General features: G+C 45.5%; 61 protein-coding genes, 1 pseudogene, 1 riboswitch and 3 other annotated features. Of the genes and pseudogenes, 34 read left to right on the forward strand and 28 right to left on the reverse strand.

Going from position 1 to position 56240, the window contains the following annotated elements; all coding sequences use genetic code 11:
* On the forward strand, nucleotides 1-249 hold a 249-nt coding region (locus tag C7R94_RS29955), incomplete at its 5' end, for a hypothetical protein (protein WP_158264647.1).
* 68 nt (nucleotides 250-317) lie between these two features.
* Here the strand turns inward: C7R94_RS29955 and C7R94_RS02815 are convergent.
* Nucleotides 318-1199, reverse strand: a complete 882-nt coding sequence (locus C7R94_RS02815) for a YitT family protein (protein WP_106778388.1) — start codon at nucleotides 1197-1199, stop codon at nucleotides 318-320.
* 242 nt (nucleotides 1200-1441) lie between these two features.
* Between C7R94_RS02815 and C7R94_RS02820 the strand changes: the two genes are divergently transcribed.
* The 3 genes from C7R94_RS02820 to C7R94_RS02830 all read left to right on the forward strand — a co-directional run bounded on the left by C7R94_RS02820 (nucleotide 1442) and on the right by C7R94_RS02830 (nucleotide 3000).
* Entirely contained in the window at nucleotides 1442-1927 is a 486-nt protein-coding gene (locus C7R94_RS02820) for an SRPBCC family protein (RefSeq protein WP_106778389.1), read from the forward strand.
* Nucleotides 1928-2009: 82 nt separating this feature from the next.
* Nucleotides 2010-2336: a YnfA family protein gene (locus tag C7R94_RS02825; RefSeq protein WP_106778390.1), complete on the forward strand. Its 327-nt coding sequence runs from the start codon at nucleotides 2010-2012 to the stop codon at nucleotides 2334-2336.
* Nucleotides 2337-2355: 19 nt separating this feature from the next.
* The gene (locus C7R94_RS02830) at nucleotides 2356-3000 is read left to right on the forward strand and encodes a DUF2625 domain-containing protein (protein ID WP_106778391.1); all 645 of its coding nucleotides are present in this window, start codon (nucleotides 2356-2358) and stop codon (nucleotides 2998-3000) included.
* Between the two features lie 37 nt (nucleotides 3001-3037).
* Here C7R94_RS02830 and eutH read toward each other — a convergent pair whose 3' ends face one another.
* The 3 genes from eutH to C7R94_RS02845 form a co-directional block, all read right to left on the reverse strand.
* Nucleotides 3038-4309 carry an ethanolamine utilization protein EutH gene (gene eutH, locus C7R94_RS02835; RefSeq protein ID WP_047073598.1) on the reverse strand — a complete coding sequence of 424 codons (1272 nt, stop codon included), beginning with the start codon at nucleotides 4307-4309 and terminating at the stop codon, nucleotides 3038-3040.
* Between the two features lie 375 nt (nucleotides 4310-4684).
* The gene (locus C7R94_RS02840; RefSeq protein ID WP_048031362.1) at nucleotides 4685-4885 is read right to left on the reverse strand and encodes a cold-shock protein; all 201 of its coding nucleotides are present in this window, start codon (nucleotides 4883-4885) and stop codon (nucleotides 4685-4687) included.
* 247 nt (nucleotides 4886-5132) lie between these two features.
* Nucleotides 5133-5732, reverse strand: a complete 600-nt coding sequence (locus tag C7R94_RS02845) for a nitroreductase family protein (protein ID WP_106778392.1) — start codon at nucleotides 5730-5732, stop codon at nucleotides 5133-5135.
* Between the two features lie 204 nt (nucleotides 5733-5936).
* Between C7R94_RS02845 and C7R94_RS02850 the strand changes: the two genes are divergently transcribed.
* Nucleotides 5937-6299, forward strand: coding sequence for a VOC family protein (locus C7R94_RS02850; protein ID WP_106778393.1), 363 nt, complete (start codon nucleotides 5937-5939; stop codon nucleotides 6297-6299).
* A 53-nt stretch (nucleotides 6300-6352) separates the two neighbouring features.
* On the opposite strand, the gene C7R94_RS02855 is transcribed toward C7R94_RS02850, so the two are convergent.
* Nucleotides 6353-7138: a class I SAM-dependent methyltransferase gene (locus C7R94_RS02855; RefSeq protein ID WP_106778394.1), complete on the reverse strand. Its 786-nt coding sequence runs from the start codon at nucleotides 7136-7138 to the stop codon at nucleotides 6353-6355.
* Between the two features lie 149 nt (nucleotides 7139-7287).
* Between C7R94_RS02855 and C7R94_RS02860 the strand changes: the two genes are divergently transcribed.
* Both C7R94_RS02860 and C7R94_RS02865 read left to right on the forward strand, forming a co-directional pair.
* Nucleotides 7288-7950 (forward strand): futalosine hydrolase, encoded by a 663-nt coding sequence (locus C7R94_RS02860; RefSeq protein WP_106778395.1) that lies wholly within the window; start codon nucleotides 7288-7290, stop codon nucleotides 7948-7950.
* Nucleotides 7947-8792 carry a 1,4-dihydroxy-6-naphtoate synthase gene (locus C7R94_RS02865; RefSeq protein WP_106778396.1) on the forward strand — a complete coding sequence of 282 codons (846 nt, stop codon included), beginning with the start codon at nucleotides 7947-7949 and terminating at the stop codon, nucleotides 8790-8792. Before C7R94_RS02860 ends, C7R94_RS02865 begins: the two co-directional genes overlap by 4 nt.
* Nucleotides 8793-8855: 63 nt before the next feature.
* Here the strand turns inward: C7R94_RS02865 and C7R94_RS02870 are convergent, their stop codons facing one another.
* Both C7R94_RS02870 and C7R94_RS02875 read right to left on the reverse strand, forming a co-directional pair.
* On the reverse strand, nucleotides 8856-9392 hold the full coding sequence (locus C7R94_RS02870) for a superoxide dismutase family protein (RefSeq protein WP_106778397.1): 537 nt from the start codon (nucleotides 9390-9392) through the stop codon (nucleotides 8856-8858).
* A 63-nt stretch (nucleotides 9393-9455) separates the two neighbouring features.
* Complete coding sequence (locus C7R94_RS02875; RefSeq protein ID WP_106778398.1) at nucleotides 9456-10289, reverse strand: GNAT family N-acetyltransferase; 834 nt, start codon at nucleotides 10287-10289, stop codon at nucleotides 9456-9458.
* A 231-nt stretch (nucleotides 10290-10520) separates the two neighbouring features.
* Here C7R94_RS02875 and C7R94_RS02880 point away from each other — a divergent pair, with 231 nt between their 5' ends.
* Complete coding sequence (locus tag C7R94_RS02880; RefSeq protein WP_106778399.1) at nucleotides 10521-11246, forward strand: DsbA family oxidoreductase; 726 nt, start codon at nucleotides 10521-10523, stop codon at nucleotides 11244-11246.
* Between the two features lie 140 nt (nucleotides 11247-11386).
* Here the strand turns inward: C7R94_RS02880 and C7R94_RS02885 are convergent, their stop codons facing one another.
* Both C7R94_RS02885 and C7R94_RS02890 read right to left on the reverse strand, forming a co-directional pair.
* Complete coding sequence (locus tag C7R94_RS02885) at nucleotides 11387-11959, reverse strand: hypothetical protein (protein ID WP_106778400.1); 573 nt, start codon at nucleotides 11957-11959, stop codon at nucleotides 11387-11389.
* 79 nt (nucleotides 11960-12038) lie between these two features.
* Nucleotides 12039-12830 (reverse strand): aminoglycoside adenylyltransferase domain-containing protein, encoded by a 792-nt coding sequence (locus tag C7R94_RS02890; RefSeq protein ID WP_106778401.1) that lies wholly within the window; start codon nucleotides 12828-12830, stop codon nucleotides 12039-12041.
* Nucleotides 12831-13146: 316 nt separating this feature from the next.
* On the opposite strand from C7R94_RS02890, the gene C7R94_RS02895 reads away from it, so the two are divergent.
* Complete coding sequence (locus C7R94_RS02895; protein WP_106778402.1) at nucleotides 13147-13890, forward strand: suppressor of fused domain protein; 744 nt, start codon at nucleotides 13147-13149, stop codon at nucleotides 13888-13890.
* 90 nt (nucleotides 13891-13980) lie between these two features.
* Nucleotides 13981-14433 carry a GNAT family N-acetyltransferase gene (locus tag C7R94_RS02900; RefSeq protein WP_106778403.1) on the forward strand — a complete coding sequence of 151 codons (453 nt, stop codon included), beginning with the start codon at nucleotides 13981-13983 and terminating at the stop codon, nucleotides 14431-14433.
* Between the two features lie 80 nt (nucleotides 14434-14513).
* On the opposite strand, the gene C7R94_RS02905 is transcribed toward C7R94_RS02900, so the two are convergent.
* From C7R94_RS02905 to C7R94_RS02935, 7 genes are all read right to left on the reverse strand, one after another.
* On the reverse strand, nucleotides 14514-15593 hold the full coding sequence (locus tag C7R94_RS02905) for a hypothetical protein (protein ID WP_106778404.1): 1080 nt from the start codon (nucleotides 15591-15593) through the stop codon (nucleotides 14514-14516).
* Nucleotides 15580-16110 (reverse strand): RNA polymerase sigma factor, encoded by a 531-nt coding sequence (locus C7R94_RS02910; protein ID WP_106778405.1) that lies wholly within the window; start codon nucleotides 16108-16110, stop codon nucleotides 15580-15582. The genes C7R94_RS02905 and C7R94_RS02910 overlap by 14 nt, the downstream gene beginning before the upstream one ends.
* A gap of 106 nt (nucleotides 16111-16216) precedes the next feature.
* On the reverse strand, nucleotides 16217-17626 hold the full coding sequence (locus C7R94_RS02915) for a sensor histidine kinase (protein WP_106778406.1): 1410 nt from the start codon (nucleotides 17624-17626) through the stop codon (nucleotides 16217-16219).
* A gap of 113 nt (nucleotides 17627-17739) precedes the next feature.
* On the reverse strand, nucleotides 17740-18492 hold the full coding sequence (locus C7R94_RS02920) for a hypothetical protein (RefSeq protein ID WP_233220463.1): 753 nt from the start codon (nucleotides 18490-18492) through the stop codon (nucleotides 17740-17742).
* A gap of 109 nt (nucleotides 18493-18601) precedes the next feature.
* Nucleotides 18602-19249, reverse strand: coding sequence for a response regulator transcription factor (locus C7R94_RS02925; RefSeq protein WP_106778407.1), 648 nt, complete (start codon nucleotides 19247-19249; stop codon nucleotides 18602-18604).
* Between the two features lie 127 nt (nucleotides 19250-19376).
* Nucleotides 19377-19790, reverse strand: coding sequence for a hypothetical protein (locus tag C7R94_RS02930; protein WP_146142760.1), 414 nt, complete (start codon nucleotides 19788-19790; stop codon nucleotides 19377-19379).
* A gap of 324 nt (nucleotides 19791-20114) precedes the next feature.
* Nucleotides 20115-20906, reverse strand: coding sequence for a TatD family hydrolase (locus C7R94_RS02935; RefSeq protein WP_106778409.1), 792 nt, complete (start codon nucleotides 20904-20906; stop codon nucleotides 20115-20117).
* A gap of 531 nt (nucleotides 20907-21437) precedes the next feature.
* Between C7R94_RS02935 and C7R94_RS02940 the strand changes: the two genes are divergently transcribed.
* Nucleotides 21438-21932 carry a DUF2798 domain-containing protein gene (locus tag C7R94_RS02940; protein WP_106778410.1) on the forward strand — a complete coding sequence of 165 codons (495 nt, stop codon included), beginning with the start codon at nucleotides 21438-21440 and terminating at the stop codon, nucleotides 21930-21932.
* Between the two features lie 5 nt (nucleotides 21933-21937).
* On the opposite strand, the gene C7R94_RS02945 is transcribed toward C7R94_RS02940, so the two are convergent.
* The 3 genes from C7R94_RS02945 to C7R94_RS02955 all read right to left on the reverse strand — a co-directional run bounded on the left by C7R94_RS02945 (nucleotide 21938) and on the right by C7R94_RS02955 (nucleotide 25851).
* Nucleotides 21938-24262 (reverse strand): ABC transporter permease, encoded by a 2325-nt coding sequence (locus C7R94_RS02945; protein WP_199197915.1) that lies wholly within the window; start codon nucleotides 24260-24262, stop codon nucleotides 21938-21940.
* 2 nt (nucleotides 24263-24264) lie between these two features.
* Nucleotides 24265-24969: an ABC transporter ATP-binding protein gene (locus C7R94_RS02950; RefSeq protein WP_106778411.1), complete on the reverse strand. Its 705-nt coding sequence runs from the start codon at nucleotides 24967-24969 to the stop codon at nucleotides 24265-24267.
* Between the two features lie 174 nt (nucleotides 24970-25143).
* Nucleotides 25144-25851: a DNA alkylation repair protein gene (locus C7R94_RS02955; protein WP_106778412.1), complete on the reverse strand. Its 708-nt coding sequence runs from the start codon at nucleotides 25849-25851 to the stop codon at nucleotides 25144-25146.
* Between the two features lie 148 nt (nucleotides 25852-25999).
* On the opposite strand from C7R94_RS02955, the gene C7R94_RS02960 reads away from it, so the two are divergent.
* The 4 genes from C7R94_RS02960 to C7R94_RS02975 all read left to right on the forward strand — a co-directional run bounded on the left by C7R94_RS02960 (nucleotide 26000) and on the right by C7R94_RS02975 (nucleotide 28638).
* A complete protein-coding gene (locus tag C7R94_RS02960) occupies nucleotides 26000-26809 on the forward strand; it encodes a TrmB family transcriptional regulator (RefSeq protein ID WP_106778413.1) in 810 nt (269 codons plus the stop codon).
* A gap of 82 nt (nucleotides 26810-26891) precedes the next feature.
* Nucleotides 26892-27626 (forward strand): AzlC family ABC transporter permease, encoded by a 735-nt coding sequence (locus tag C7R94_RS02965; RefSeq protein ID WP_106778414.1) that lies wholly within the window; start codon nucleotides 26892-26894, stop codon nucleotides 27624-27626.
* Complete coding sequence (locus C7R94_RS02970; RefSeq protein WP_047073643.1) at nucleotides 27617-27949, forward strand: AzlD domain-containing protein; 333 nt, start codon at nucleotides 27617-27619, stop codon at nucleotides 27947-27949. Before C7R94_RS02965 ends, C7R94_RS02970 begins: the two co-directional genes overlap by 10 nt.
* A 107-nt stretch (nucleotides 27950-28056) precedes the next feature.
* A complete protein-coding gene (locus tag C7R94_RS02975; RefSeq protein ID WP_106778415.1) occupies nucleotides 28057-28638 on the forward strand; it encodes a type 1 glutamine amidotransferase family protein in 582 nt (193 codons plus the stop codon).
* A 114-nt stretch (nucleotides 28639-28752) separates the two neighbouring features.
* On the opposite strand, the gene C7R94_RS02980 is transcribed toward C7R94_RS02975, so the two are convergent.
* Entirely contained in the window at nucleotides 28753-29322 is a 570-nt protein-coding gene (locus C7R94_RS02980; protein ID WP_106778416.1) for an SF0329 family protein, read from the reverse strand.
* A 1165-nt stretch (nucleotides 29323-30487) separates the two neighbouring features.
* Here C7R94_RS02980 and C7R94_RS02990 point away from each other — a divergent pair.
* Together C7R94_RS02990 and C7R94_RS02995 are read left to right on the forward strand one after the other, a co-directional pair.
* Nucleotides 30488-30898, forward strand: a complete 411-nt coding sequence (locus C7R94_RS02990) for a YjdF family protein (protein ID WP_106778417.1) — start codon at nucleotides 30488-30490, stop codon at nucleotides 30896-30898.
* A gap of 244 nt (nucleotides 30899-31142) precedes the next feature.
* Nucleotides 31143-31412, forward strand: a complete 270-nt coding sequence (locus C7R94_RS02995; protein ID WP_106778455.1) for a hypothetical protein — start codon at nucleotides 31143-31145, stop codon at nucleotides 31410-31412.
* Nucleotides 31413-31774: 362 nt separating this feature from the next.
* On the opposite strand, the gene rlmD is transcribed toward C7R94_RS02995, so the two are convergent.
* Complete coding sequence (gene rlmD, locus C7R94_RS03005) at nucleotides 31775-33160, reverse strand: 23S rRNA (uracil(1939)-C(5))-methyltransferase RlmD (protein WP_106778418.1); 1386 nt, start codon at nucleotides 33158-33160, stop codon at nucleotides 31775-31777.
* 179 nt (nucleotides 33161-33339) lie between these two features.
* Between rlmD and C7R94_RS03010 the strand changes: the two genes are divergently transcribed.
* Complete coding sequence (locus C7R94_RS03010) at nucleotides 33340-33681, forward strand: hypothetical protein (RefSeq protein ID WP_047073653.1); 342 nt, start codon at nucleotides 33340-33342, stop codon at nucleotides 33679-33681.
* A 105-nt stretch (nucleotides 33682-33786) separates the two neighbouring features.
* Here C7R94_RS03010 and C7R94_RS03015 read toward each other — a convergent pair whose 3' ends face one another.
* Entirely contained in the window at nucleotides 33787-35223 is a 1437-nt protein-coding gene (locus C7R94_RS03015; protein WP_199197913.1) for an eCIS core domain-containing protein, read from the reverse strand.
* 135 nt (nucleotides 35224-35358) lie between these two features.
* Nucleotides 35359-35618, forward strand: a binding site (T-box leader).
* Nucleotides 35619-35715: 97 nt separating this feature from the next.
* Between C7R94_RS03015 and ilvA the strand changes: the two genes are divergently transcribed.
* On the forward strand, nucleotides 35716-36963 hold the full coding sequence (gene ilvA / locus C7R94_RS03020; protein ID WP_106778419.1) for a threonine ammonia-lyase IlvA: 1248 nt from the start codon (nucleotides 35716-35718) through the stop codon (nucleotides 36961-36963).
* 181 nt (nucleotides 36964-37144) lie between these two features.
* Nucleotides 37145-37306: a protein YhfH gene (yhfH, locus tag C7R94_RS03025; RefSeq protein ID WP_007721579.1), complete on the forward strand. Its 162-nt coding sequence runs from the start codon at nucleotides 37145-37147 to the stop codon at nucleotides 37304-37306.
* A 116-nt stretch (nucleotides 37307-37422) separates the two neighbouring features.
* On the opposite strand, the gene C7R94_RS03030 is transcribed toward yhfH, so the two are convergent.
* Nucleotides 37423-37788, reverse strand: coding sequence for a hypothetical protein (locus C7R94_RS03030; RefSeq protein WP_233220464.1), 366 nt, complete (start codon nucleotides 37786-37788; stop codon nucleotides 37423-37425).
* Nucleotides 37789-37883: 95 nt separating this feature from the next.
* Here C7R94_RS03030 and C7R94_RS03035 point away from each other — a divergent pair, with 95 nt between their 5' ends.
* From C7R94_RS03035 to C7R94_RS03045, 3 genes are all read left to right on the forward strand, one after another.
* On the forward strand, nucleotides 37884-38450 hold the full coding sequence (locus C7R94_RS03035; protein ID WP_106778421.1) for a hypothetical protein: 567 nt from the start codon (nucleotides 37884-37886) through the stop codon (nucleotides 38448-38450).
* Nucleotides 38451-38544: 94 nt separating this feature from the next.
* Nucleotides 38545-39108, forward strand: coding sequence for a biotin transporter BioY (locus tag C7R94_RS03040; RefSeq protein WP_047073662.1), 564 nt, complete (start codon nucleotides 38545-38547; stop codon nucleotides 39106-39108).
* A gap of 109 nt (nucleotides 39109-39217) precedes the next feature.
* Entirely contained in the window at nucleotides 39218-40558 is a 1341-nt protein-coding gene (locus tag C7R94_RS03045; RefSeq protein ID WP_106778422.1) for a cytochrome P450, read from the forward strand.
* Nucleotides 40559-40748: 190 nt separating this feature from the next.
* On the opposite strand, the gene C7R94_RS03050 is transcribed toward C7R94_RS03045, so the two are convergent.
* The 3 genes and pseudogenes from C7R94_RS03050 to C7R94_RS03060 all read right to left on the reverse strand — a co-directional run bounded on the left by C7R94_RS03050 (nucleotide 40749) and on the right by C7R94_RS03060 (nucleotide 43591).
* A complete protein-coding gene (locus C7R94_RS03050) occupies nucleotides 40749-42134 on the reverse strand; it encodes a sensor histidine kinase (protein ID WP_106778423.1) in 1386 nt (461 codons plus the stop codon).
* Nucleotides 42135-42855: pseudogene (locus C7R94_RS30935) on the reverse strand (response regulator transcription factor).
* Between the two features lie 214 nt (nucleotides 42856-43069).
* Entirely contained in the window at nucleotides 43070-43591 is a 522-nt protein-coding gene (locus C7R94_RS03060) for a C40 family peptidase (RefSeq protein WP_047073670.1), read from the reverse strand.
* 4 nt (nucleotides 43592-43595) lie between these two features.
* A riboswitch (cyclic di-AMP (ydaO/yuaA leader) is annotated at nucleotides 43596-43735 on the reverse strand.
* Nucleotides 43736-44053: 318 nt separating this feature from the next.
* On the opposite strand from C7R94_RS03060, the gene C7R94_RS03065 reads away from it, so the two are divergent.
* From C7R94_RS03065 to prpE, 7 genes are all read left to right on the forward strand, one after another.
* Nucleotides 44054-44458 (forward strand): LiaF transmembrane domain-containing protein, encoded by a 405-nt coding sequence (locus C7R94_RS03065; protein ID WP_047073672.1) that lies wholly within the window; start codon nucleotides 44054-44056, stop codon nucleotides 44456-44458.
* 64 nt (nucleotides 44459-44522) lie between these two features.
* Nucleotides 44523-45218: a PspA/IM30 family protein gene (locus tag C7R94_RS03070; protein WP_106778424.1), complete on the forward strand. Its 696-nt coding sequence runs from the start codon at nucleotides 44523-44525 to the stop codon at nucleotides 45216-45218.
* Nucleotides 45219-45312: 94 nt separating this feature from the next.
* Nucleotides 45313-45891, forward strand: a complete 579-nt coding sequence (locus C7R94_RS03075) for a class I SAM-dependent methyltransferase (protein WP_047073675.1) — start codon at nucleotides 45313-45315, stop codon at nucleotides 45889-45891.
* Between the two features lie 14 nt (nucleotides 45892-45905).
* On the forward strand, nucleotides 45906-46796 hold the full coding sequence (gene liaF, locus C7R94_RS03080; RefSeq protein WP_047073677.1) for a cell wall-active antibiotics response protein LiaF: 891 nt from the start codon (nucleotides 45906-45908) through the stop codon (nucleotides 46794-46796).
* Nucleotides 46797-46809: 13 nt separating this feature from the next.
* Nucleotides 46810-47958, forward strand: a complete 1149-nt coding sequence (locus C7R94_RS03085) for a HAMP domain-containing sensor histidine kinase (RefSeq protein ID WP_047073679.1) — start codon at nucleotides 46810-46812, stop codon at nucleotides 47956-47958.
* A gap of 7 nt (nucleotides 47959-47965) precedes the next feature.
* Nucleotides 47966-48595, forward strand: coding sequence for a response regulator (locus tag C7R94_RS03090; RefSeq protein WP_007721557.1), 630 nt, complete (start codon nucleotides 47966-47968; stop codon nucleotides 48593-48595).
* Between the two features lie 177 nt (nucleotides 48596-48772).
* On the forward strand, nucleotides 48773-49597 hold the full coding sequence (gene prpE / locus C7R94_RS03095; RefSeq protein ID WP_106778425.1) for a bis(5'-nucleosyl)-tetraphosphatase PrpE: 825 nt from the start codon (nucleotides 48773-48775) through the stop codon (nucleotides 49595-49597).
* A 14-nt stretch (nucleotides 49598-49611) separates the two neighbouring features.
* Here the strand turns inward: prpE and C7R94_RS03100 are convergent, their stop codons facing one another.
* Complete coding sequence (locus tag C7R94_RS03100) at nucleotides 49612-50400, reverse strand: N-acetylmuramoyl-L-alanine amidase family protein (protein WP_106778426.1); 789 nt, start codon at nucleotides 50398-50400, stop codon at nucleotides 49612-49614.
* Between the two features lie 161 nt (nucleotides 50401-50561).
* On the opposite strand from C7R94_RS03100, the gene C7R94_RS03105 reads away from it, so the two are divergent.
* Together C7R94_RS03105 and C7R94_RS03110 are read left to right on the forward strand one after the other, a co-directional pair.
* A complete protein-coding gene (locus tag C7R94_RS03105; RefSeq protein ID WP_047073685.1) occupies nucleotides 50562-50792 on the forward strand; it encodes a YneF family protein in 231 nt (76 codons plus the stop codon).
* Between the two features lie 21 nt (nucleotides 50793-50813).
* The gene (locus C7R94_RS03110) at nucleotides 50814-50993 is read left to right on the forward strand and encodes a hypothetical protein (protein ID WP_012684743.1); all 180 of its coding nucleotides are present in this window, start codon (nucleotides 50814-50816) and stop codon (nucleotides 50991-50993) included.
* A 55-nt stretch (nucleotides 50994-51048) separates the two neighbouring features.
* Here the strand turns inward: C7R94_RS03110 and C7R94_RS03115 are convergent, their stop codons facing one another.
* Nucleotides 51049-51924, reverse strand: a complete 876-nt coding sequence (locus C7R94_RS03115; protein ID WP_106778427.1) for a LysR family transcriptional regulator — start codon at nucleotides 51922-51924, stop codon at nucleotides 51049-51051.
* A gap of 149 nt (nucleotides 51925-52073) precedes the next feature.
* Between C7R94_RS03115 and C7R94_RS03120 the strand changes: the two genes are divergently transcribed.
* Nucleotides 52074-53441, forward strand: coding sequence for an MFS transporter (locus C7R94_RS03120; protein WP_106778428.1), 1368 nt, complete (start codon nucleotides 52074-52076; stop codon nucleotides 53439-53441).
* A gap of 81 nt (nucleotides 53442-53522) precedes the next feature.
* Nucleotides 53523-53791 (forward strand) — a binding site (T-box leader).
* A gap of 49 nt (nucleotides 53792-53840) precedes the next feature.
* Nucleotides 53841-54075: a binding site (T-box leader), on the forward strand.
* 64 nt (nucleotides 54076-54139) lie between these two features.
* Nucleotides 54140-55684, forward strand: coding sequence for a 2-isopropylmalate synthase (locus C7R94_RS03125; protein WP_106778429.1), 1545 nt, complete (start codon nucleotides 54140-54142; stop codon nucleotides 55682-55684).
* The last annotated feature ends 556 nt before the right edge of the window (nucleotides 55685-56240 follow it).

The raw sequence follows: 56240 nt of genomic DNA on the forward strand, positions 1-56240 counted from the left end.
TTTGGAAATGTTGTATATGAGGGAACATTTCGTAATATTACCCATGAAGAGATGTTAACTTTATTTGCTGAGATTATTACCTGCTTTATTCGGGCAATAGAAGTTGAAATAATTGAGAAAGAAGTTCCCAGCGATAAACAGTATAAAAAATATGATTATTATAAATCCCATAGTTATGAAATCAATGTAAAAAACAATAATTTAGATAGAAAAAAGAAAGTCTTTGAAAATATTACGATAAATTATTAACATACAAAAAATACCCTATAGACAGACGTTCCCCAACGCCCACTCTATAGGGTACACTTTTCTCCCTTTTAATGAATCGCTTTCTTCTTAAACTGCCCACCGCGTACATCGTGAATATTGCCGACAGCCAGGAAGGCATTCGGGTCCACTTCTTCCACGATCAGCTTCAGCTTGGCTTCTTCCAAACGCGTAATGATGCAGAAAATCACTTTCTTGTCGTCTCCGGTATAGCCGCCTTCCCCATTCAAATAGGTAACGCCACGGCCCAGACGAGCAACAATCGCATCTCCCAAATCCTTGTGATTGTCGCTAATAATCCATACCGCTTTCGACTCCTGGAAGCCTTCGATGGTCAGATCGATCATTTTGAATGCAATGTAATAGGCGATCAGCGAGTACATCGCGCGATCCCAACCGAATACAAATCCGGCACTGCTCAAAATGAATAAGTTCATGAACATTACGATCTCACCAACGGAGAACGGAGATTTCTTGTTAAGCAGTACAGCGACGATCTCTGTACCGTCCAGAGAGCCTCCATAACGGAGAACGAGTCCTACACCAATCCCGAGAAGTATGCCGCCAAAAACAGCTGCAAGCAGGGGATCATCCGTTAGCCCTTTGACAGGATGAAGCAGCGTCGTTCCGATTGACATGATCGTAACCCCGAAGAGGGTTGAGAGTGCAAACGTTTTTCCGATTTGCTTGTACCCTATGATCAAGAAGGGCAAGTTAAGCACAAACAGGAAAACGCCAAGAGGGATTCCAGACAGATGCGAGGTAATGATCGAGATACCTACGATTCCACCGTCGATAATATTGTTCGGTACGAGAAAAATCTCGAGCGCTACCGAGAACAGGGAAGCACCAATCAGGATACCGAAGATCCTCTTGAGCAATTTTCCAATGGGTAATTTCTGATGAGCCGATTTTGCAAGTGGTTGTTCCATCGTTCCTCTCCCCATTGTGAAATTTTTTACTTACTTAGCTATTATAGCATTCATTCTTATGCGATTACTGCATAATTGCACTTTTTAGTAAAAAATATTCCATTCAGACTTGTTCAGACTCATTAATACGCTTGAAATCTCGCTCAGGCGTGAATATTGAGGACAGTGAGTGATCTATATTGACTGGTTATAAAGAAATTGCTATTTTCAAACTGTTAGGAAAATAGTTAGGGGGATATTCCATGGGTTTCTTGAAAGCGGAGATAGAAGTATCATCATCTATAGAGCTGGTTTGGTGGGCATGGACACGAAAGGAACGGCTTGTTCAATGGTTTGCGCCTGATGCAACGATTGAGCCGTACCTGGGCGGAGCGTACGAATTGTACTTCCATCCAGCCAATCGCGACCAGATGGGAACGAAAGGTTGCATCATTACCCATTTTGAACCGAAGGAGCGCCTGGGCTTTACATGGAAGGGGCCGGATGAATTCGCAGATACTATGAATCACGAGGACGCTTTGACTTATGTGCTTGTCACCTTGTCTGAAGCAGAGGGGAAAACGCAAGTATTGGTCGAGCATTTCGGTTGGAAAGAGGGAGAGGAGTGGGAAGAGGCTCGGGGCTGGCACGAAATGGCTTGGTCTCATGTTCTGGGGAGCCTGAAATCTGCACTTGAATCGGGCAAAGGAGATCTGTGCTGCTCTCCACAGGCTGCCCAGCAAGGATAGATTTTGAGGATGCGTCCGTCATGGCGAGCCAATAGACGTGATCTTTGCGCTTACTCGTTTTGATAGGAAAGAGGAGACATGAATGACAGCATCGATATTATTGTTTATTTTGGCGGGATTGGCGGAAATCGGCGGGGGATATTTGGTATGGCTGTGGCTAAAGGAGTCCAAGCCGTACTGGTACGGTATCGTCGGGGCGCTGATCTTGGTGTTGTACGGAATCATTCCTACGCTTCAAAGCTTCCCTTCCTTCGGGCGGGTATATGCCGCCTATGGAGGGGTTTTTATCATTCTTGCGGTTTTTTGGGGATGGTTGGTGGATAAGAAGACACCCGATTTGTATGATTGGGTAGGCGCTATCATCTGTTTGATCGGAGTGAGTGTCATCTTATGGGCGCCGCGTCAATAGCTTGGGAGTGGAGGCAGAAATGAAAAGCTTCGAGGAATTGTACTGCGAAAAGGATTCAGCGGTGGAAGAAATAACAAAATGGCAGTCAGCATCAGAGCGGAAAATTACCCTTCTTCCATCTGAACAGGAGAAGGGGAAAAAACAGCTAGTGGATCTACAAGTGACGACGAGGTCAACTCTAGGTGCTGTTGCTTTTGAAACAGGGGGGATTCTGATTCACCAAGGCTGGCTGCGGATTCTAGGGTCTGGCCATCCTCATTTACCTCGTTCCATCACTTCTTGGAATCAGCAATGTGGCTTGGACGGGATGCTGCTGGTAGCAGACGATGTCATAGGGGGGTTCTTTGCGATCAATGGTGGAATGTTTCCGGATTCGGTAGGCGGTATATGGTATTTCGCTCCGGACAGTCTTGCGTGGGAGGATCTTGAAATTGGCTATACCGACTTTTTGCACTGGGCAATGACCGGGGATATCCATACGTTTTATGAGACATTTTTCTGGAAGGATTGGGAGAAGGACGTTTCCAAGCTAAAAGGCGATGAAATGTTCGCAATCTATCCTTTTTTGTGGTCAAAAGAAGCTCGTGAATTAACGATGGATGGGTGCTCCAAAAAGCCGGTGCCTGCGTTGGAAATTTGGGAGATGAGCAAGAAAGCTGTGTAAAGGAAAGAGCGGCCCACGAAGGACCGCTCTTTAGCTTTTATTGTTTGGTTGCTGCAACTTCAGCTTGAGCGTTGTGATTGTCTAAGTACTCATCTGGACCGATAATTCCAGCAGCACGATCTTGTTTTTCCAGTTCAAGCGCTTTGGGTACGGAGAGCCAGTAAGCAAAAGCAATACCGATAATGCCTGCGCCCAATTTACCGAGCATGACCGGCAAGATAATGTTTGGTTGGAAGTTTGCCGAGAAGGACAAGTGGTCACCTAGCAAGAAAGCGGAACAAACCCCGAAGGAAATGTTGATAACCTTGTCTTTTGGCGGCATGGAACGAATGAGACGGAACATCGCCAGGATGTTCGCGCTCGTTGCGAGCAAGCCTGCACTACCAGAAGGGCTCATGCCCAGCTTATTACCCAATACTTCGAGTGGCTTCGCTGCATATTTACGCAGCATGTAAACCATTGGGAACGCACCTGCGAGCATGATACCGATGTAACCAGCGGTTTCCAAAGCACGGTATTGGTCGGTTGGATCGGCGATAATTGGATCGAAGCCCCAAGCTCCGAAAATCTTTGTGAAGATGCCAGTAAAATGTTGCACGATCGAGAATACGAGTACGAGCTTGATACCAGCGTCCATCGTTTTTCCGAAGATCATAAAGGCACGAATCATCAGGTCTGGCAGGAAGCGCAGACCAGCAGCAATCGCTAATACAAAGAACAAAATCGGTGAAAGGTTCAGAAGTACCTGTCCGAAGCCAATAGCAAAAGCATAAGTAGATTCAGCGTTCGTCGAGATTTCATTGCGAACCTCTGCATTTGTCAAAACAAGAATAGCACTGGAGATAAAAGCACCAATCGGAACGGTCAAAATACCGGACATTACGCCAAGCGCCATGTATTTATGGTCGCGCTTGTCCAACATAGCGAGTCCCATTGGGATGGAGAATACGATCGTAGCACCGGCCATCAGACCGACGATCATCGCCATAACCCAACCTTCCGTGGAGGTCTTCAGGAGGTTTGCCAACTGATAGCCACCCATGTCAGAGGCGAGAATCGCTGTTGCTGCAATCGCAGGATCTGCTCCAATTTTGTTGAAGATGGGTGATACCGCTTTTTCTACGAACCAAGAGATGTACGGGAGGGACGCCATAATACCGGCAGCAGGAACGAAGATGTAACCTGTTGAGTGAATCCCTTCCATGAACTCCTTACCGAGACCCTCATCGCTGTTGCGAATCGCGGCAATGGCACCAATTACTGCACATAACATGATGATGTAAATAATGACGCTTCCAATGTGCTCCATGGATATCCCACCTTTTTGCGGATGTAAACAATAAAAGCACTTAGGATCTCCCGAATGAATGAGATATACCCTAAGCGCCTTTGCTTACTTTGTATGAACTTGTTTACAGGTAATGGCAATAACAACCAGCTGGAACCGCTTTCATAGCTTGCTAAAAATAAACGGAAAATACTTGTCACGTTTATTCCATTGTGTACATTCTGAATATTTTATGCTAGAAAGCGCCGTTGCTTTACTCTGCATTATAAAGAGATTATATGGGGAGGCATGGCTAATGTCAACTGCCCTTTAGGAACAAAGAACGAATTATGTGAGGAAAAAGTGCTGGAAAAAAAAGCCGCCCTTGTTATTCGCAAGGGCAGCTTTATGTGTAATTTACAGTTTTACTACGTTCTCAGCTTGTGGACCACGGTTGCCTTCAACCACGTTGAATTCTACGCGTTGGCCTTCTTCGAGGGTTTTGAAACCGTCGCCTTGGATTGCGCTGAAGTGAACGAATACATCGTTTCCGCCTTCAACTGCGATGAAGCCATAACCTTTTTCTGCGTTGAACCATTTAACTGTACCTGTTTGCATGGGTGTTACCTCCAACAAAATAAAATGAATATGTAACTTTTATTTATATAAAATAAAATTCACACATTGTAAAAGGTTCAAACATAAGTGTAAACCCTTTACAATATGTGAACGCTTTAAATAAGAATCTTTTGTTTAAGATAATATTATCACAGACCAAAGAGGAAAGCAATCGCTCAATAAGTGAAAGGACGGCCCAAAAAGGAAATTCTGAGCCGTCCATTATAAACATCCAACAAAATATTACTTAGGAAAAGAACTTCACTCTCTCATCCAACGGCTGGAATTGTTTTTCACCTGGCTGAGCGGTTGGTTTGCCAAAAGGCATTTGTGCTCGCAGCTTCCATTCGCTAGGGATCTTCCACGTTTGTTGGACTTCTTCATCGATGAGTGGATTGTAATGCTGCAAGGAAGCACCGAAGCCCTCGGTTTCCAACGCAGTCCACACAACATACTGAAGCATTCCAGAAGATTGCTCGGACCAAATCGGGAAATTATCTTTGTAGGCTTCGAATTGCTGCATGAGGTTTTGGACGACGCTTTGGTCTTCAAAGAAAAGAACAGTGCCGTAGCCGCTACCGAACGAGTTCATTTTTTCTTCGGTGGCTCCGAAATTTTCAGCGGGAACGATTTTACGCAGCGTTTCTTTGGTAATGTTCCATAGCTTATCGTGCTCAGCACCCAAGAGGACAACAACGCGAGCGCTTTGGGAGTTGAATGCGGATGGGGTGTACTTTACTGCTTCCTGCACGATTTCTTTAATACGCTCATCAGATACTACATGTTCCTTGCTGATCCCGTAGTACGTTCGTCTGTCTTTTACGGCTGCAATAAAATCCTTACTCACTCTGCATTCCTCCTGCAACTTGTTTTACACTAACATGATGCATTGAAAGGGAGAAGCTTATTCAATGTTTTGTTTCTTACATTTCGTAATTAAATATAAAATTTCGTGCAACTATTGTCAACATTTGGGTTTGTTAATAGCGATAAGTTAACTTTTTTTCGGTTACAATGGGATAATAAGGTTCCAGTTAGCAAGGAGGATATTATGATTACCAAAATGGCAACCGTAGCTGTCTACGTAGAAGATCAGCAACGCGCAAAAGTGTTCTGGACAGAAAAGGTTGGATTTGAAGTCAAGCAAGAGCACCCGATGGGACCAAACAGCAGTTGGCTGGAGGTAGGACCAGCAGATGCCCAGACTGCTTTGGTTCTCTATCCGAAAAGTATGATGAGCAACTGGCAGGAACAAAAAGCCTCGATCGTTTTTGAATGTACAGAAATTGAAAAGACGTACGAAACGATGCGCGCAAACGGTGTTGTTTTTCAAGGAGAACTCAACAAGATGCAATGGGGGACCTATGCGACCTTTCAGGATGAAGACGGCAACAGCTATTTGCTAAAAGGATAAGAGTAGTGACGACCTCTGGCCAAATGCGGCCGGAGGTTTTTTAATAGGATGAATCAAACAATCGCGCGAACGAGGTAATACATATGCGTAGTGGGCAGACCGTCAGAAGTCGCATAGTGGTCAAAAATCGGCATAACATTCTCCATGTGTTGTTCGATGGCGGATGTGAGAATAGTGGGGTTTTGCCCGAAGCAACGCATGCGAATGACATCAAGTGGAGTCTGAAAATACTCGGTGGCGATCACCGTCTGAATATCGACTCGCTGGAAAGCAGCTTGTCTGAGTCTCTCCTGCAAATGTTTTAGGATAGGAGTGTCAGCTGGACGTGGACCAAATAAATGAGGAAACCATTCGAATAATTCGGCGGACAACTGATCGCCCGGATGTAATCCGATGAATGAGCCTCCTCTTTTGACGACGCGTCCTATATCTGGATAAGCGGAGGTAGGTCCCTTGCGATTGTAAGCGCAATCGAACGTATCGTCATGGAAGGGGAGGGTATATTTTGTATTGGTGACAACGAAGGAGACGTTCTCGGGTGTTTGCGTACGGGCCTTTTGCACAAAGTTTTCTGTCACATCCAAGCCGACGATTTCTTTGGCAGAACGGCTCCAGTCCAGTGTGAATGCGCCGTGCCCGCAACCGATGTCGAGAACAGATTGATTCGGAACCATGCGACCAATTTCCTCCATAAAAAGCGACTCGCCATTCGGTTCTGTAATGGTAGAGCGCCACGGGTATACGTATTCACCAGTCATTTTGGCCAACTGAGTGTACCAGGCTAAAGAGTGGGGGGCGAGCCAGTCTGGATGGGTGTTCGGATTCAGTGGGTGAAGCATGATCGGTCACCTCTCATCTAACGATAATGCACAGTAGGTTTTATTGTAATAATTTCCCTGTCTTTTGACAAACTCTTTAAACGGCTTTACACGGACGAAAAGTAGCGATAACGTGGAAGGTGGAAAGCGGTTGAAAGGAGCCAGGGCAAATGATTTTGTCACAACAATATAAAAGCATTCTGGTCGTGACCTCCGTTGACGCGGAACGGGATGCAGTGATTCGCGGCATTCAAGGGGATGAGCGTTTCACAGTTATCGCAGGAGGAGTAGGACCAGCCGCAGCCGCAGCGAGTACAGCCAGAGCGCTTGCATGCGCGGACTACGATCTGGTCATATGTGCAGGAATATGCGGTGGATTCGTGGGACAAGCAGAGGTTGGGTCACTGGTTGTCGCAACGGAGATTGTTTGTGCGGATTTGGGTGCAGAAACGCCTGAGGGCTTTTGCAGTGTGGACGAGCTGGGATTTGGATCAGCGAGAGTAAGTGTTGATCAGGAGTTGGTCGAACAGCTGACCCATTCGATGAAAGAGGCAGGGGTGGTTGCGAAAAAAGGCATCGTCCTTACACTATCCACCGTGACGGGAACAGCGGAAACAGCGGCGGCTTTGGCGCAGCGGATGCCAGATGCGCTAGCTGAAGCCATGGAGGGGTATGGCGTTGCGACTGCTGCCCAGGCTGCCAGACGACCTGTTCTGGAAATTCGCACGGTATCGAATGCAATTGGACCGCGGGATAAATCCGCTTGGCGGATAAAAGATGCGCTGGAATCTCTGGAAAAGGGAAGCTCTGTACTACGGGAGGTACTATCATGAAAATTGCGTTTTCACCATGTCCGAATGACACTTTTGTTTTTCATGCCTGGGCACATGATTTGATTCCGGGAGCGCCAAAGCTCGATATTTTGTACGCAGATATCGATATCACGAATACGCTTGCTGCACAGGGAGAAGGCCCGGAAGTAATGAAAATCTCCTATGCGGCATTGCCTTGGGTGATGGACAACTACTCGTTGCTCCCTTGCGGCGGTGCACTGGGAAGAGGATGCGGGCCGCTCGTTTTGACGCAAGGAAATGCTGTCGAGAGTGCGAACGATCCAGCACGCCTGTCCAACAAACGTGTAGCCGTTCCGAGTGAGCGCTCCACAGCTTATTTACTGTTCCGGCTCTGGGCTGCACAAAATGTCCCAGGTGGTGTAGGGGAGATCGTCGTCATGCCGTTTCATGAGATTATGCCTGCTGTACGTGACGGCAAGATCGATGCAGGACTCGTGATTCACGAAGCGCGTTTCACGTATCAAAACTACGGGCTGTCGCTTATGACTGATTTGGGCAACTGGTGGGAGTCTGATACCAATTTACCGATTCCGCTGGGTGCCATCATCGCGAAAAAATCAATGGATATCGAGGCTCTGACCAATTGGACACGCTCCTCTGTGGAATATGCATGGGCGAATCCGACTGCATCACAAGAATATGTCATGTCTCATGCTCAGGAGTTATCTCTGGAGGTAGCGCAAGCGCATATTAACTTGTACGTGAATGAGTTTACGAGAAATTTGGGTAACGATGGTTATGCAGCTGTCGAGGCGTTGCTCGGTCGTGCAGCCGAGGAAGGGCTTGTACCAGCATTTGATTTGTCGACATTACGGCGCTAGCTAATTCAATAATGCGAGGGGGCAGCTTACAGGGTTGCCCCCTTTTCCTGTTCGGGGGAAGCGTTATCCTGCGTAGATCAATCCACATGCCAGGCGTTTTCCGCTATTTCCTGCCGGCTGTGAACGGAAGTCATCCGGACTTTGATGGATGATCAAGCTTCTGCCGACCACATCGGCTGCACTGATTTTGTTTGTGAAAAAAGTCATTCGTGCATAGCCGTCATTGGAAAACAGCACGGGGAAGTCGCCGACGTGGTTGCCATGTGGTTGTTGTGTAGGGTTCCAATGACTGCCTGCTGCCGTAAAGGGATCTTCAGGATTTCCGACGGTGCAAACGCCATGCTCATGCAAATGAAAGCCAAATGGCCCGATTTGCGGCTGATTGCCAGTGGCTGGCTGGAAAGCGGGGAGGCCGCTGACTTCCACGAACACTTCGGTGCCGTAGGGGACATCGGTAAAAACAACGTAGCCATGCAGGTTCGGTGCCAGTGGACCACCCTGAATTTCGGCAAAAGATTGTCCTTTTCTCCGTCCATGTTGTGAGGACACGGCTCGCAAGTCATGTTCATATGGGTATTCATAAGGCTGACATCCGTACATGTTATACACCACCTTACTTCATGAACCAGTTTGACATATCTTATGTAAGTGGTGGGCGTATGGTTACTGGGCGGGGTAGGAAAACCAGGCGATTTCATAACGATGTGAGAGATGCAGTCCAGCTTTTTCAGCCGTTTTTTGCGAAGCGACATTCGAATCCATACAGTCCCACCACACAGTTGCTGCTTCCTGATGAAGCCTATTTTGCAATTGATAAGCAAGTGTACTAGACAAGCCTTTTTGACGATAGGGCTCTATTGTTTCTACGCCGATTGCATGAGTCGACTGATAGACCGCTGTGGACATACAAATGCTCGCCACCTCGTGATCAGTCGTAAGGGCAGCATATCCGTAGCCATTTTCCAAAAAGTCATCGATGGAGTACCAATACTCATGGAGGTAGTCGGTCACAAAATCGAGGTTGGGAGGAATTACGGTGCCGCGCCGGCGTAAAAAGCTTTCCTCCAGTTCAATAGAATAGTAGGGGGCAGGAATAACAAGCGATGGCTTCTCTCCCTGATCACGAGAAGACTGATAGACGAGTTGCGTACTCGTCTCCCAGCCGCTGCCGCCCATAATAGGCGTGAGAAATGAATCCCACTCTTTTGATTCCCGTGAGAATTCAAAATAACTAAGGTCCTTTTGCAGTAAAATAGGGCCAATTTGTGTTTGGACAAAAGCAGTGAAAGCAGCGGGGGAAATGCTTTTGCTCGGTACTCCAAGGAAAGCGAAGCTGCTTAGACCGGTTGACCATACGAGTGCACAGGAAGGCTTGTCGGGATTATCTACCCAAAGTAACCCGGGATGATTGCCTGCGACCACACCTGCAAACATCACGTCACTTTTATCATGGAGAAGCTGCCCTGCCAATTGTTGGTTTCCTTTTACGAGGTACACGTGAATCCACTTCCTTTTAAAAAGTTCTACATGAGCATAAGTAAGTATTTACCAAACGAAGAGGAAGTTCCTTTTCCCACGTGAACATTGACGTTAAGGGCAAAGTGCAGCTTTCAGCCTCCAAAGTGCATAGTCGTACCATGGGTTGTTGTATAATGTGCATACGACGAATTTTGCAGTGTACGGTCTGCTGTCTTTTGGTCAGCACCGCTCATATAGAGGAGGATGAACATGAAAATTGAAATTTGGTCTGATTTTGCCTGCCCGTTTTGCTATATTGGAAAGCGCCGTCTGGAAGGAGCGCTGTCTCAATTTCCGCATAAGGATCAAGTAGAGGTCGTATATCGCAGCTTCCAGCTAGACCCACAGATGGAACGCGATACCGATATGGACATGCATGAAGTACTGGCAGCCAAGTATAGCATTCCGCTCACACAGGCGAAGGGGATGAATGACCAAGTTACCCAAATGGCAAAAGGTGTCGGTCTCGATTATCATTTTGACACGATGATCCCTACCAATACATTCGATGCGCACCGCTTGACGCACTTTGCCCATGCGCATGGAAAAATGAAGGAAATGAAGGAGCGACTGCTGAAGGCGTACTTTACCGAATCGCTCCATCTCGGAGATCACGAGGTGCTGGCACAGCTTGCTTCTGAGGTAGGCTTGGACAAGGAAGCGACGCTCGCCATGCTGGCAGGAGACGAATACAGAGAGCAAGTACAAGAGGACAAACAAAGAGGCAACGATTTGGGTGTCACGGGCGTACCGTTCTTTGTCATTAATAACAAATATGCAGTATCTGGCGCGCAGCCAGGTGAAGTCTTTTTGGGAGCATTGAACCAGGTGTGGGAAGAAGAAAGCGCAGCTCCTGTTCTGAAATTCGTGCAGAACGACGAGAAAAAAGACGAGCCATCCGGCGACAATTGCGCGGATGGCTCCTGCAAAATATAAGGTTTAGCTAGGTTATAACTGATTTACCAGCTACCTAATCAGACAAGGTCATCAACTAAAAAGCCCGCAACGAACCTCCATGAAAATACGCTTCATGGAGGTTTTGTTTCTTTTTTTGGAGAACGATCGATGTGAAGCCTTTAGCGGGAAAGCATGGGATAACTCGCGTGCACATGCTGTTTAAAGCTCTCATAGTCCGAGGCATGTATATGGGAGTGGTGGTCGCTTATACATACATGATTCATGCCAAGGCGCTGAGCGAACCGATTGCCCGCTTCTGTGATATTATCCATGATAATCGATTGGATGCGGTACCCACTCTGTTCGACATGAGCCAGTACATCGAGATAATGATGTAGCATCATGAGCAAGGCAGGGCTTTTCCGATAAGATTGATCGACAACGACACAGGACAGAAAATAATAGACTTGCTCGGGAGAAGTAGCTAAATCTTCGATATCCGCAGTCGTCATCAGGCTATCTTTAAACGTCCCTTGCGCAATTTGCAGGTAAATATGCGGCTTGACGGGAAGCAGGTTCATAAAAGCGATGATGCGCTCATTCTCTTCGATCGCAACGACGGAATCGGGACGAAACAAATACCAATTGTAGCTCTCTTGGTAAGGTGTAATAAATTCGGCATCATAGTATTGAAGCTCGAGCTGTTCCATTTGTCTAAAGTGCTCAAGGTGCAAATGCTCCATGATCTTCATAAGAAAATCTCCTTCTTTACGAAAAGCGGCTTGCCGTAGAGATCCATAAAAATAACTCCTTGTATAGACGATTTTGTTGTTATACCGTCTTACTAGGCCACAGCCCGCCGATATAGCTTATAAATCTCTGAGTTTCCTTTGCCCGCTTGATTCTGTTCGAAAACAAAGATGGTTCATTTGGTTGGTAGCGTATTCGCAAGGATTCCTTCAGTAAGAGATGCCATTCACCTGGGAGTTCTTGCAGAGCTTGTTCCACGGCTTTTCTCTTTGGAATAATGCCTTCATGGATGAGCGAGCAATAGATTCGGCATAAGGTGAAAACGGCGAATTCTACCCACCCATCGAGCAGGAATTTCAGCATGCTTTTTCCTTTTGACGACCAATAATCATGTACATTGTATTTCATCGTTTCCCCGACATCAAACCACTGGGTAGGGATGTGTAATGCTTCAACACTTTTCCCCATAACGGCAATGCCCTGGTGCTTGAGGATCCACCACGTCACATGATTGATATCATAGTGGCCGGATGATTTGAATGTCCCGTTGTCAACGTAAGGATAAGGCTCCAGGGATGGATTGGTTTTTCCGATGTCTTCCAGTTGGATATACATGCCGTCCATTCTTTTAGCTAGCGGGTTGGCGTTTTCGAGAGCCTGGTGAATGTTCTTGAGTGTTTCTATTTCTGTATTCGTTAACCCTCTGTGTAAAAGTGTTACAAAATCAATATCGCTGGAATCTTCCTCGAAGCCAGACAGAGCAATAGAACCATACAAATACACACCATAGATGACATTCGGCAGTTCTGTCATAAGCCGTTGCGTATAGTCGTGTAATAAAGGTCTAACGCTTTCCGGGATTCTCGAGTCCATAAGTAATCTCCTTTCTGGTGATCAAGATCAAGATTAGCTTGATGTTCATCCTGTTATCATCACGTTTGCATGGTCAATCATAGCTTGAACACGCTGGCGATTTCCATAATTTTCATACCTCAGTAAATGAGATAAAGTTTACTTAGTTTTTAATTTTCTCGCAAGAAGAATCTTCATCGGATGGGAAAATGGTTTGAGCCAATTGATTCGGAATTCTCTTGCAAGAAATAAAAAGATAAGGTAAAACATGGATGTATCTCAAGCCGATACAATAGAGAGACCAAGTGTCTGAGTGATAAGAAGGTGAGGATCTGCGATGAACTTTTTCAAGAAGCTATTCGGCGGTACGAACAACGGAGAAAAGTCAAAGGACGGCACTACGATTTACACATATGACCAGCAGGCAACGTATGAACCCCCAGCTCCCATGGAATATGTAGAAGAAATCGGAAATCACTTTCAAAAAGTATTTGCGGGAAGAGAAAGCAGTGTTTTTCACGAAATTATTTCCGATACGATCCATATTGATGTGAATGTGATGAGCCCTACAGAAGAAGAGCCATTTTGGGTTCTGTATACGAATGGGATGAGTGATTTACCGATGACGATCCCGGATGAAATACAGGAGCAGATGGAAGAGAATATCGAGCGAGCAGAACTGATGATATTTTTGCCAGCTTCCTGGGAACTGACACAAGAGTCGCTACAGGATGAAAATAACTACTGGCCAATTAGACTGATGAAGATGCTGGCGCGGTTTCCTCATCAGTACAATACATGGCTGGGTTACGGACATACGATACCGAATTATCAGGAATATGAACCCTATGCGGATGGCACGGGTCTAAATGGAGTTGTTCTGTTTCAGCTATCAGAGGAAATCAGTGTCATTCCCACGAAGGACGGAAACAAGATTCATGCCTATTTCTTAATTCCTTTGTATAAAGAAGAGATGGAATATAAATTAGAGCATGGCATGGATGCGTTATTGGATAAATTGTTTGAGCTGGACGATGATGCGCTGATTTTGAATCCGAATAGAAGAAACACCTGCAAGTAAAAATATATGAATTTCCCACCCCTTTTAGCTAAAGGGGTTTTTTGTAAAATGTTAGAATAATCACATAAAAGTCCGATTGGAGGCAAGACGATGATTCATTTTCGTGTCGCAACAGCAAAAGACCTGAATAGAATTGTTCAAATGCTTGCGGATGATGAATTAGGTAAGACGAGAGAGCGTTACGAAACTCCGCTACCAGAAAGCTACATAAAAGCGTTTGAATCCATTGATGCAGATCCCAATAATGAATTGATTGTGGCGTGCCGCGGTGAGGAAATTATTGGTGTGCTACAGATTACGTTTACTCCTTATCTGACCCATCAAGGTAGCTGGAGAGCGACGATTGAGGGGGTTCGGACTGCATCTACGGAAAGGGGGCAAGGAGTTGGGAGCAAGTTAATCGAATGGGCGATTGAACGGGCAAAAGAGCGAGGGTGCCATCTTTTTCAACTAACGACAGATAAACAACGCGAGGATGCTTTGCGCTTTTATGAGCGATTAGGTTTTAAAGCGACGCATGAAGGACTAAAGATGAAGCTATGAATTAACTAACGGAGTAAAAAATAACGGGTTCCATATACGATATATAGAACCCGTTGCTCCTCGGTTATGACCAAGGCAAGTCAGTCCCTTTCTATACTGATCGCATAAATATTACCAACATCCAAATCATCAAGCTGTATGGATAAACGTGGTTTCCCAGGACTGTCACTTCTCAATATATAGCCGCCCCAATCCTTGCCGCCGTAAGCCTTATATCCAGTGGTGTCTATGCCAAAAATATCTTGAATAAGCGGCTTTGTGACGGGAATTGCTTCATCGATTGATTTGATAATTATATGGTCCGTTACATACTGCACATCATATACTTGGCCTGTTTGTGCTCCGACTCCCACCGAATATATCTCGTGCTCGTTGTGAAACGTCCATCTATCTTCTTTCTTATCTGATGATTTGATTGCTAGGGTGAAGGAGAGATCATTTTTATTGGAGAAGCGCGTCAAAGCTTTTTGCGCGATGTCCAGAGACTTTTGATCTGCATCCTTAGGGTTGTAATTCAAGGTATAATCAATGACCTTGTTTGTAGATAAATCAACATGAACATCCTGATCTTTTTCCAACTCAAAGCTTAGAAGGGCTGAGTTTTTTCTTTTAACGAATTCGGCCGTTTCGAAGTTAACCGGTTGTTTCGTATTGTTATAGGCATTTCGTGCAGTCTCTACATATTTATGATAAGGCTCCGTCAATTCTTGAATGGCAAAAGTTGCTTTGAGGGCAATAACTTCTGTCGTATCAGGCTTAAAAAGCACCCAGGTTGCGTCATCCTTTGTCCGTACAGCATAGGATGACGCGTTTTTCTCGATCTCTTCAAAAGTAAAGTTCTTCTCAATGCCAGTCGCCGTAGTGATTGCCTTCTGGGCAGCCGTAAAATATCTTTGCTCTTCGGGAGTTAAAGCGGCACTGCTCGTTGATTCTGCCGGGGGAGAAAATGGTTTCATCCAGAAAAAACCGAGCAACAGGCCGCAGGTGATCAGCCCTTTTGCCATCCATCCATAGTACATTCTTCGTTTGTTCACTTTTTGAAGTCTACCTCCTTCTTCTCGCACACCTTCTAATATTGCTTGGCTTCGTTCTCGGGAAAGGGCTTGCTCAGGGAATTGATTCAATTCTTCCAGAATGATCTGTTCATCACATGATGGCATCGTTCATCACCTCCGCAATGGAAACATGCATTTTGTTTTGAATCGCTTTCATTGCTCTATGCAAAGTAAGATTGACCTTGGCTTCCGTCCATCCCAAAACCTCCGCAGTCTCCTTGCTCGATAATCCCTTGATCCCTCTGAGTATCAACACGTCCCGATAAGAAGACTTTAACTGATTGATCATTTCATAGAGCAGACGCTTGTTTTCACTTAGCATCAGAGACTCTTCCGGTGTTTTGTCGTGCGACACGAGATGCTGCATGAAGATATCCGGCAACCAGCTGATTAGCTTTGTTTTGCGTCTTTCATCAATTGCTATGTTTCGTGCTATGGCAAACAGCCACGTTTTGGGATTCTCAACCTCTGTTCCCTGCAAAGCTTTGAGGGCACGAATAAAGGTCTCTTGAACCAAATCGTCGATGTCTGTTCGGCCCGTATAATAGACGAGAAACCGATATACATCTTGGCTGTATGTGAGAAACCATTGCTCAATTCGTGCTCCAGAATGATCATCCACTGGTGTTCCACCTCCTTGTCACTGTATAGACGGAATAGCTGCTGACAATCTTTCACTTTCATGAAAAAAATGAGACACCCCGGAAGATCAGTCAGGTGTCTTTGCTCTATCGTATGGTTCTAGTAGCGGGGAAAATCAGTTTGGCCGTTGTCCCTTTCCCTGGTTCCGATAAAAAGTGGAGCTCTGCCCCATGGCAATCAGCAATTTGCTTGCAAAGCGTCAAGCCTAATCCAGCACCGCCGCCGTTTCGAGCGCGGGAGGGATCTACACGATAGAATGCCTCTGTTATGTGGAAGAGATGTTCTGCTGACATTCCTTTTCCATTATCTTCGACCATTATTCCTTTTTGTCCATGATCCAGAAAAGCAGCTATCTTGATTTGTCCACCAGTACCACAAGCCTTCAACGCGTTATCTACGAAATTGACGAGCAGTATATGCATGAAATCAGGATCACACTCTAACGAATCAAAGTGACATTCCGAAGTAATCCGAACGTTTTGTTCTGTTGCCATAAGAGACAGAGCTTGCTCGACGCCAAGAAACAGCTGCTTTATTTCTACAGTTTTTCGCTCGATCTTGTTTTCACGAAGTGTTGCCAATTCAAGCAAACGATACGCAATCTGTTGAAGTCTACGGCTCTCCGACATGATATAGGTTGTGGCAAACAGCTTGTCGTCTTCTGTGCGAGCCACTTTTTGTATGTATTCTGCATAGCCGTAAATAGTCGTGAGCGGTGTGCGAAGCTCATGTGCAAAGTTATCGATAAACTGCTGCTTCTGCTGAGCGGCTGTCGCTAACTGCTGGATTTGACTCTGAATTTCCTTTGCCATGTGATTAAAGCTTTGCGCCATTTCGGCCAGCTCGTCTTGTCCAGATACGGGAAGACGGGTATCATACGCACCAGCCGCGATTTGACGGGATGTTTGTGAAATTTGCGAGAGTGGCCTAAATAGTTTAGACAGCAATATATGAAGACCAAAAGCAAACAAAGCAGAAACCATCAAGCCCGCGAAAAACAGCATGTTTTTCATTTGCCTCCAGGCAGCAATCTCATCTGTTGTGTCGTATAGGTACACTATCGTATATACATCATAGGGAGCAAGCAGCTTTCCTGAAACGAGCACTGAGGTGCGCCCGTCTGATTCTTGCACAGAGACGAGTCTGCTACCGTCTCTCGGCAGCTCAGGAAACCCTTTTGGGACCGATAAGACAGACGAATTTGAATAGACCAGTTCCTTGTCTTTAAAAAGTACCAATGTCACGTTTTGATCCCCGGCAAGATAGCTGTAAGGCTGGAGCAGAGACGGGATGGAGCTGTCGATATCCGTTCCGCGGCCTCCTACCGCATGAAAATCTTGGAGGAGCGCAGAGGTGATGAAATAATGCTCATCCAAGCTTCTTTCTTGTGCACGATGGATTGTGTCTTTGAAGGTCGTGATCGATATAATGACGATCCCTAGGTTAAATATAAACAAAAAAAGGGCAAGGGTTGTTAAAAAGGTCCGGTATTTCATAGATTTCCTTTCGTTTCACCTCTGGTTTCATGAGAGCTCGTAACTCATGGGAAAAAGCCGCCAGCACAGTGTGGCGGCAAAAAAGGTTCCCTTATTTTTTTGGCTCGGCGATCTCAGGGTAGGATTATTATTTGGTTGGGCTTGTACTTCTCTTTAGCATGATAGCCGATGAACTCTTTATCTTTGCGCGCTATATACACAATGGCGATTTCACCGTTCTCGCCTGTGATCTCCGCCGATATGAGAGGGTCATTGTTCTCGACCATGCTTTGAAAATCGTATACAGCGGACTTGACTGGACCGTTAACAATATTGAACTTCTCTGCTGCCTTTTTGGCTAGGTCCACATACTCCTGCGGATTTTTCGCAAGCTCCTCATCGTAGGTCTCTTTTTCTATGAACGTTCTCTCGCGGAAGATGGTGAAAAATTCTCCGGTAACAGCGTCGATACTGAAGTAATAATTGAGCTTGTCATTAATTTTTACTTCACCCCACCAATGTGCGCGAGGAAGGTCTTCACGTGGGTTTTGGTAGCTCATTTCTACCACCTTCCCTTCCAGGCTCTGGGTATACATCGCCCAAATGGCTTTCGCTCCGATTTCCGCCGCCGCTTCTTTTGTGAGGTCTTTACTCGTTGGCTTTTGGTTGTTCATAGCATTCACGGTATAGTTCGCTTTTTTGTATCCGGGCGGCAAACTGTTTTGTGGCGTTTGGGAGGAAGTAACTGCATAATTCGCATAGCTGGTAGGGATTGTATTCGTTTTGTTGAAATCCGAAGCTGTTACGACCTGTACGAATCCTTGAAACAGCAATGTGCTGGTGCCAATAATTGCGGTGGCTGCCAAAATGGTTTGTTTGATTTTCATCTGAACCTCTCCTTCATTGTTTGGTTGTGATCACAGTTAGAAGTATAAGAGGGAGGAATTATCGAATCGTCATGGAGTTGTTAGGGAGTTGTAATAGTTTTTCGCTAATCTAGACCTCAAGACGATACCCCATTTTATAAACGGTCTTAATTCGGGATTCCATTTCCAGCTTCTTGCGCAGCTTTTGAATGTGGACGTCTACTGTTCTTGTATCCCCAACATAGTCATAGCCCCACGCGAGCTCCAGCAGCTTTTCCCGGGAAAGGGCGATATTCCGATTGTTCACCAACACTTCCAGCAAATCAAATTCCTTGGGGGTGAAATCTACCGGGTGATTATGAAGAAATAGCTGTCTGCTCTCGAAATCGATTCGGACCCCATCCAGTTCAAACGTCTTGTTCGTTTTCTTGGTTCGTCGCAACACCGCATCTACGCGCGCCAGCAGCTCCAGCATCTCGAACGGCTTCACCAAGTAGTCATCTGCGCCGAGCGTCAGGCCCTTTACCTTGTCTGTCAGGCTGCCTTTCGCTGTCAAAAAAATAGTGGGTGTCCCGCGAATATGGCGGAAAACCTCATATCCATCAACCTCCGGCAGCATAACGTCCAGCACAACGAGATCCATCTCGTGTTTATCCATCTCATCCAGTGCCGCTTTTCCGTCCATCACCGAAATACATCTATGTCCCACTGCTTGCAGGCTTCTTTTGATGAGCTCATTGATTGGAATCTCATCCTCGACAATTAGGATGGTTGCCACTTGGATCACCTCTCATAAAGAGCATAGCATGGGAATGTAATCGAGTTGTAAAAAAATAGTAGGTCAAAAACAGCCGCAATAAAAAAGAGGGACGCAGATTAGTCGCGTCCCACTCTAGTAGCGGTCTCTAGCCCATAAAAGTGATTTGAATTTTCGTGTTAAAGCGATCGGTAACAACCCAGCCTGCTGGAATCTGCTGATTATACCTGATCCATAGCTTCGCTCCCTTTGGTGCTCTTTGAATACTCGTAATTTCAAATTTATCCGTCGTACTATCCGTTATGACCCACCCTTGCGGCATGATTTGATTGTTTCGCACCCACAGTTTATCTCCGTAACCTGCTCCTTGTGTATAAATCATTTGAAGAGAAGTGCCACTGCTATCTATAACAGCCCATCCATCGGGAATCTGTTGGTTGTACTTGATCCAAAGTGTCGATCTGTACGTAGCTCCAATTACGCATGTAATTTCGAATTGAGTACTAGTACTGTCGGTAATCACCCAGCCTTGCGGGACTAGTTGATTGTTCTTGATCCACATTTTCGCTCCATAAGAAGAGCTCGCTGATAAGGAATGCTTTAGTGATGCATGAGATGAAATATTTTGTTCGGACGATTTCGAAAGCGTTGGTTCTGCAGCCTGAGTAGGAAGTGTTATAGACAGGACAACTAAGAATAAACCTAGACTTGAAGCCATACTTTTTTTAAGCATAAACAAACCACCTTTCTTTTATTTTCATCCATTATTTGTAATTTAAATCTATTTTTAACAATCGTAAAGCGACGTTTTTGTGAAATACTCTATATTCATTGCCTTGTCACAAAATGAAAAAAAGAGGGCACGAGTCCCTCTTGCGAAAACTATCTATAAGCTAAAAAATTCTTTCGCAGTCTTGGTAGTAGCGCTGGCCACTTCCTCAGGGCTCAATCCCATACATTGTGCGACCGCATGCAATATATGTCTCAAATACATTGGCTCATTCCGACCGTCCACAGGCTTTTCTTTCAAATCACGAGGGGTTAAAAATGGCGCGTCGGTTTCAATCATCAAACGATCCAAGGGAATCTTTTTGACAAGCTCCCGAAGATGCTTCCCGCGTCGTTCATCACAAATCCATCCCGTAATCCCGATATGGAAGTCCATCTCTAAATAGGTTTCCAATTCCTTAGAGGTTCCGGTAAAGCAGTGTACAACCGCACGATTGATATTTTGACGATGCTCTTTGAGAATGGAGACAAAATCAAGATGAGCATCGCGTTCATGCAAAAACAACGGCAGTTGAAGTTCTGTGGCCAGGGAAATTTGTTCGATGAACCACTTTCTTTGAATATCACGCGGGGAGAAGTCACGGTTATAATCCAGCCCGCACTCTCCAATCGCTACCACATGGGGAAGAGATGCCAGTTCTCTTAATTTCTTGATTGTCGATTCATCACAGCTTTTTGCATCGTGAGGATGAATACCTGCCGTAGTGTACAGCTTTCCTTTGGAGCGACTCGCATATCGTGAGGCATCCATACTGTTTCTCAAGCTTGTCCCTGTCAAAATTAACGGGTATATTCCTTGTTTCTCTGCTCTGGCAACGACCTCATCGCGATCTTGGTGAAAGGAGCGGTGCATCAGGTTTACGCCTATATCGATGATCTGTGTATCCAAGAGAATCCATCCTTCCAAGTAAGAGGTATGAGTGCGTACTGATTTTCACTGAGATTCCTATTTTTGGTTGTTTTTCATTATAGCTGATGGAGCTGTTAGGTTCTATAGACGAAAAGACGAAAAATCCTCCCTGCGGTGACAGAGAGGATTCTTTGCTTTCATTTTCAAGTAGGAATGATTCTATTACTCAACCAAAAATCTGCTTATATATCAGATCAGCATTCTCTTTCTTTACAAACTTTCGAACCTTGCCTTCATTATCGATAAATGCCCAACGATAGCCCCATTGTGCATCTTCCTCTGGAGTTGGTTTGTACGCAAACACTCCTTTGTTCTTTGTAGGTGAATGTAAAATATTGGTGATATGTATAATGTAATGGAAATGGGGGGGATTAAAACAGATAAATTCATATTTTCAAATAAATCGGGCGCGTCAAAGCTGTTGGAAGGTTATTCACAAAATGTTCACTTATGAAGAGATGTTTGCTATCACTATAATAGCAAAGTGTTAAAAAGAAGGGATGATGAGATATGCATGCAGAGACAAGACTTCCTCGAAACGGAAAAGAGGGTATCCTATTTTTATTAATTATTTCAATCCTTTCCGTAAACATTATTGCACCTATTATAGTGGGGCTGGAACGTGGGTTTAGCAAAGAAGTTTATTTAGACACAGTAAAGATAATCCCTTTTATGTGGATCATTGTTGTTCTATTGGTAAAACTGGTTGCGGGACCGATTGTAAGCAAAGTGATGCCAAAATTCGTGGGACAGACAGATGGATTTAATGCCAGAGTGTTACTAAATATTTTGCTAAATGTTACGATCTTATCTATTTTGTTGTCCATTATCGGAATGTGGGTTGGCACGAAGGAAATAAGTCTAGAACCGTTTCGAAACTTCCTTCATAACTGGCCGAGAAACTTCGGTATAGCATTTTGGGTTGAAATATTGATTGCTCACCCAATAGCCAGATTTGCTATGAAAACAATACACGCAAGACAGGCGCGTAAAGCAGCTGGTTGACAATTTTAGTCTACTCCTTTTAATGATTCAATCATATTGATGTTGGTTACTTTTCTTTGAAGGAGCAAGTTGGACAGAATCGTAAGCAAGTAAGCAAGAATAACAGAAACCAACAAGATAGGAATCGTTAATTGATCCGGGATTTGTTGATGGGTACTAGACAGTGCTCTGACAATCACGGAATAAACGTAACTGCTTATCGGTAAAGCTACAAGGATCGCAAATGTAGTGAGAATCAGGTTTTCCAAAAAGATAAGTCGGTTTATTTTATGTTTTTGATAGCCTAATACCTTAAGTGTTGCAAGCTCGCGATTCCTTTCATAAATGTTGATGGAAGAGATTGTGTATATCGCGCCAAAAGAGAGGATGACGGCGCAAACAATAAACATGATAAATACAAAATTGTTTTGTTTCAAAATATATTCAGCGGTTTTCTTTAGGTCAGCTCTATCTGCAATCGTTTCTACATGAGGATCTTGTTCAAAGAAGTTACGAACGCCAATAAGATCTACAGAGCTGTTTGCTTGAACGAAAAGCGAGGTTGGGCTGTAGTCTATGCCAAGGCTCTTTAAATAGTCCGGTGTGATATAAAACGAAGGATTCGAATACTGCGTAGATATATGTAAAACCTTCATATCTACAGTTTTGTTTTTAAGCTCTGGTGCTTTGAACGTGATATGGATGACATCTCCTGCTGAAATATGATATTTGTCGGCATAGGATTTTGGTACCAGCATACCATTATTTTCGAGAGTGATCGGTTTATCATTTTCGTCAAAGAAATGAATGAGTGTGTTTTCTTTTTCAGTAACAATGAGAGTGGCATTATCTTTTTCATCACCTTTTATGAATTCAACAGGAAAGGTGGATAGATCATAACCATTTTTTATACCGGAGGGGAGCTTTACCGTATCAATAGATGTTCCCATCGTATAATCCACTCGTAAATCATACGTGTAAACATCTTCTATTTGGCTCGCTACTTTTTGCAGCGCAGATTGAGTGCCAAAAGCAGTGATCAATAAGACTGTGCTTACAACAACACCAATGGAGCTCGCTAAAGCTTTTTGTTTATTAAGGAAAATGTTTCTTAAAATGAGTTTGTAGCTATAGAAAATATGACTCCAGATAACCGGAATTCTTTCTATCCATAGCGTTTTCATCTTCTTTGGCGGTTTGGGACGCATAGCCTGAGCCGCACGTTCTTTTAACAGGGTTCTACCACTTAAGTAACACGCTAGGATGCCAAAAGCACTGGAGAAAATAATGGGTGGAATAAAAGAGTAAAAAGAAAGGGAGTATGTAATGCCAGGCAGAGAGTAGGCTCTTGCACTTGATTCAGCTACGAATGGAACAAATACAAGAGCGGCAACCGCACAACCGATGATTGAGCCTATGAGACCTGCCAGCACAGGGTATCCCGTGTAATGTAGCATGATGCTTCTGTTTTGGACACCTAAAGCCTTCATAATCCCTACTTGGTGTCTTTGAGAATCAATCATTCTCGACATGGTAAGAAACAGAATAATAGCGACAATCAAGAAGAGAACGAAAGGGATAACCATACTCATCAATTTATTGTTCTGTATCGTTTCATTTATTTTCGAATAGCTGAAAGTCCGTTCTTTACTTACTTGGTTTACATAAGGAAGGTGTTTGGAGTGTGCTTCAATGGATTGACCTAATTTGTCAATATCGTAACCTTCTGTCGCATCGATCAAGATTTCATTAAAGGAAAGGCCACCTGAAATTTCAGAGATGGTCTCTTCGGCAATATAAGCGACTCCGTAGGTTTTATGGTCTTGTATTTCGTTCTTTTTTGCATGCTCGACATTCTCACCCCAGCCGCTAATGGTAAATGTAAAATCTTTTTCATTCACACGAATACTGATTTCATCACCGACTTGAAAAAGATGTTCTTTCGCATAACGCGAATCTAATAATATCTCATTCTTTTTGGACGGGATTTTGCCCTCAATCAGAGCAATCGTGCTAATTTCGTTTTTGACAGGGATGGAATGAATTTTCAAAGAAGCTTTTTTGCCTTCAAAGGATTGCGTGGCATCGAAGGTATAACGTGCTTCTATTTTTTTAATGCCTTCTATTTTACTTAAAACAGCGACATCATTTTGGGAAATTTGATTGTAATATACATACAGGTCACTTACGTTATGTTCTTGAAAATAATCTTCTGTATAAGCACTAAGATTATTGCTATAAGTTACTAGCCCCACATAGAAAAAGGCTCCTACTGCGATAACCAAGACAAAGGCGATAAATTGCCCGATCGATTGTTTGATATCCCTTCCTAATTTTAAAAATAATTTCATCATCACCACTCAATCCCTTCCACACTTTGCTTTTCATGATTAATGGTAACGCTTTCAATCATTCCGCTTTTCACCTTAATAATTTTGTCAGCCATAGGAGCAATGGCGGAATTATGTGTGACCAATACGACGCACTTTTTCGTTTCTTTGTTCAAGTCCTGGAGAAGCTTTAAGACGGACTTGCCTGTCACATAATCCAATGCTCCGGTTGGTTCATCACAAAGTAAAAGCAAAGGATTTTTGGCAACAGCTCTCGCAATGGCAACTCTTTGTTGTTCGCCGCCAGAGAGCTGGGAAGGGAAGTTTTTCATGCGATTTTGTAATCCAACTTTATGTAAAATCTCTTTCGCATCCAGATGGTTTTTACATACTTCCGAGGCAAACTCAACATTTTCGAGAGCGTTTAAATTCGGAATTAAGTTATAGAATTGAAAGACAAAGCCTACTTTCTCACCGCGGTATTGCGTTAATTTTTTTTCGTTGAACGTAGTGATTTCTTGGTCGCCAACAAATACCTGACCTGAGGTAGCCGTATCCATTCCGCCTAGCAAATTCAAAATCGTACTTTTACCAGCACCACTTGCACCCAAAATAACGACGAATTCTCCCTCCGCTATGGAAAAATCAACACCATTAAGAGCTTTGATTGGTACTTCTCCGATTTTGTATTCTTTCGTTACTTTTTTGAATTCGATTAAAGTCTTCACGGATTACATCTCCTCGATCAGTTTTCTGAAGAAGCTTATATACCATCATATACCAGCGGGGAGTAGTTACATCCCGCAGTCGATGTATTTTGACCTCGGTCTTCAGTAGGAGTTTGATCTCGCGTGTTCGAAAAAAACCTCTACAAGACCACTATCGCCTTTACATTCCTACTATTAACACCTCACATGTTTCCGTTTGAAGCCAAGCTGACCTTTACTTACTGCCTTTTGAATATTATCAAAAGCGTTTAGGAACTTGCTTTTTGCTTTGTCTTTTTGGACTTCTACAGGACCTACTGCCTTCGCGATTTCGACTGCCTTATCGTGGAGTGGCAAATAGGAAGTTGCCACGGTGTAAATAAATTGATTCATAGCGTATTTCGTTCGTTCAGAGGAATCGTGAATCGTATCTTTCACGGTTTCAAGCATAGTGGCAATTTTGCTTTCGGAAAATTCACGGTCGGGGCGATTACCCAAAAGCCAGCAGTAACAACTCCAGCCCGCAGACATTCTGAGCTCTTCGCCGCTTGTGATCCATTGATCGGCAACTTCTTGGGCAATATCTGCTTCAGATAAGGTTACTGCCACCACATAATCGGACAGCATATAAAAATAAGCGGAGTCCATCCAGCGATCAAAATCCGCCTTGGTCATTGCTTTTGGGTCTGCGATCACACCGGCAAAGTACATGGCGTCGTAGTTTCCGGTAGCGTAAAGCTGCTCAGCCAAGGGCTGATTGATCTTGATTTTTCTCGCCATGGGCTTCATAGCCCCTGTAGCCACGCCAAAAAGTGGTTCGTGAGCGCCATTGGATAGATAAATTTTCTTGGTTCGTTCCTTGCCGAGAGCTTCGAGCTCTTGCATAACCATTTCTAAATCCATCGTTTATCACTTCTTTCGTTGTTTTCTCTCCTATGCAAACGCAAAGTATCATTAAAATGATTGACGATATGATTAGTGATTATTATAATAACCACCATAGAACTTAGAGGTTATAACAATAATCACTAAAAAAGGTGGTGGTTTTTCTTTGGATGAAATCTATAAAGAACTTCAGAAATTGGGATTTTCACAATATGAATGCAAAGCTTATATCGGACTCTTGAAGCAGTCTCCTGTAACTGGATATGAGATTAGTAAAAGATCGGGTGTACCGCGTTCCATGATTTACGAAGTATTGGGGAAATTGTTAGATAAAGGTGCAGTTTATACAGTACCATCTGAACCTCTGACTTACTCTCCTTTGCCAGCTAAAGAATTAATCGCGCGATTGCGTAATTCCTTCGAGCAATCATTTGATTATCTTGAAAGAAATCTATCTGCATTAGAAAGTGAACAGCAAGTAGACGTGGTTCGACGCATTAGTACTGATGAACTGGTTATCACAGAAATGGTCGATATGATAAACAAAGCCCGAGAGGAACTATGGTTATCGATTTGGCAACCACAGATTTCTTTTATTAAACAGGACGTAGATAAGCGGGTAAAAGAAGGTGTTCCTGTATTTTCTATGTTGTTTGGAGCACCCGACACCGAGTTAGGTGCAACCACTCATCATGATTACATGTCTCCGAAAGTAGCAGAGGAACGTATGAGTGGTCGTTTAACCGTTGTCTCTCGGGACAATGAAGAAGTATTAATAGCAAATTTCGCTCCAAATACCGCCGCATGGGCTATAAAAACACAAGACCCAGCACTTGTATTAGTAGCGGTGGAGTACATCAGGCACGACATTATGTTTGCGCAATTAGTTAAGGAAGTTGGCCCCGAGAAAGCCGAAGCTGTCTGGATTAACCATCCTGACCTGTTCCACGTGGTTACAGGAAAACGGTTCAAGTAATTTGAACCGTATTTTCTTTCATTTTTTCATAGTAGTTATGATAATAACTCCCTGAATATAAATAAGACTAAGGAGGGATAAAATGGGTTTAGCGAATGACCAAATCGAAACGGTGGCAGATTCAAGAGATAAGGATACTTTTCGCCAAGGTGTAAAGGATTGTGTCCCTACGTTGCTCGGTTATTTAAGTATTGGATTCGCTGCTGGTGTGATCGAAAGGACAGCAGGTCTTAGTATAGCTGAGATAGCTCTAATCAGTTTAATTCTTTATGCTGGCTCAGCCCAATTTATCGCTGCCGGAATGATGGTAGCGAGCAGTTCGATTACCACCATTATTATTACGATTTTCTTTGTTAATCTGCGGCATCTTTTACTTAGTGCAGCCCTAGCACCATATTTTCGGCATCTTTCTCCGCTTAGGAACATGCTGGTAGGGTCTCTACTTACCGATGAGTCGTTTGGTGTTGCGATCAACGAAGCTGCAAAAAAGAATTACATTAGTGAAAAATGGATGCACGGTCTAAATGTAACGGCTTATTTAAACTGGTTCGTAGCCAATATAGCCGGAGCATTCTTGGGACAATGGATTTCAAATCCTGAAACATTAGGTCTGGATTTTGCTTTGACAGCGATGTTTATTGGACTGCTGGTACTTTCGATGTTAAGTCGAAAAAAAATTGTACGTGATGTAGTTGTTGCGATAATCGCAGTTGTTATTGCTGTGGGAACCAGTTCAGTGTTGTCTGGCAGCATGGGAGTTATTGTTGCTACAATTTTTGCTTCAACGATAGGGATGGTGATGGAAAAATGGAAGTAAGATTGGATGTTTTTTTGATGATTGTAGGAGCAGCTATTGTTACATTCATCCCCAGAGTCCTTCCTCTTATGGTACTGAGTCGCTTTCAATTGCCAGAGTGGGCAACACGATGGTTAAGCTATGTCCCCATATCTGTTATGGCGGCTCTGGTAGCGCAAGAGATATTTAAAAATGGTGAAAATATATCTTTTTCTACGAATAATATTGAACTTTTAGCAGCCATACCAACCTTTTTCATTGCGATAAAAACACGTAGTTTATTAGTAACTGTACTCGCAGGCATTATTGTTGTGATGGTTTTACGTTTTTTGTTTCCAGCCTGATCCCCTTCAAGCTGTTCATATGATTTCCGTTTTCTTTACTGACCATAACTGTCAGTGAAGTTGTTTTACAATTCATTTGTAGAACACGTTAAAAGGAGGGAATCACTTTGAAGGAAGTGTTGATTTTTATTACGGATGGTTTTGCTGATTGGGAGGCAAGTTACGTCAGTTCAGAGCTGAATAAACCAGGTACAGGATATCGTGTAAAGACAATCGCCATTGATCAGGAGCCTAAGGTTTCGATGGGTGGTTTAACGGTCCTTCCGGATTATAGCGTAAACGAATTCAATGCGAATGTAGATATCGCCATGTTAATCATACCTGGCGGAACGGGATGGAGAGAAGAGAAGAATCAGCTAGCAAAAGTAGTGGTTGAGTATTGTGTTAGCAAGGATATTCCTGTCGCTGCCATCTGTGATGCTACGACTTTTTTGGGGAATCACGGATTTTTGGACAATCATAAACATACAGGAAATACGTTAGCTTATTTGAAGGAAGGGGCTCCGAACTACAGAGGAGATCAATATTATGTAGAGGGTCAGTCAATCCGGGACGAGAATCTCATCACTGCGAACGGAAGCGGTGCATTGGAGTTTTCAAGGCATATCTTGGAGAGATTGGGTGTTTTGGAAGGCGAGGAATTGAATCAATGGTATGAATTATTTAAAAAGGGGTACTTTCCCTCGTAACAGTTTGGTTTGATAGGAAAGCACGAAAGCATTCATGCTTGGGTGCTTTCCTATTTTATTCGGATCAGTGAGAAATCCACTTTGAGAAGAGTCAAGAAACTTCCTGACATATTTTTATAATGTACCAAGCCGTAGTTCATAAAAATACTGCACAATGGGATGCTTTAACTTCATCTTCTCGGCCATATTTAAAATCCTCTTTTTTCCAACCCTTCTGTCCACCAAGGCTAAAATATTCAATAAGATATCATTGCTCTCTATGCTTTCCTCTATAGAAATAGATAAAAACTGATTAGCCACAACAAGAAAATTTGATTTACTTAATGTTGCCTGTGCTGACAAAAGCTCCTTTGCATATTCAGATATTTTTCTGCTTCTTGCAATTACTTTTAGACGATCCTCCGGTACGACCCCCTTGGTATCTTTTCTGACTGCTTCAATTTCTTCATTGTTGATAGGAATTTGGATATCTGAATCATTCTTAATTTCCTGCTCCGTCTGATACCATCTGATTGAGCTAGTTATATCACTCATATTAAGTACGTTCTTTTTATCTACGGCAATATAACAAATTCCGGTTTTATCAGGTAAATAACGGTAACCGGTTGCACGGTATTCGACTCTTCCATATAACGCAGGACAGAGAAAGCTCTCCAATTGTTTCTTCAATTTGCTCCAGGACATGTATCCTCCTATGTTCTCAAGGCCTTCTATCAGTATTTGTAGCAGTTAGGCCTATGACTCTGTAAAACATTAATGTTGATAAGTAGAGAAAATAATGAAGTAAGCTTCACCATCTCTATCTATTTTTATCATAATGTCCTCCCATACTCATGCAACATCCATAATATGATTATAGTCTCATAAAAACAGCAGAGGGAGGCTCTCTGCTATAATAAATCTCAATTATTTCTTCACAAGAAGAGCCACGCTCTCCACATGCGTCGTTTAGGGATAACAGATTAGTGTCCTTTGGGTTGGATATAGAAAAACCTCAGATAACAGGTAAAAGAATTTCATATATGTGGATTTAATTAATTGAAGGTAGCCATTCAAGGGGGAGAACAATGTACATATATTTAGAGTTTGAAAATAAAAAGGTTGATGAATTAGTAGAATTTTTAACATCAGAAGCATGGAGTTTTCATGGACAGGAGAATCCTACTGAGGAGTCTATAAGAGTTTAGAGGCAAAGGAATAGCAAAGGATGTCCTTAATTGGTTAATTGCTTATGTATTCAATAAGTACACTCATATTATTAGAATCGAAGGTCATACCAGATATGATAATTTTGCCATGAGAAAAACGTTCTTTAATAGCGGATTTGTAAAAGAATCTTATAACCGTAGATCATGGAGACAAGGCGGACAATTATTTGATTCTGTTGGGTATGCAATGATAAGAGAAGACTGGGAGAACAATACCAAAACAATAATAGAAGATACCTTTCCATACTAATTTAAACGAAGCATAGGTGAGGAAAGATTCTGAAATGTAATATATGATCTTCTAATGGGCGCTATTGTTGAAAAAGAGTTATAGAAAAAAGGAGCAGGCCTTGCCTTTTGAATCGGAGGTGGAACAACGCAAAAGTGGGCGCTGAGGGCTCGCCCTCGGCTGTGCTGACTGCAAGCATGTATTTCATGTTTATAATAGTTGCTGGGCGGAGTTTTCGTGGGAATTTTAGGGAATGAATGATACAATATGAGCCAGTAATATTGCAACGGGAACGAAAAAACACGGTTCGGTTGGTAGTCCGAACGCATGGTCATAATTTTGTCCATGTCAGTAACCTTCCCCCCTCGGGATGTCCATCGTTACTCGTAATACTTTTTGAGGGGGAATTTTTATGAAACTGACTGTCTACTATGATGGTCAATTTTGGGTAGGTGTTGTAGAGGAAAATGATAACGGAAGGTTAAAAGCAGGCAGGCATTTATTTGGTTCTGAACCAAAGGATAATGAAATTCTGGAGTTCATTCAAAAAAATCTTCGTGAAGTCACAAACAAATTATCACAAGAGGTGGATATTAATACCTCTTGTGACCGAAGGGTTAATCCAAAACGTTTAGCCAGACAAGTGGCTCGCGAGCTAAGCATGAAAGGAATCTCTTCTTATGCTCAAGAGGCTTTGAAATTGGAGTATGAGAAGGGAAAAAAAGAGAAAAAAGTATACACTCGTCAGCAAAGAGACGAAATGAAGGAACGAAAAAGAGAATTAAGACTTCAAAAAGCTAAAGCTAAGCATCGAGGCAAATAATTTCGATATGCAAGTACGTGGGCTATCACCATCTTTTTTTAGTGGTGTAGCCCCACTTCTTTTTTTATATAGAAAGACTTGTTCATAAAGCTTGATAGAAAGGAGAACTTTAACATGAAGGGGAAAACGACTCCTGTAATTGTCCTTGCCTTGTGCTTCTGTAGACTGCCTCAAAGTAGGGGTTTACCTCCTATGACTTAACTTCTGATGTAATGAAAAGATAATTTTAAGGAGGAAGAAAGTGGTGAATAATCAATGTAATTTAAAATGGGCTGATTTAAGCGATCCAGTTAAAACGATAATAGAACACATTGATACTAATTGTTGTGATGAAGATTTTCAAGTTGGAACGAAGCTAAATATACCGTATTTTAAGGGGAGATTCACTCAAGAAATGGCAGATGCAATTCTCGAATATCAATATTCAACTGAAAATTTAAATGAAAATTGTTATTCTGCCGAACTGCAAGATGGTGTATTGATGATAAAGTTCGTTAAGAGTTCAGAGAGATAGTTCGTTATGTCCAATTTTATAACCAGAAGCGCCCTTATCAATCTCTAAATGAAGCAAAACCCGATCAACTTTACGCCCATACTATCGAAAAAATCGCCTCTTAAACACTAGGACTACGAAAAGGAGGACATAACTTATTCCTCAAAAAATCGTGTCTTGACAACGGGGAGCATTACACCGCAATGTAGACTTTTCCTACAGGAAGATAAAAATCACAATAAACCTCTTCTTCAACGGGTAACTTTCTCTCATAGGCATGGACTATTTCAGACATATAGAGCCAATTATCAGAAACCTACTATTTCAAATGAGAAAGGCTAAACTCCCATTGAATCAAGGGAATTTAGCCTTTTCTTTAACACCTATTTCAACGTCAAGAGCGTCACCGACTCCACATGCGCCGTATGCGGAAACATATCCACCGGCTGCACACTCTTCAATTCATACCGCTGCATCAGCTTCCCAACATCCTTCGCCAGCGTAGAAGGATTACAAGACACATACACGATCTTCTTCGGCTGCACATCCAGCAAGGAACGAATCAGCGCATCATCGAGGCCAGTCCGCGGTGGATCAACTACGACAACATCCGGTCGAGTCCCTTGTTTGGCCCATTTCGGCATCAAGACCTCCGCACGCCCCACATGAAAGCTGGCGTTCGCCGCTTGGTTACGCTCTGCATTGCGATTGGCATCCTCGACAGCCTCAGGAATCAGCTCGATCCCGCGAACCTCGCGAGCATAAGGAGCGAGCCATAAGCCAATCGTCCCTGTCCCACAATACAAATCGAGCACGAGCTCTTTTCCGGTCAGTCCAGCAGCTGTTTTCACCTGATTGTACAGCTTTTGCGTCTGCTCGGGATTCAATTGGAAGAAGGCACGAGCCGATAAGTCGAAGGACAGCTCACCCAGCTTTTCAGCGATGGAAGCCTTGCCCCACAAGGATACTGTCTTGTCACCGAAAACGAGTGATGTTTTTTGCGTATTTACGTTTTGCGCGATTCCTACCAGGTCAGGCAGTCTCGTGCGGAGCTCCAAAAGTAGCTCTTTCACGCGTGGAATTTCTGGTGTAGCCGTTACAAGCGTTAATTGCGTTTCACCCGTTGCAAAAGCGACACGAGCTACGATTGTGCGGATGACGCCCGTCCGTTTTTTCTCGTCGTAGATCGGAATACCGAGCTCCTCGATGATTTGCTTCGCTGTTTGGACGATTTTCGTTGTCGCTTCATGCTGCACCTGACAGCCTTCCAAGTTGACGAGCTTGTGGCTGCCTGTTTGATACAGTCCAGCGATGAGCTTGCCTTTTTCCTTGCCCACCTGAAACTGTGCTTTATTTCGATACGACCACGGGTTATCCATACCAATCGTAGGGGCGACTGGTGGCTGATTCAGTCGAGCGTACTTGCGCAATGACTCAATGACGATTTCCTGCTTGCTCGCGAGCTGTGCGGCATAATCCATGTGCTGCAAGCTGCATCCGCCACACTCTGCATAGACTGGACATGGGGGCTGCGTGCGAGATGCTGATTTTTCAACGACTCGTAAAAGACGCGCGGTTGCGTATTTTTCTCTTGCCTCGGTCACCTCTGCATGGACGACCTCGCCAGGGAGGGCACCCTCTACGAAAACGATTTTTCTTTTAAAATAGCCGATCCCTTCGCCATTAATGCCCAAGCTCTTGATCGTGAGCGTCATTTGCTGGCCGACACGGATGCTGGCGGCGTCTTGTTCTTTTTTATGCGTTGTCATCTGTTCCGTTCTCCTCAAGCAATTCAGTATTTCCCTATTATAGAGCATTACCGAAGAGGTTGCATGTATGCGAGAAGGTCTAGAGTGCCTCTCAAATCCTCACAGATAATGGCAACTTCCTGTAGCGCATTGTTTTTGTTATAATAGTGCGGAGAATAATGAGGGAGTTGTGACGCTAGATGCAAGATCTATTTGAAAAAATGAAAGAATATCTCAACATGGATACTGAGATTTCTTTTGATGAGTTTGATGGCTACTACAAAAAGGTAACTGCGTTTCTAAATGATAGCTGGCAAACGCTGAACGAGGAAGATACGATGCACATGCTGTTCATCCTCGACAACCTCAAGTCAAACGGTGAAGATCGTTCCAAGCGCAAAATCAAGGAAGCGAAAAAATACGCAAAAATGGCGCAGCGCACAGAGATTTGGGCAAATGCACTGATCGGCCGTCTGCGTGAAGCTGGTTTGACTGATGAAGAAATCGGCAAGCGTTACGAAGCGATTTACGAAGCAGTATAGGATGTAGCAAAGAGAAAAACGGGTACCGATTTGAGTGCATTGGCTCGAAAGGGGACCCGTTTTTGTTGTATGCGGATCATGTTTTAGAAGGTCTTTTGACGCAAGCTAGTTGTTGCCATCATCCTCATCTTCTTGCTGGTAGCGCTTTGCAAATAATCGATCCTTCGATTTCAGCTTTTTTTCCTCACGCTGTTCATCATCTGAGCTGAAATCATCTTCACGGACAGGAGACATATGATCGATTATCGCTTGATCTGTGGGAGTCAAATCTTCGTAGTCCATTTCCCCATCGAAATAATCTTGATAACGAGCTACCTGTTGACGCCCCGCATCAGCGCTTTGGATGAATTCAAAATCTCGTAAGAAGTCATCAAATGTGGCTTTTTCCGCTATGATTTTCCTAAGGAGTGAACGATAAATTTTGCTTGCCCCATGTTTTCGCCATTCTTCCGCCAGGTTAACGGTTGTGCTCAGCATAGCGGCAGCTCGCTTTTGCAGGTCGGAATCTAATAGGCTGATATCTTCATTGAGCAGGGCTTCCGCCAGAGTAGCATCGTATTTTGATGTATTCCTCCCGTCTCGCAATCCCCTGATAAAATCCTTGTAGGTAGTCCCTAGTTTCGCGCCTCCAAAATCCTCTTGCTTGGATGTTAGATAGGGGGCACTACGATTATGCATAGCACCTACTGGCCCAAATCCACTGTCTATGGATAGGTTGGTCGTCTGGGCAGGAGTCCAATTTTGATAAAAAGGACGGATTCTGGAGGTAGTAACCGGTTCAACGTAAGGTTTGACGATCAGATCGTCATCTTTTCTGGAAACTTCCTCGTATTTTTGTCCGGTTTCAGAAAGCAAGTAAAGCTGCTTGCCGGATGCGGAAAATTCTCCTGTCAATGTTTTCAGGTTGACCTTGTTCGGTATACCCGGTATCTTCGCCCAAACTCCCTGTATCGGTTTGCTTGCTGGCGGAGAAATCGCTGCAAGAGCTTGAGAATCACCCGAATCAATTACAGGATCACCCACCAGCAAAGCTTTAACCCCCATCTGATCGGCTTCGTCCTCTAGCCCCACCTCATCATTAACCGCAACACCTGAATCCTGCATTTGCAGCGTAGGCTTCACACGTCCCTGCATTTGTTGGACGACATGCCAGCCCTCATGGGGAAGATGCTGTTCCTGACCGGGCGCCAAATGAATATCAGTGCCTTGTGCGTAGGCCAACGCCCCGATCTGTTTCGGTTTATCCGACTGATAGTGTACTTTTACATCAGACAAATCAATTCCAGAAAGTCTTTCCAAGCCAGATTTGAGCGCATCAGGCATGCCTGTTTCATTTTTCTTAGGCTGAATCACTTTTTTCTGAAGCAATTGCAGGACTGCTTGATTGCCCATGCTTTGTTGGAGCTGCATGACCTGTGCAGGTGCGAGTGTGTCTCTGGAAGCTAGAGAGAGAAGGTTTGCTTGCTTTTGTACAGGAACGGTTTTGTGCTTGGAAGTTGTCTCGGGATAAGAGTGATCATGTACGTGGCCGTAGCTTCTCAAAAAAGGTCACCTCCGATCGAATGCTTGTGATCTATCCATTCGGACTTTTGGGAGTATATTCCTGCCGAATAACAAGAAGATTGACAACTAGTGGGTTTCGGCGTAGAATGTTTAACTAATTCGAATAGTTCGTATCTATGAGCGTTGAAAAGGAAGAGTAGAAACAGAAAGCAGCGTGCAGAGAGCCGTTCCCCGTGCTGAAAGAATGGTCGCCAGCCTGTTTTGAAAATCACCTTGGAGCATTGTCCTGGAAAATCAGCTTGTCTAGCCAGTGAGTATAGGACAACGAATTCGTCCTCGTTATCGGACGGGAGTTTCATAGTGAACTGCCTAAGTCTGTTTTTCGTGAGGAAGACAGAGAAGCTGAGTGGTACCGCGATGCCCTCGCCTCAGCCAGCCGTACGCAATTTATGCGTAGCTGGTTGGGGCGGGGGCTTTTTGATTTGTCTGGTCCGGACAACAAAAGAGAAGGTACTTAGGAGGAACATATATATGCATACGGTCAGAGTGGAAGATATCGTAGTAGCCAATCATGCATTAAAAGACGTGGTGGAGAAGACTCCCTTGCAAAAAAACAAAGTACTGTCTGAGCGCTACGGCTGCAACGTCTATTTGAAAAGAGAAGACTTGCAGGTCGTTCGTTCCTTCAAAATCCGCGGTGCTTATCATTTTATGCGGAATCTTTCCACAATGGAGCGGGAGCGTGGTGTCGTCTGTGCAAGTGCGGGCAACCATGCGCAGGGTGTAGCCTACTCGTGTAACCATTTGCAAATCAAGGGCACGATCTTTATGCCAGCGACCACCCCACGTCAAAAAATATCGCAGGTCAAGCTGTTTGGCGGTTCCTATGTAGAGGTTGTATTGATCGGGGACACCTTTGATGATTCATTCGCAGAGGCGATGAAGTATTGCATTCAGGAAGATCGGACCTTTGTCCATCCGTTTGACGATCCATTGGTAGTAGCTGGACAAGGAACAGTCGGTCTGGAGATTATGAACGACATGGAAGAGCCAGCTGATTTCGTCTTTATGAGTATCGGCGGAGGTGGATTGGCAGCGGGTGTGGGAACGTACGTAAAAGGCATCAGCCCGCACACACGGATCATTGGTGTGGAGCCAGCAGGAGCAGCTTCGATGCAAGCCGCTTTGGAGCAAAACGATGTAGTCACCTTAGATGAAATTGACAAGTTCGTCGATGGTGCAGCCGTCAAGCAAGTGGGGCAGCTAACGATGAGTATTTGTCATGAACTGCTGGATGACATCGTGCTGGTACCAGAAGGCAAGGTATGCACAACCATTTTGGAGTTGTATAACAGCAATGCCATTGTCGTAGAACCTGCAGGTGCCCTGTCGATTGCCGCTCTCGATTACTACCGGGATCAAATCGCCGGGAAAAACGTAGTGTGTGTCATCAGCGGGGGAAACAACGACATTGACCGGATGCAAGAGATCAAGGAACGCTCCCTGCTGCATGAGGGCTTGAAGCACTACTTTGTTATCAATTTCCCACAGCGTGCCGGAGCCTTGCGAGAGTTTATGGAAAAAGTACTGGGGCCGCACGATGATATCACACGCTTTGAGTATACGAAAAAGAACAACAAAGAAAATGGCCCAGCGCTTGTTGGGATTGAAATGAAATGCAAAGATGATTATCAGCCTTTAGTCAGTCGGATGAAGCAGCATGGTATCCGCTATGTAGAGATTACGAATGATCCATATTTGTTCAATCTGCTGATTTAGGCCTTTGTGTTACAACAGATGCGGAATTTGCAAAAATGTATGAATACAGCGAAAAAAGGAGCAATAAAGAGAGAATGAGCGAGAGAGAAAGATAAATCGGCGTAATGTATTATAACAAACTTTTATAAAACAGATGCTGTTGTAATACAATACAGATAATAACACGCGGGGGGGTTTAATCATGACGCCGATCACTACTTTCTTTCGCAATCTCGAAGCAAAATGCTGTGCTGCATGCGGTCAGATGATTCATGAACAAGCTGAATCGTATGCAACAGAATGCGCACCTTGCCAAGAGCAAGCATCCTTTGACGCTTACAAATACTATCATCAAAAACGCTAATTCGAACATGAATACTGGATAAAACAGGTGTACCACAGGGCAAAGCCATGGGAGGTATACCTTTTTTTTGATTCAAAGAGAAAGCCGCTGTTCCATAACAACGGCTTTTTCGCATGTCAGCGCGGTTTATCGGCGTGCTTTGCAGCTTCCTGCTTTACGTAATCGATCAGCCCCAATTGAAAGCCTTCCTGTGTAAGGAGACGTTTGGCTTCATACGTACTCGCATAGTAGGCTTCGACATGCGGATCGTTGTCCAGAACATACCGACACGCCTGATCACGAGACAACTCCTGGTACCAGTCTGTCTGTTTGATTTGGGCGACGAGATCCTCATAGACCGGTTCCGGCTTTTTCCATGGATTCAAACGATGAATAATTTCACCAAGGATTGCAACAACGATTAGAATTCCGATTAAAAACATGGCTGTCACCTCAAAGGTTGGATCACTCTCATGGTACCACTCTCCTGAAGGCGCCGCCATGGGGAAGTCGGTCTGCTTGCAAAACAAGGAGAAAGCAGGCATGCTATATACTGTAAAAGAAAGGGCCCGAATGCCTGGGAAAAGGAGGGCGCGAGATGTTTCATCCGCTTGTTTTTGACAATATCAGGGTTGTGTTGGAAGGTGCGGTATACGACCGAGACTTCGAAGGGGCAATCACGATTACGAACCGTTCGGATGTCATGGATATGGCGACGTTCCATCGACAGTTTCAGATTGAGTTCAAGCTGGCTGATCAACATGATCATGCTGTCCGCGCTGAGATGCAGCTTCGTACCCAGTTAGCGGATATTGCAGCCGAGCAGCTAGAACAGCCGTTGACAGATCATATCGGATGTACGATTTGCATTCATTTTTATTTGCAGATGGAAAATTACAGAGATGTGCCCGCAGAAGCGAAAGAAATCACATCGATTCTCAATGACATCTGGGGGCAACGACCGTACATTACACAGAAAGTATCGGCAACGCTTGAGGAACATCGAATCGATTGGCCGCCGAAGCAGATAACCAATCAGGTGACGCTGGACTTCCATCGGAAAATTGATGAAGGCAACATCGATGACTTGAACGAATTAATCGATCATACGGTTCAGTCACTTCAAAAGCTGCAGCTATACATGGTTCAACAAGCAAAAAGGTAAGCCGACAGAACGGGGATTTACAAAAGGGCAGATGCGTATTATTATTTTGTTAACCTTATAACATTTTTAGTTAACAAAACGGAGGCTAGTACGCATGAGAAACGAACGCTTAAGATGGCTGTTGCTCTCTGCCATTTTTGCTGCAATGACAGCGGTATTGTCACAGGTGACGATTCCTTTGCCGTTGATTCCGATTACTGCGCAGACGTTAGCAGTAGGACTGACGGCGACCATTTTGGGAAGACGATACGGGACACTGGCCCTGGTTATTTACGTTTTGCTCGGTGCAGTCGGATTGCCCGTATTCAGCGAGGCGAAAGGCGGATTGCAAGTATTGGTCGGGAAATCCGGCGGGTACATATTTGGGTTTATTGCAACCGCTTATGTGACCGGACTCTACTTGGAGAAAACAAGATTCAACCTGAAAAATGCCATTATTGCCAATATCATTGGCATGTTTGTCACACTCGCTTTTGGTACTGTACAGCTCAAATACGTCATGGACATTCCTTGGGATACCGCTGTCGCTTTTGGTGTAACTCCTTTCCTCATTGTAGGGGTTGTCAAAGCAGTTCTGGCTTCTCTGATCGGCATCAAGGTACGCGAACGACTGATTGCTTCTCGTCTGTTGCGCACAGATCAACCTGTTACACGATAAACAAAAAATTTCGTAAGCCATCCGAAGTTCGGGTGGCTTTTTTTCGCATAATCTCCTATTCGTGCCGGATACTATCGGTAGGATTTTGCATGTAAAAAGGAGGAGACGCATGAATATCACGACCACTGGCCCAAAAGGTCTTCCAATCTCAGGGAACTTGATGGCGTTTCGCCGCTCGCCGCTTCAATTCATCCGCGACGCTGCAAAAGAGCATGGAGAAGTCGTCCATTTTCGCTTCGGTCCTTCCCGCCATATTTATCTGTTAACGAATCCGGATCACATCAAAGAGGTTTTGGTCAGCAAACAGGCGCATTTTCGAAAAGGGAAAGGACTACAGGTTGCGCGAGCTGTTGTAGGAGATGGAATTCTTACCAGTGAAGGAAAAAAGCATTTGCGACAACGGCGGCTTATGCAGCCAGCTTTTCATAGAGAACGTATCGCCAGCTACGGAGACGTGATGGTCCGGCAAGCAGTTGATCTCATGTCGGATTGGAAAACCGGGGAGCTGCGCGATATTCACTCGGACATGATGAAAGTAACGCTGGCGATTATTACGGAGACGATGTTTGGCAAAACCGTCAAGGAAGGCGCCGATCAGATTGGACATGCCATCGATGTCGGTTTGAAATATGTGGCAAACAAAGGCTCCTCTTTTATCGACATTCCTTTGTCCGTACCTACCAAAAGCAATCGGGAGTTCCTGGAGTCGAGTGAGCTGCTGGACAAAACGATTTACTCTTTGATCGAAGCTCGGCGTAATAGTGAAGGAGAAGAGCACAAGGACTTGCTGGGGATGCTTTTGGCGGCGCGTGATGAAGATGATGGGGAAGGAATGACAGACGAGCAGGTGCGCGACGAGGTCATGACCATTTTTGTAGCTGGCCATGAGACAACTGCGAATACGATGTCGTGGATTTTCTATTTGCTGGCTACTCATCCCGAGGTGGAGAAAAAGCTGCATGACGAGCTGTCGACGGTGCTGTGTGAAAAGCTGCCGACAGTCGAGGATCTTCCACAGCTGAAGTATACGAATCTCATTGTACAGGAAACGCTGAGGCTCTATCCTGCGGCATGGACGATTAACCGGGAAGTAGTAGATGAGGTTGAGATCGGCGGTCATACGTACAAGCCTGGGGAAACACTGATGATGAGCCAATATGTCATGCACCGTGATCCACGCTATTATGAGCAGGCTGAACAATTCATTCCAGAGCGTTTTGACAGCGACCTTTTAAAAAGAAATCCAACCTATGCTTATTTCCCGTTTGGTGGCGGGCCGCGTGTTTGTATCGGGAATAACTTTGCTTTGATGGAGGCAGCTTTGCTACTGGCGACGATTGCACAGCGATATCGACTACGACTGGCTGAACCGAACCAGGTAGTGGAACCCGAGCCGTTGGTCACCTTGCGTCCCAAGAACGGACTGCCGATGCGTCTGGAGAAAATATAGAAAAAAATGGAAATAGAGAACAAAAAAAGAGGCATCTTATCACTACGGTTTCGCCGATTGTGTCAGATACCGAACTGGGGGTTATTTATCACTGAAAGCAACATGCTTACAAAAATTATTTTACTAGTAAAATATAAAGAAATAATTAACTGAGAATAAATCTATATAAAGTAAGGGTAGCTTGTGAAAGCTACCCGTGGAAGAAGGGGATGGTGAAGGAGAAACTGCTTCCCATTCCCAATTCACTGTTTACCATCAGATCTCCGCCGTGAAGCCGGACGATGCTCTTGCAAATTGTTAAGCCTAAGCCTGTACCGCCACTGTTGCGATTTCGTGATTTTTCCGCCCGATAAAACTTGGTGAAAATCTTCGGCAAGTCTTCAGAGGCGATTCCTTCTCCTTTGTCGATTACAGTAAAAAGGACATGTCCTTCTCGTTGATCACAAGTAAGGTAAATGGAGCCATCCGGTTTGTTGTAGTGAATGGCGTTGTTCAACAAATTTTCCATGACACGGCGCAGCTTGGTCTCATCCGCTTCGATGTGCAGTTCATTGGAGATACGCAGCTTCCATTGAAAGGTAAGGCCTGCCTCTTTGATTCTTGGCAAATAGTCCTCAATGATTCCTCTCAAGAAGCCTTTGACATGAATGCGGTTAATGTTGAGTCGGACTTCGGAGCTTTGGGTGGTGAAGTCCTGCAACTCATCTAGCAGCTTTTCCAAGTCCGTCGTTTTTAGCTCGATTTTGCTCATCTGTTTCTGTATTTTGGTCATATCCGTCACACGACCGGAGCCGATATATGACGCATATCCTTTAATCGTGGTGAGAGGTGTGCGGAAGTCGTGGGCGATCGAAGCAATCATTTCGGCCTGTCTTTCTTCCGCTAGACGAAGCTCATCCACCATTTCCCCGAAATATCGAAAGAGTTCCCCAAATTCATCATGCGATCGATACGTAAATGTAACCAGCCGCTTTCCTTCCTGGATTTCTTGGGTGACGCGCGATAATTCGTTCACGGGGCGCAGTATCCAGCGAACGAACAAAGCGAGCAGAACCAATCCCACCAGACTGATGCTTCCGTAAATAAACCAAAGCATCATGGAAACCCCTGTCGTCTCCATCATATCGTAATCATCTGTGTAGAAATAAACAACGATCTCTCCTGTACGTGGTGGCTCCTGCTGAAAATGGTACTCAGCTACGACTTTGAGGTCACTTTGTTTGAAAGAATCGCCACGGTTTGATGAGGAGGGAGAAGGCATTTTCAAATTATAGGCGCGTGATGTTTTGCTGTAGATGGTGTTTCCATTGGCATCCTTCACGAGCATGCGATACATCACGTCGTCTGGCAACTGCTTTTCAAGCTCCAAGCGTTCGATTGGGTCCTTGAAATTACTGACGAGAAGCAGTTGATTGAGCATGACCTTTTCTGCGGCATCCTTCTCAGCCTGGTACTGGTTATGCCGATCATTTTTGAGTTGAGCGACAATAATGTCTTGAAAAACAAATTTAAACAACAAGATGTTGAGTGTGATCAAGGCAATGAAGGAGAGCAAAACTTTATTGCGTAAGCTCATTTAAAGCTTCTCCCCGATAAATACGTAGCCTGTCCCCCATTGTGTTTTAATGAACTGACGTTCTGTTTCCAGCTTTTCTCGGAGGTTTTTGATATGGACGGTCACTGTATTGAGCGAGCCATAACCATATCCCCCAGACGCGGTCATAAATTTGCTCTCTAGTAAAGACGATGCCCGCATTTTCTGCGAGGAAGGTGAGCAGTTGAAATTCTTTGGTAGAGAGCTCAATTTTTTGATTACATACATAAACGGAATACGTTTCTTTATGAATTTCCAGGTCCTTGAATTTCAAAACTGTAATCGGAGAAGAAGCTGTTTCCTTCTCAGGCTGCTCTTCGGTATGCTTGCGAATGCGCTCATAGCGACGAAGGTGGGCACGAATGCGAGCGAGCAGCTCTTCTGTATCAAAGGGCTTCGTGATGTAATCGTCTGCGCCGATTTCGAAGCCGACTACCTTATCTACCGCTTTTCCTTTTGCACTGAGAAACAGTATAGGTAAATCCCACTCACGGCGAATTTGGGAGCAGAGCTCGTAGCCACTCATGTTGGGCATCATAATATCCAAAAGGATCAGGTTGGGACGCTCTCCTCGGCTGAGCAGCGAGAGTGCATCTTCTCCGCTCTCTGCGGAGGAAACGGTGAAGCCCTCGTTCTCCAAAATGTCTTCTAGCAGTTCAATAATCTCCAGATTGTCATCGACAATTAAAATGTGATCTTTCACCGGAACAACCCCCAGTTACTTCTATTAATAAGGAATACCATTCAAAGAATGGGTCTTGTCTATCATAACATGCTTTCACCTGATCAGGGGAAGAAACCCCGTAAGTTATTAAGTTGTTCTAATATGTGAGGGTACCTCTTTAGACCAGGTACTAAATTTCGTCAGAAAAAGCCAGAGACGTAGTGTCCCTGGCTCTTATTATTTTGCCGAATGACTATTTTTGAGCTGGTTTTTCCGGCAACGATGCAGCTTGCACCGCTTTTTCCTTTTTCGGAGTTTCTGCTTTCGCTAGAACAGGAACGCTGAGACGCTTGGCGCCTACATACCGCTTGCTCCAGTAGTATGGATCGTTCAACTTGGTGTTGACGACTCCACGACCAGATTCCGAGTGCACGAATGTGCCGTCTCCAATGTAGATACCCACGTGAGAAATGCTGCGGCCGTTCGTATTGAAGAATACGAGATCGCCTGGCTGCAAATCTTTTCTGGCTACCTCTGTACCTAATTCGTACTGGGAAGCAGAATTGTGAGGCAGGTCTACACCTAACGCATCAAATACGTAGCGCGTGAAACCGGAGCAGTCAAAGCCCTTTTTGGACGAGCCGGAAGATTTGTAAGGGGTACCGTACAAGTCGCTGACTACTTCATGGAGAGAATTCTCCTCAGCAGCCTGTGCAGCGCCTGCCCCCATAGCAAGCAATCCAGCCATAAATAAAGATAAAACGACCTTGCGCAAAAGAAACTGCTCCCTTCGTGAGCCTACGAGGTTAGCTGAAGGGTTCGGTCGAAAGGACGCCCTAGGCTGCTAGGAGTAGCAACCATTCACCCCAAAAACGTGGTTCCCCCGTTTCCGCCAAGCGGAATTCGGCTATTTTTCGATGTTTTTTTACACGCACTCTTACGAAGATTCTACTTCAGTCCTGTTTTTCCTTCTTTTTATCTGTTCGTTCACATATTCGTCACATAAATACCGTCAAATGCTGTAACGTTTTCGTTCGACAGTGCAAGCCGCTTTTCGACCCGGGCTGGTTCTGCCTTACGGGACAGCTCGTCCGATTAGGGCAGGAAATTGTCTCCGTCCAGGGACGGAGGGAAAAACCAACCGCACGCCCGTTATGGGAAGCCTATACCGAGGGCTACAATAAGGGCATAACGTTCCACAAGCACCACATGCAAAACGAATGGAGGTAAGCGAGTAATGAGCGAACGGTCTGGCAAAGTTCTACTCGGGCTGGTTCTGCTGCTAGTCGGTGGGTTGGTTCTTCTAGATCTGGTGGGTATCGATATCGGAGACTTGCTCGGGTTCATCATTCCCGGTGTGATCATGATATACGGTGCCAAAAAGATCATGGGACAAACCGGTTCACGTTTTTGGGGAATCCTAGTCTTCCTGTTCGGGTTCCTGATGTTGATTGGCAAGCTTGACCTACTGTTTCACGCGCTTCTGGCCATTGGGGTGATTTATCTGGGATATCGCTTACTGCGTCCCAGCCAAGAACCTAAACAAGCGCCACCTGCTTGGGAGCGTGAATGGGCCCAAAAAGTATTAAAGGAAGATACGCTGGACACTTGGGAGAGAAATGTAAGAAGACGCCCACAGTAACGCCTATGTCGCAAGAGTCTTTTGGATGAACAATATGATGTGATATGATGAGGAGGAAAAAATAATGAGTATCTTTAAACGTTTGCGTGACCTGACAGTAGCTTCGGTGAATGATGCATTGGATTCGATGGAAGATCCGGTAGTGATGCTGAATCAATATATGCGTGACATGGAAGTAGAAATCGGACAAGTTGAAGTAGCGGTTGCCCGTCAGGTTGCACTGGAGAAGAAATTCCGTCAGCAATTGGACGAAGCCAATGCCCTGATCGAAAAACGCGATCGTCAAGTCAAGCTCGCCTTGACTGAGGGAGAAGACGAGTTGGCACGTCGAGCACTCGCTGACAAGAAGCAGTACGAAGGCCGTGCAGCGGAATATGAAACTCTCTACCTGTCAGCATCCGAGGCAGCTGCGCAAATGCGCGAGAAGCTGGCTGAGCTGAAGGAAGAGTTCTATAAAATGCGTGCGAAAAAGTTCACATTGATGGCACGTGCACAAGTAGCTCGTACACAAAAGCAGGTCAATCAAGCAGTTGTCGGTATCGGCAATCAGTCCGCAGGCCGTGGCTTCGCCCGCATGGAGGAAAAAGTCATGCGCATGGAAGCAGAAGCGCAAATGAGTGGGCAATGGCGCCAAACGAACCGCGCTTGGGAAAACGCTTTGTCTGAACTGGAAAAGGATGATCTCGATGCAGAACTTGCCAGCATCAAAGCATCCATTAATGAAGTGAAAACACCGGTAGCCAAACCAGTACAATCCTAATCCAACAGGAACTGGGGGACAAGGTGTAGAATAGATTGTGTCAATTCGGCAGCCTGTGTACATCAGGCTGCTTTTCCCCTAGGAGGTACGATTCTTGCAAGACTTCTTGGTCTTTTTGCGCCGGTTTATCGCTGAGCCTGGACGCGTCGGTAGTATAATCCCCAGCTCTCGTTTTTTATGTGAGCAAATGTTGAAAAGCGTCGATTGGGCTTCAACCGATGTGATCCTGGAGCTGGGACCTGGTACAGGGGCATTTACCCAAACGATCTATCAGCGCTTGCGTCCCGGCACACAGTACGTGCTCGTGGAACGAGATTCCCAATTTCGCTCTATGCTTCAATCACGTTTTCCCGATCTTTCTATCAGGGAGGAAGCGACTAAACTTAGGTCTTACTTGGAGGAGCAGGACCTTGCAGGTGCAGATGTCATTATCTCAGGTCTGCCATTCGCCAATTTTCCTCAAGAGCTGCGGGCAGCAATTCTGGACGAAGTTCAATCTGTACTGAAGCCAGGGGGCCTATTTATTACATTCCAATATTCGCTACAACTCCAGGCTGAGTTGCAGGATCGTTTTTCCCGGGTCAAGATCGACTTTACCCTGTTGAACATTCCGCCTGCATTCATCTATACATGTCGTAATGGTCAAAGTGAAAACGATCAGCATGGGGCGTGAGAGAGGAGACTTTTGTGAAACTGTCCCGTTTGCACAAAATGTTGGCTGGTGTCCTGATTATTTTTACGGGAATCGGTCTTTTGTTAGACAGTTTGGGTATCATTTCATTCGGTCTGTTTGATTTGTGGCCGATGGTGCTTATTTATTTTGGCCTTCGTTTGTGGGGGCAGAAAAATCGGATTGGCGGAGGGATTCTATTCTCCCTGGGGACCATCATCGCGATGGATATGTGGTTTGGTGTCGGGATTGATGATTTGTTCCAGATTGCAGTACCAATCGTGTTTATTTATTTCGGGTTTCAGTTGATTCGGGGCAAGAACAGCCGACGAGATAACCGTGTGAATCAACCATTGGGCGAGAGTGGGACCCCATCTGCTGCGGAGACGATTTTCACTAGTGATGCGAGTGTCCCGAATGACGTGAACGTTTCAACAGCGGAACGCCCTTGGGTAGACAGCTGGAACAAATGGAAGCATGTTGGTGGCAAAATTCCTCATCACGAAAGGATGTCTTCATCACCTGACGACATGTTGCCAAAAGATTCCCGCAGTTCTCTGATTGGGGATTATCACCTGACCTCCGGGCGTTTTGAACTGAATCATTTGCATGTCTGGCATGGAATCGGGGATGTTGTGATTGATCTATCCCGGGCAGTGTTGATGCGGGATGAAGCGGTTCTTGTTGTAGAGGGCTGGGTAGGAGATGTGACGATTTATGTGCCGGTCGATCTTCCTGTATCGGTAACGGCAGGGTTGAGTATTGGTGACCTGGAGGTGCTAAGCCACCGTCAGGGAGGTATCAACCGCAGCGTTAAGATTCGTTCTGATCAGTATGATGAAGCATTGCAAAAAGTAAACTTGCATATCTCGCTGCTTGTCGGCGATATAAAAGTCAAGTACATCTAGGAGGTACTGGCGGATGCGTCGACAGCGATTGGCAAGTATTCAGTGGCAATACGTGCGCTATGGCATGTTACTGGCCGTCAGTGCAGTTACTGCCGCGTTTATTTGTTTCTTTTGGCTATACTTTCTCTGGAGAGATCACCCCGGGATTCATCGGTGGTACAACGAAATAATCAGCGACCGCAACCTCGTGTGGTGGCTTGCAGAATATATAGGCATCAATCTGCCCGCTGATCCAGAGGGCTTGATTCAGCTTGCTGCTTTTGTTGTTTCTTTGCCTGCAGGTGTCTTAGTGGCATTGATCATTTCCTATATCATCGGCAATTTATTGAAAAAGAGACTCAGTGTACTGTGGGAAGCTGCCATGAAGCTCGGGCGCGGGATGCTGTCGTATCGGGTTCCCGAATTGGGCGTCGATGAAGTTGGCGAATTAGGATGGCAGATCAATCGCTTGGCTTCGCAATGGGAAGAGCAAGTAGCTTCCTTGCAGCGGCTGTCGAACCACAATGCGGCTCTGGCAGAACAATTGAAGCATGCAGCGGTAACAGAGGAGCGACAGAGATTGGCAAGAGAACTGCATGACGCAGTCAGCCAGCAGCTGTTCGCCATCGCCATGACGACTGCGGCGATGAAGCGGCTTGTAGAAAAGAATCCTCAACGTGCAGCCCAGCAGATTGAATTGGTCGAAGAGATGGCAGCAGCTGCACAAGCGGAGATGAGAGCATTGCTTTTGCATCTTCGCCCGGCTACGTTACAAAACAAGTCATTAAAGGAAGCCATTCTGGAACTTTTAGATGAGCTGACGCGTAAAAATACCATGCAGCTGACGTGGGAGATCGAAGACGTCGAAGGCTTGCCGAGTGGAATTGAGGATCATTTGTTCCGCATTTTGCAGGAGTCCTTGTCCAATACATTGCGGCATGCCAGAGCTACCCAGATTACAGTAAAGCTGTTTACGCTGCAAGAGCAGGTTCGCCTGCGAGTAACGGATGACGGTGTTGGCTTTGATCCGGATGGGGAGAAAATGACGTCCTACGGTTTACGCAGCATGCAGGAGCGTGTAGCAGAGGTCGGAGGCTCCATGGAGATTTACTCGGCAATTGGGAAGGGGACGCAAATTGAGGTGCGTATTCCTCTAATGTCACAGACGGAACGGGAAGGGTGAAGGCTCGGTGATTCGGGTACTACTGGTAGATGATCACGAAATGGTTCGGATGGGTCTGGCTGCTTATTTGTCTACAGAGGACGATATCGAAGTCGTAGCAGAGGCAGGCAGTGGAGAAGAAGGGGTGCGGATGACGCAAGAGCTGCGCCCGGATGTCGTTTTGATGGATTTAGTCATGGAAGGCATCGGCGGTGTGGAAGCGACTCGGCGTATTCGTGAAAGCTGTCCATCCAGTAAGGTTATTGTCTTGACTAGCTTTATTGATGACGAAAAGGTATATCCGGTCATTGAAGCGGGGGCATTCAGCTACTTGCTAAAGACCTCGCGTGCAGCCGAGATTGCAAAGGCAATTCGCTCTGCTGCGGCGGGTGAGCCAGTTTTGGAATCGAGGGTAGCAGGAAAAATCATGGCCCGTTTCCGTCACGGTCAAGAGTCCCATCCCCATGAGCAACTGACGCCGCGCGAGCTGGAGGTTTTGAAGCTGATCGGTCAGGGCAAGTCCAACCAAGAGATTGCTGATGAGCTCATTATCGGGATCAAAACGGTCAAGACTCATGTCAGCAACATTCTTGCCAAGCTGAACGTGGAGGATCGAACGCAAGCGGCCATTTACGTGCATACGCATAGCTTAGGCTAATCACATAGCACCGTTTTATAGGTAACCGCGCCAAAAAGCTCCTCAGTAAATATAGGGGCTCTTTCGCGCGTTTACTTGTTTAAACAGTTTTCTTGTACCCAAACCGTGAGTTTTTTTCGAAGATGTGGTAAAGATAGTAAGTAACGAATGAGAGATAACGGAAAGGAGGGACGAGCTATGAGGCACAAACCTCAAACACGCTCCAAGGTGCTTTCGGCTGACAATGGTGTAGATATCGTTGGCGATGTTCACGGCTGTTACGACGAATTTATAGAATTGCTCAAACGCTTGGGATATGAACAAACCCCAGACGGTACATATCGCCATCCCCACGGCCGAAAGCTCCTTTCCCTCGGTGATATCACGAGTCGTGGACCTTACTCAATCAAAATGCTGCAATTTTTTCACCAACATGTCACGGCAGGCCTGGCTGAGATGGTAGATAGTAACCACGGGTGGAAAGTAGCTCGCTGGTTGGATGGTAGACCGGTGACATTGGCTCACGGAGATGAAAAAGTAGAAGAGGAGATTCGGCTGTATCAGCAAGAATACGGACCGAAGAAGGCCTCCTTACTGCGTGAGCAGAGTCGTAGATTGCTATTTTCTTCTCCTTCTCACATGATCATCAAACAAAATGAAAAAATAGTAGCGGTCGCCGTTCATGCGGGGATTCGCGATGATTACATAGGGATGGATTCGCCTGCGGTCTACACGTTTTGCCGATATGGTGATGTGGCAGGGACGGGACCGGATGGGCGTCCGATCCGCAGAGAATGGGCAAAAGAACGAAAAGTGACTTCGCCCATAATCGTATGGGGACATGATCCGCATCCAGAACCAAAAAGAAAAAATGGCACCATCAACATCGACCAAGGATGTGTGTTCGGCGGAATGTTAACCGCCTACCGCTATCCAGAGGACGAATTGGTGAGTGTGCCAGCAAAAAGAAACTATTCGGGCTTAACGGATACGCCGCTTACCCGTTTTAAGGCAAATGATTAAACGAAGAAGTTACGTTACGGTTTGAGCTTTTCGAATAAACGCTTCAGGATGACAGCATGTGCCCAGAGCGGCAGAGGTTGGTCAGGCTGCTGACGCCATTGTTCGTCTGTTAAAAAGCCTTGATCATACAGCCAGTTGACGGCTTCCTGCTTCCAGTCAGGAACATTCCCTCCGCCGTTTCCAGGGGAAGTGGTTGGAGCAAGGGTCGGTGCTGCAGTAGGTTTTGGTGTGGAAGTAGGAGCCGTAGGGGGCTGGTAGGGAAGTTTAGCATACGTGCAAAATGCCCGGACTACGCCTTCTGCGAGATCTCGCCAATCCTGCTGTAGTTTATTTGCGTCCAAAGCATTGTCGGCAAAGCCATACTCGACGATTACCGTCTCCACGCTGCCAGTCTCCCGGTGCATGAAGTAGTAATCGAGCCGCGGATTATCTGGCAGTGTCCGCGTAAAAATGCGTCGATTCGGCATCCCTTCCGCTGCCAGGGCATCCTGGATCAATTGGGGAAAGGTTGGGGAGCCGTAAATCGAGTAAAGGACCTCGGAGCCTCGGCCGCCACCTGAGTTAATATGGTTGGATATACAGTACCGAGCACCGCTGTTTCGAACCAGAGCAGTACGTGCCTCACTTGTCAAGGTCACATCGGTTTTCCGTGTGATCGCGACAGGAATATTTAGGGCCAAAAAGCGATTATATTGATAGAGCGATATTTGCAAATTCATATCTTTCTCGGTAAATTGCGCGTTGTTGCCTCCGCCAGGATCGCTGCCACCGTGTCCAGCGTCCAGAATTACAATTGGAGTCATGGTTGTTTCACCTCTTGCTATTAGAATATGCTTGAGACAAAGATATGGTTGAGGGCAGTGTTCTCATTTTCCAAGTTTTCTAATCACAATTTACAGAAGATAGCTCAACTATGGTACAATAAAAGAGTTCATAATTACGTATAGAGGATGGTAATGTATTGATGGCTTGGTACAACTGGGTAATTCCAATTGTCACATTGTTAATTGGTCTCGCTGGTGGATTTTATGGAGGGACTTATTTATTGAAAAAACAAATGTCCAACATGCAAATGGACGAAAAGCAGCTTCAAGCCATGGCCCGTTCAATGGGGATGAATCTCAACCAAAAGCAGCTCAAACAGATGAGCCGTACGATGAAAAACATGAAAATGCCAAATAAATTCGGGAAGTAGCGTGAAAGGGAGTGTCGTTTGATGGGGGCGACCCGGCTGCGCTACACGATGATCGGTTTTATTGTCGGCGTGTTTATCGTGTATTTGAAAGACCTGCCGCTTGCTGAAGGAACTCGGTTTGCGGCCCCTTTTTACGGAGCGGGGATTGGACTGCTCATTGACGGCATTATTTTACGCATGAAAAAAAGAAAACAAGAGTAGGGGAAGAGCCTGGCGAATGATGCCAGGCTTTTTTCTGTTGGAAAGGGGGGATTCTTCAAGAGTTTAGAGCAAAGTACTGGACGATAAAATCACTGAACTTGCGTGCTGCCAGAGAGAGATATCTTTTTTCGTGCCGAATCATTTGAAAATGTCGCTGGCAGATCGGGTCTTCGATCGGAAGCATGACAAGATGAGGGTCTTCCTCTCGATTGATACAGCCGTATAAGGCGATGCCAAGACCTGCGCGGACCAGCTTTTGGATAGAACCGGGATCATCTACCCGACAAGCGAATTTTGGGGCAATCCCTGCTTTTTGAAAGAACTGATCGTACAGCATTTGGATGGGAAAGTCCTCCCTGTATCCAATAAAGGACTCTTCGGCCAGCTCGCTTAGTCGAATACTGGTTTGCTTGGCTAAGTGATGTGTGCGTGGGACAGCTACGTAAATATCTTCTTTCAATACGGGTGTAGTCAAAATATCCGGTAGCTTGATCGGCAAATGCGTGAAGCAAATATCCACTTCGCCTGATTCCAAGAGGAGTGCCATTTCTTCAATGGTGGCTTGCGTGATCTGGAAATGCACATCGGGATGGAGGGCGAGAAACTTGCCCAACGGTTCTGATAATAGATCCAAGGTCGACGTTGCCAGATGAATACGACCATGCTCCATTCCGGCCAGATCCGATACGACTTTTTGACCTTCCTCCAACAAGTTCAGTGCTTTATCTACACGCTCCAAATATGCCTTCCCAAACGTATTTAGCCGAATACGTCCTCGCTCGCGGTCAAATAACGGAACCCCGACATCCTCCTCCAACCGAGCAATGGTCTTGCTGAGAGCAGGCTGAGCAATCCGCAGCTCTTGGGCGGCTTTCGTCATATGCTGCCACTTGGCCACTGTTCGAAAATAGTGCAATTGCAACAATTCCATTCGATTCAACTCCATATACTCAGGTATATCAACTACATATCAAAAGATATATTTTCGTTTATTTTAAAATCATTATAAACTACATCTAGCAAGGCCAACAATCACCTTCCCGGGAAGAAATCGGTGATAACGAGAGGTGTCTTTCCAATATGCAAACCGAACCACAGCAGCAATCTGCTGAAAAAGTTCTTCGCGTACTCGTGTTTACGCTCATGATTACGGTGATGAGTGCTACGATGTTCAATATCGTGTTACCGCAAATCAGGGCGGAGTTTCATTTATCCTTTAGCCAAGTAAGCTGGGTGACGTCAGCCTTTTTGTTAATCTATGCGGTTGGAACCGTGATGTACGGAAAGCTGGCTGATTCTTATAAGCTCAAACATTTGCTTACATTCGGATTGATTCTGTTTGCCATCGGCTCCCTTATCGGATTTTTCGTCGATAATTATGGCATGGTGCTTTTTGGAAGAATTGTGCAGGCAGCAGGAGCTGCGGTTGTTCCGGCGACATCATCCATTATTCCGGTGCGCTATTTTCCCCCAGAGAGTAGGGGGCGAGCTCTAGGGATCTCCATGACTGGGATGGCAATCGGTAGCGCATTAGGTCCCGTTCTTTCTTCTTTGCTGGTCAGTCTGCTCGATTGGAGATGGCTGTTCTGCATGCCGTTGTTTACGCTTTTTGCCGTACCTTTTTTCCGTAAGTATATGGAGGAGGAGGAGCGGGAGGCTGTCAAAATGGATTGGATCGGTGGTGGGCTTCTCGCCATAACGATTGCATTGCTTCTGCTGGCTATTACGAATCAGAGCTTGTTGCTCGCACTGGGGTGCATCCTCTCATTCCTTCTGTTTTTGGTAAGAATTCGGACGACGGCAGAACCATTTATTCGCCCTGGCTTATTCCGGAGCAAACGCTATTCGCTCGGGCTGGTCATTGCCTTTTTGATGATAGGGAGTGGCTATTCGTTCGCTTTTCTTAGTCCGCAGTTGTTGGCCAATGTGAATCATTTGGAACCGGAGCTCATTGGCTTTGTCATGGTACCAGGAGCAATTGTGACTGCGTTCTTGGGGAAAAAGGCTGGGATACTTGCAGATAAGAAAGGGAATTCGTATTTATTTTACACAGCGTCTGCGCTACTTTTGAGCAGCTTTGTCCTCTTCTCTTCCTTTGCGGGAGTATCCCCGCTCCTCATTGCCGTTTTTCTGATTTTTGGCAATGTCGGACTATCGTTTATAATGATTTCGATGTCAAACGCAATCTCGCAGTCGCTACCGAAGGAACAGATCGGTGTCGGTATGGGACTGTTGGCGATGCTGAACTTTATTGCAGGTGCACTTGCAGCTACCTTGTACGGCAAGTCGATTGATGGAGGAGCTGCTGTGAGCTGGAATCTGCTCAATAGCTATCCAGGAGCGTCGGTCTATAGCAATATTTACTCCGCTTTAGTGTTCGTGATACTGGGTCTCGCTTGCCTTTATTACAGACAGTTCGGCCGCAGCTCGGTGAGAGGGTTCAATTAATTGGGTTATTAAAATTATTTTTATTGCTAGCCTCCATTGACAACCAGATGTAAACCGAATAAAATTTCAAACAATAATAACAATAACGCGAAGAACGGGAACAGTAAGTGGACTGATCTGTTTAGAGAGCTGCGGGACGGTGCAACGCAGTCAGAGAAGCCAGTGAAGCTCGCCCGGGAGCGGCAGGACTGAACGAGATGTAGCGCTGCATCGAGCAGTAAGTTCTGACGGTTAACCTCCGTGATCGGGTTGTGCTGATCGACTAGGATCAGTACATGAGGTGGATTTCTGGCGAGTAGCTGGGGTCAACGAGAGTGGTACCGCGATAGACAAGGTCTGTCGTCTCTTCGATAGAGATGGCAGGCCTTTTTGATTTTCTGATTTTCACAACGACATAGAACAAACGCGAAGAACGGGAGCTAGTAAAGCAAATTTCTTGTCCAGAGAGCTGCGGGTAGGTGCGACGCAGTCAGGAAATGCTCGAATCTCACCCGGGAGCGGCAAGGTTGAAAACGTTCAGTAGATCTTGACGGATCGTCCCACGTCATCGGGACAGCGAGGTGGATTCTCTTCTGAAAAAAGAGGGGATCAACGAGAGTGGTACCGCGGCAGCCAAAAGCCTGTCGTCTCTTGTATATGGAGACGGCGGGCTTTTTTTACTACGGAAAATACGATTGAAAATTGAGGAGGCATTACCCATGACCAAACGAATCCATATTTTTGATACGACACTGCGTGACGGAGAGCAAGCGCCGGGAGCGTCTCTTTCGCCTGAGCAAAAAATCGTGATAGCAAAGCATTTGGCAGACCTCGGCGTGGATGTCATTGAACCGGGCTTCCCAATCTCCAGTCCTGGGGACTTCATGGCGGTGCAACGTATTTCGCAAGAGGTGCACGGCGTGGAAATCTGTGGCTTTGCTCGTGCGGTGAAAGAGGACATCGACGCTGCCGTTCGGGCTACACAAGCGGCAGAGCGTCGCAGACTCCACATGTTCCTGTCATCCTCCAGCATCCATCTGGACTTTCAACTCCGCAAGTCGAGAGAGCAGGTGATTAAGATCGCCCGCGAAATGATTGCGTACGGCAAACAGTTTGTAGACCGGATCGAATTTTCCCCGATGGATGCGACTCGTACAGGCGATGAATTCCTGTTCGAGATGATCGAGGCAGCGATTGAAGAAGGGGCAACCATTATCAACATCCCCGATACGGTAGGGTACGCACTGCCAGAAGAGTATGGGGCTATGTTCACTCGTGTCATGAAAAACGTCCGTGGCAGCGACAGGGTAGAGTTCAGTGCACACTGCCACAATGACTTGGGACTCGCAGTTGCAAACAGTTTGGCTGCGATTCGCGCTGGGGTCACCCAAGTTGAGGTAACGGTCAACGGGGTCGGTGAGCGAGCAGGGAACTGCTCCTTGGAAGAGCTGGTGATGGCAATTGAGACGCGCAAAGAAGCATTGGATGCCGAGACTGGCATCAGACCGGAGCACATTTACACCACTTCACAAAAGGTAAGTCGTGCCATGAGCTTCCCGATTGCTTTCAACAAACCAATTGTCGGTCGCAATGCCTTTCAGCACGAAGCGGGAATTCATCAGGATGGTCTCTTAAAAGAGCGCAGCACCTACGAAATCATGGACCCTGAGAGCTTGGGTGTGCCTCGTAACATGATCATTCTCGGAAAGCACTCCGGCCGCCATGCCATCAAACACCGCGTAAACGAATTCGGGATACAGCTGACCGACGAACAGATGGAGGCTCTGTACGTCCAATTTAAAGAGCTGGCTGACAAGCAAAAAGTTGTCCAAGACCATCAATTGCTTGAACTGGTAGGACATACCGTGAACGCGGTACTGGAGCCATTCACACTGGTCAATGCACAAGTGCTTACCGGGACATCCGGACATCGAATGGCTTCCTGCACAATTACGAACAATGTAACGGGAGAAGAACAAGCATACTCTGGCACCGGAGAAGGACCTGTTGAGGCATTAGTGGCAGGCATCAAGCAGGCACTGCCGTTCGATGTGGAGTTTACGGACATGGAGCTGTATTCATTGTCGTCGGGGGAGCATGCGACAGGCGAAGCGATCGTGACGGTCAGCGCCAACGGAAGTCATTTTAAAGGAGTTGCCGAGCATCGAGATGTACTGATGGCGGTCGCACAGGCGTTTATGGCGGCGAGCAATCAGGCGGTGCGTGATCATCAAGCAAAAACTGTAGCAGTCGGGGCTAATTAAACGTAAGACAAAAAAAGTCAGCCTGTAGATGGTTACAGGCTGACTCATCACGTGCTTATGGCTGTAGTGGGGAGAAGAATATTTCCAGTCTAGGCTCCAGGCTCCGTCCTGCTGAGGGCTAGGACTGTCCGCTCCGAAGGGATTCGCGGGGAAACGCAAAAGTGGAAGCCGCTTCGTAGCGCGAGCACGTTGCGTTTCTTTTGCCCGCGAATGTAGGACTCCACAAGTCGCTACGTCTGGAAATATTCTTCTCTGTCGTAACTGATTGCATTCTTCATTTTTTACGTCTTTTAAAACCCGTTTAGGAACGGACAGCTCGTAGAGGAAACAGGAGAAATAAGCGAAGATCTTAGGGACACCGACCGAGACGGAATGCAAAAAGCGAAACACGCTCTTAAGCGTCCACCTCTGAAACACATCCTGAATGGACTACTTTGGACGCGGTTTCGCTTTTTGCATGGAGTCGTGCAGTCAATCCCCCAGGGGGTGGCCCTAGAAGCTGAGCGTTTTCTCCTGTTTCCTCCCCACCACTACAGCAACGTACAAGTAGGGTTTT

The sequence above is a fragment of the Brevibacillus sp. NRRL NRS-603 genome, assembly GCF_003013445.1.
Taxonomy (GTDB): domain Bacteria; phylum Bacillota; class Bacilli; order Brevibacillales; family Brevibacillaceae; genus Brevibacillus; species Brevibacillus formosus.

What these genes read in the sequence shown, in the direction of transcription:
- C7R94_RS02815 (WP_106778388.1), bottom strand. Translation starts at nt 1,199, where the DNA reads ATGGAACAACCACTTGCAAAATCGGCTCATCAGAAATTACCCATTGGA.
- C7R94_RS02820 (WP_106778389.1), top strand. Translation starts at nt 1,442, where the DNA reads ATGGGTTTCTTGAAAGCGGAGATAGAAGTATCATCATCTATAGAGCTG.
- C7R94_RS02825 (WP_106778390.1), top strand. Translation starts at nt 2,010, where the DNA reads ATGACAGCATCGATATTATTGTTTATTTTGGCGGGATTGGCGGAAATC.
- C7R94_RS02830 (WP_106778391.1), top strand. Translation starts at nt 2,356, where the DNA reads ATGAAAAGCTTCGAGGAATTGTACTGCGAAAAGGATTCAGCGGTGGAA.
- eutH (WP_047073598.1), bottom strand. Translation starts at nt 4,309, where the DNA reads ATGGAGCACATTGGAAGCGTCATTATTTACATCATCATGTTATGTGCA.
- C7R94_RS02840 (WP_048031362.1), bottom strand. Translation starts at nt 4,885, where the DNA reads ATGCAAACAGGTACAGTTAAATGGTTCAACGCAGAAAAAGGTTATGGC.
- C7R94_RS02850 (WP_106778393.1), top strand. Translation starts at nt 5,937, where the DNA reads ATGATTACCAAAATGGCAACCGTAGCTGTCTACGTAGAAGATCAGCAA.
- C7R94_RS02855 (WP_106778394.1), bottom strand. Translation starts at nt 7,138, where the DNA reads ATGCTTCACCCACTGAATCCGAACACCCATCCAGACTGGCTCGCCCCC.
- C7R94_RS02860 (WP_106778395.1), top strand. Translation starts at nt 7,288, where the DNA reads ATGATTTTGTCACAACAATATAAAAGCATTCTGGTCGTGACCTCCGTT.
- C7R94_RS02865 (WP_106778396.1), top strand. Translation starts at nt 7,947, where the DNA reads ATGAAAATTGCGTTTTCACCATGTCCGAATGACACTTTTGTTTTTCAT.
- C7R94_RS02870 (WP_106778397.1), bottom strand. Translation starts at nt 9,392, where the DNA reads ATGTACGGATGTCAGCCTTATGAATACCCATATGAACATGACTTGCGA.
- C7R94_RS02880 (WP_106778399.1), top strand. Translation starts at nt 10,521, where the DNA reads ATGAAAATTGAAATTTGGTCTGATTTTGCCTGCCCGTTTTGCTATATT.
- C7R94_RS02885 (WP_106778400.1), bottom strand. Translation starts at nt 11,959, where the DNA reads ATGAAGATCATGGAGCATTTGCACCTTGAGCACTTTAGACAAATGGAA.
- C7R94_RS02890 (WP_106778401.1), bottom strand. Translation starts at nt 12,830, where the DNA reads ATGGACTCGAGAATCCCGGAAAGCGTTAGACCTTTATTACACGACTAT.
- C7R94_RS02895 (WP_106778402.1), top strand. Translation starts at nt 13,147, where the DNA reads ATGAACTTTTTCAAGAAGCTATTCGGCGGTACGAACAACGGAGAAAAG.
- C7R94_RS02900 (WP_106778403.1), top strand. Translation starts at nt 13,981, where the DNA reads ATGATTCATTTTCGTGTCGCAACAGCAAAAGACCTGAATAGAATTGTT.
- C7R94_RS02905 (WP_106778404.1), bottom strand. Translation starts at nt 15,593, where the DNA reads ATGCCATCATGTGATGAACAGATCATTCTGGAAGAATTGAATCAATTC.
- C7R94_RS02915 (WP_106778406.1), bottom strand. Translation starts at nt 17,626, where the DNA reads ATGAAATACCGGACCTTTTTAACAACCCTTGCCCTTTTTTTGTTTATA.
- C7R94_RS02920 (WP_233220463.1), bottom strand. Translation starts at nt 18,492, where the DNA reads ATGAAAATCAAACAAACCATTTTGGCAGCCACCGCAATTATTGGCACC.
- C7R94_RS02930 (WP_146142760.1), bottom strand. Translation starts at nt 19,790, where the DNA reads ATGTGGATCAAGAACAATCAACTAGTCCCGCAAGGCTGGGTGATTACC.
- C7R94_RS02940 (WP_106778410.1), top strand. Translation starts at nt 21,438, where the DNA reads ATGCATGCAGAGACAAGACTTCCTCGAAACGGAAAAGAGGGTATCCTA.
- C7R94_RS02945 (WP_199197915.1), bottom strand. Translation starts at nt 24,262, where the DNA reads ATGAAATTATTTTTAAAATTAGGAAGGGATATCAAACAATCGATCGGG.
- C7R94_RS02955 (WP_106778412.1), bottom strand. Translation starts at nt 25,851, where the DNA reads ATGGATTTAGAAATGGTTATGCAAGAGCTCGAAGCTCTCGGCAAGGAA.
- C7R94_RS02965 (WP_106778414.1), top strand. Translation starts at nt 26,892, where the DNA reads ATGGGTTTAGCGAATGACCAAATCGAAACGGTGGCAGATTCAAGAGAT.
- C7R94_RS02970 (WP_047073643.1), top strand. Translation starts at nt 27,617, where the DNA reads ATGGAAGTAAGATTGGATGTTTTTTTGATGATTGTAGGAGCAGCTATT.
- C7R94_RS02980 (WP_106778416.1), bottom strand. Translation starts at nt 29,322, where the DNA reads ATGTCCTGGAGCAAATTGAAGAAACAATTGGAGAGCTTTCTCTGTCCT.
- C7R94_RS02990 (WP_106778417.1), top strand. Translation starts at nt 30,488, where the DNA reads ATGAAACTGACTGTCTACTATGATGGTCAATTTTGGGTAGGTGTTGTA.
- rlmD (WP_106778418.1), bottom strand. Translation starts at nt 33,160, where the DNA reads ATGACAACGCATAAAAAAGAACAAGACGCCGCCAGCATCCGTGTCGGC.
- C7R94_RS03010 (WP_047073653.1), top strand. Translation starts at nt 33,340, where the DNA reads ATGCAAGATCTATTTGAAAAAATGAAAGAATATCTCAACATGGATACT.
- ilvA (WP_106778419.1), top strand. Translation starts at nt 35,716, where the DNA reads ATGCATACGGTCAGAGTGGAAGATATCGTAGTAGCCAATCATGCATTA.
- yhfH (WP_007721579.1), top strand. Translation starts at nt 37,145, where the DNA reads ATGACGCCGATCACTACTTTCTTTCGCAATCTCGAAGCAAAATGCTGT.
- C7R94_RS03030 (WP_233220464.1), bottom strand. Translation starts at nt 37,788, where the DNA reads ATGGCGGCGCCTTCAGGAGAGTGGTACCATGAGAGTGATCCAACCTTT.
- C7R94_RS03035 (WP_106778421.1), top strand. Translation starts at nt 37,884, where the DNA reads ATGTTTCATCCGCTTGTTTTTGACAATATCAGGGTTGTGTTGGAAGGT.
- C7R94_RS03040 (WP_047073662.1), top strand. Translation starts at nt 38,545, where the DNA reads ATGAGAAACGAACGCTTAAGATGGCTGTTGCTCTCTGCCATTTTTGCT.
- C7R94_RS03045 (WP_106778422.1), top strand. Translation starts at nt 39,218, where the DNA reads ATGAATATCACGACCACTGGCCCAAAAGGTCTTCCAATCTCAGGGAAC.
- C7R94_RS03050 (WP_106778423.1), bottom strand. Translation starts at nt 42,134, where the DNA reads ATGAGCTTACGCAATAAAGTTTTGCTCTCCTTCATTGCCTTGATCACA.
- C7R94_RS03065 (WP_047073672.1), top strand. Translation starts at nt 44,054, where the DNA reads ATGAGCGAACGGTCTGGCAAAGTTCTACTCGGGCTGGTTCTGCTGCTA.
- C7R94_RS03070 (WP_106778424.1), top strand. Translation starts at nt 44,523, where the DNA reads ATGAGTATCTTTAAACGTTTGCGTGACCTGACAGTAGCTTCGGTGAAT.
- C7R94_RS03085 (WP_047073679.1), top strand. Translation starts at nt 46,810, where the DNA reads ATGCGTCGACAGCGATTGGCAAGTATTCAGTGGCAATACGTGCGCTAT.
- prpE (WP_106778425.1), top strand. Translation starts at nt 48,773, where the DNA reads ATGAGGCACAAACCTCAAACACGCTCCAAGGTGCTTTCGGCTGACAAT.
- C7R94_RS03100 (WP_106778426.1), bottom strand. Translation starts at nt 50,400, where the DNA reads ATGACTCCAATTGTAATTCTGGACGCTGGACACGGTGGCAGCGATCCT.
- C7R94_RS03105 (WP_047073685.1), top strand. Translation starts at nt 50,562, where the DNA reads ATGGCTTGGTACAACTGGGTAATTCCAATTGTCACATTGTTAATTGGT.
- C7R94_RS03110 (WP_012684743.1), top strand. Translation starts at nt 50,814, where the DNA reads ATGGGGGCGACCCGGCTGCGCTACACGATGATCGGTTTTATTGTCGGC.
- C7R94_RS03115 (WP_106778427.1), bottom strand. Translation starts at nt 51,924, where the DNA reads ATGGAATTGTTGCAATTGCACTATTTTCGAACAGTGGCCAAGTGGCAG.
- C7R94_RS03120 (WP_106778428.1), top strand. Translation starts at nt 52,074, where the DNA reads ATGCAAACCGAACCACAGCAGCAATCTGCTGAAAAAGTTCTTCGCGTA.
- C7R94_RS03125 (WP_106778429.1), top strand. Translation starts at nt 54,140, where the DNA reads ATGACCAAACGAATCCATATTTTTGATACGACACTGCGTGACGGAGAG.